The organism is Patescibacteria group bacterium, assembly GCA_041674405.1.
Taxonomy (GTDB): Bacteria; Patescibacteriota; UBA1384; order XYA2-FULL-43-10; family XYA2-FULL-43-10; genus JBAYVT01.
Genome location: JBAYVT010000004.1, coordinates 57,672 through 115,342 on the forward strand (window position 1 = coordinate 57,672; position 57,671 = coordinate 115,342).

The 57,671-nt window shown below is 43.7% G+C and carries 49 protein-coding genes (2 of these 49 cut by a window edge); 21 read left to right on the forward strand and 28 right to left on the reverse strand.

The features are described from left to right. The 13 genes from WC080_03250 to WC080_03310 all read right to left on the reverse strand — a co-directional run. Nucleotides 1–6,594, reverse strand: partial view of a hypothetical protein gene (locus tag WC080_03250; GenBank protein ID MFA7244273.1) — the 5' portion only. Its footprint begins 696 nt before the window's first position; the window shows 6,594 of its 7,290 coding nt (coding positions 1–6,594); its start codon is at nt 6,592–6,594; the stop codon falls past the left edge of the window. Further along, complete coding sequence (locus tag WC080_03255; GenBank protein ID MFA7244274.1) at nt 6,584–7,597, reverse strand: C39 family peptidase; 1,014 nt, start codon at nt 7,595–7,597, stop codon at nt 6,584–6,586. The genes WC080_03250 and WC080_03255 overlap by 11 nt, the downstream gene beginning before the upstream one ends. A 2-nt stretch (nt 7,598–7,599) precedes the next feature. Beyond that, nucleotides 7,600–8,748: a M15 family metallopeptidase gene (locus WC080_03260; GenBank protein ID MFA7244275.1), complete on the reverse strand. Its 1,149-nt coding sequence runs from the start codon at nt 8,746–8,748 to the stop codon at nt 7,600–7,602. An 11-nt stretch (nt 8,749–8,759) separates the two neighbouring features. Beyond that, nucleotides 8,760–10,031: a hypothetical protein gene (locus tag WC080_03265; GenBank protein MFA7244276.1), complete on the reverse strand. Its 1,272-nt coding sequence runs from the start codon at nt 10,029–10,031 to the stop codon at nt 8,760–8,762. Between the two features lies 1 nt (nt 10,032). Further along, nucleotides 10,033–11,892 carry a DUF87 domain-containing protein gene (locus WC080_03270; protein ID MFA7244277.1) on the reverse strand — a complete coding sequence of 620 codons (1,860 nt, stop codon included), beginning with the start codon at nt 11,890–11,892 and terminating at the stop codon, nt 10,033–10,035. Continuing rightward, nucleotides 11,882–12,991: a hypothetical protein gene (locus WC080_03275; protein MFA7244278.1), complete on the reverse strand. Its 1,110-nt coding sequence runs from the start codon at nt 12,989–12,991 to the stop codon at nt 11,882–11,884. Before WC080_03275 ends, WC080_03270 begins: the two co-directional genes overlap by 11 nt. Nucleotides 12,992–12,993: 2 nt before the next feature. Then, nucleotides 12,994–13,443 (reverse strand): PrgI family protein, encoded by a 450-nt coding sequence (locus tag WC080_03280; GenBank protein ID MFA7244279.1) that lies wholly within the window; start codon nt 13,441–13,443, stop codon nt 12,994–12,996. A 70-nt stretch (nt 13,444–13,513) separates the two neighbouring features. Further along, entirely contained in the window at nt 13,514–15,004 is a 1,491-nt protein-coding gene (locus tag WC080_03285) for a hypothetical protein (GenBank protein MFA7244280.1), read from the reverse strand. A gap of 31 nt (nt 15,005–15,035) precedes the next feature. Beyond that, complete coding sequence (locus WC080_03290) at nt 15,036–17,750, reverse strand: hypothetical protein (protein MFA7244281.1); 2,715 nt, start codon at nt 17,748–17,750, stop codon at nt 15,036–15,038. Between the two features lie 15 nt (nt 17,751–17,765). Then, nucleotides 17,766–19,658 carry a hypothetical protein gene (locus tag WC080_03295; GenBank protein MFA7244282.1) on the reverse strand — a complete coding sequence of 631 codons (1,893 nt, stop codon included), beginning with the start codon at nt 19,656–19,658 and terminating at the stop codon, nt 17,766–17,768. Nucleotides 19,659–19,674: 16 nt separating this feature from the next. Next, complete coding sequence (locus WC080_03300) at nt 19,675–20,325, reverse strand: hypothetical protein (GenBank protein ID MFA7244283.1); 651 nt, start codon at nt 20,323–20,325, stop codon at nt 19,675–19,677. Nucleotides 20,326–20,328: 3 nt separating this feature from the next. Beyond that, complete coding sequence (locus WC080_03305) at nt 20,329–21,150, reverse strand: undecaprenyl-diphosphate phosphatase (protein ID MFA7244284.1); 822 nt, start codon at nt 21,148–21,150, stop codon at nt 20,329–20,331. Then, nucleotides 21,147–21,713, reverse strand: a complete 567-nt coding sequence (locus tag WC080_03310; GenBank protein MFA7244285.1) for a phosphatase PAP2 family protein — start codon at nt 21,711–21,713, stop codon at nt 21,147–21,149. Before WC080_03310 ends, WC080_03305 begins: the two co-directional genes overlap by 4 nt. A 36-nt stretch (nt 21,714–21,749) precedes the next feature. On the opposite strand from WC080_03310, the gene WC080_03315 reads away from it, so the two are divergent. Further along, complete coding sequence (locus tag WC080_03315; GenBank protein ID MFA7244286.1) at nt 21,750–22,811, forward strand: tyrosine-type recombinase/integrase; 1,062 nt, start codon at nt 21,750–21,752, stop codon at nt 22,809–22,811. Between the two features lie 27 nt (nt 22,812–22,838). Here WC080_03315 and WC080_03320 read toward each other — a convergent pair whose 3' ends face one another. The 6 genes from WC080_03320 to WC080_03345 form a co-directional block, all read right to left on the reverse strand. Further along, the gene (locus tag WC080_03320) at nt 22,839–23,009 is read right to left on the reverse strand and encodes a hypothetical protein (GenBank protein ID MFA7244287.1); all 171 of its coding nucleotides are present in this window, start codon (nt 23,007–23,009) and stop codon (nt 22,839–22,841) included. 214 nt (nt 23,010–23,223) lie between these two features. After that, nucleotides 23,224–23,718, reverse strand: a complete 495-nt coding sequence (locus WC080_03325) for a hypothetical protein (protein ID MFA7244288.1) — start codon at nt 23,716–23,718, stop codon at nt 23,224–23,226. A gap of 89 nt (nt 23,719–23,807) precedes the next feature. Continuing rightward, nucleotides 23,808–25,136: a UDP-N-acetylmuramoyl-L-alanyl-D-glutamate--2,6-diaminopimelate ligase gene (locus WC080_03330; GenBank protein MFA7244289.1), complete on the reverse strand. Its 1,329-nt coding sequence runs from the start codon at nt 25,134–25,136 to the stop codon at nt 23,808–23,810. Between the two features lie 70 nt (nt 25,137–25,206). After that, a complete protein-coding gene (locus WC080_03335; GenBank protein MFA7244290.1) occupies nt 25,207–26,121 on the reverse strand; it encodes a peptidoglycan bridge formation glycyltransferase FemA/FemB family protein in 915 nt (304 codons plus the stop codon). Nucleotides 26,122–26,134: 13 nt separating this feature from the next. Then, the gene (locus WC080_03340; GenBank protein ID MFA7244291.1) at nt 26,135–26,473 is read right to left on the reverse strand and encodes a hypothetical protein; all 339 of its coding nucleotides are present in this window, start codon (nt 26,471–26,473) and stop codon (nt 26,135–26,137) included. Between the two features lie 352 nt (nt 26,474–26,825). Beyond that, complete coding sequence (locus WC080_03345; GenBank protein MFA7244292.1) at nt 26,826–27,197, reverse strand: hypothetical protein; 372 nt, start codon at nt 27,195–27,197, stop codon at nt 26,826–26,828. A gap of 85 nt (nt 27,198–27,282) precedes the next feature. Between WC080_03345 and WC080_03350 the strand changes: the two genes are divergently transcribed. Beyond that, nucleotides 27,283–28,497 (forward strand): tRNA (adenosine(37)-N6)-threonylcarbamoyltransferase complex transferase subunit TsaD, encoded by a 1,215-nt coding sequence (locus WC080_03350; GenBank protein MFA7244293.1) that lies wholly within the window; start codon nt 27,283–27,285, stop codon nt 28,495–28,497. 61 nt (nt 28,498–28,558) lie between these two features. Here WC080_03350 and WC080_03355 read toward each other — a convergent pair whose 3' ends face one another. After that, a complete protein-coding gene (locus WC080_03355; protein MFA7244294.1) occupies nt 28,559–29,074 on the reverse strand; it encodes a hypothetical protein in 516 nt (171 codons plus the stop codon). A 152-nt stretch (nt 29,075–29,226) separates the two neighbouring features. On the opposite strand from WC080_03355, the gene WC080_03360 reads away from it, so the two are divergent. The 7 genes from WC080_03360 (at nt 29,227) to WC080_03390 (ending at nt 36,324) form a co-directional block, all read left to right on the forward strand. Further along, entirely contained in the window at nt 29,227–31,476 is a 2,250-nt protein-coding gene (locus tag WC080_03360; protein MFA7244295.1) for a valine--tRNA ligase, read from the forward strand. Between the two features lie 50 nt (nt 31,477–31,526). Next, nucleotides 31,527–31,778 (forward strand): helix-turn-helix domain-containing protein, encoded by a 252-nt coding sequence (locus tag WC080_03365; GenBank protein MFA7244296.1) that lies wholly within the window; start codon nt 31,527–31,529, stop codon nt 31,776–31,778. After that, nucleotides 31,775–32,194, forward strand: a complete 420-nt coding sequence (locus tag WC080_03370; GenBank protein MFA7244297.1) for a type II toxin-antitoxin system death-on-curing family toxin — start codon at nt 31,775–31,777, stop codon at nt 32,192–32,194. The genes WC080_03365 and WC080_03370 overlap by 4 nt, the downstream gene beginning before the upstream one ends. A 406-nt stretch (nt 32,195–32,600) precedes the next feature. Then, a complete protein-coding gene (locus WC080_03375; protein ID MFA7244298.1) occupies nt 32,601–33,566 on the forward strand; it encodes a GNAT family N-acetyltransferase in 966 nt (321 codons plus the stop codon). Nucleotides 33,567–33,636: 70 nt separating this feature from the next. Then, a complete protein-coding gene (locus WC080_03380) occupies nt 33,637–34,704 on the forward strand; it encodes a M20/M25/M40 family metallo-hydrolase (GenBank protein MFA7244299.1) in 1,068 nt (355 codons plus the stop codon). A 254-nt stretch (nt 34,705–34,958) separates the two neighbouring features. Continuing rightward, nucleotides 34,959–35,630: a GNAT family protein gene (locus WC080_03385; GenBank protein MFA7244300.1), complete on the forward strand. Its 672-nt coding sequence runs from the start codon at nt 34,959–34,961 to the stop codon at nt 35,628–35,630. A 70-nt stretch (nt 35,631–35,700) separates the two neighbouring features. Continuing rightward, entirely contained in the window at nt 35,701–36,324 is a 624-nt protein-coding gene (locus WC080_03390; GenBank protein ID MFA7244301.1) for a DedA family protein, read from the forward strand. Nucleotides 36,325–36,549: 225 nt separating this feature from the next. Here WC080_03390 and WC080_03395 read toward each other — a convergent pair whose 3' ends face one another. The 4 genes from WC080_03395 to WC080_03410 all read right to left on the reverse strand — a co-directional run bounded on the left by WC080_03395 (nt 36,550) and on the right by WC080_03410 (nt 40,603). Next, nucleotides 36,550–37,821: a hypothetical protein gene (locus WC080_03395; GenBank protein MFA7244302.1), complete on the reverse strand. Its 1,272-nt coding sequence runs from the start codon at nt 37,819–37,821 to the stop codon at nt 36,550–36,552. A gap of 18 nt (nt 37,822–37,839) precedes the next feature. Then, nucleotides 37,840–38,448: a type II toxin-antitoxin system prevent-host-death family antitoxin gene (locus WC080_03400; GenBank protein MFA7244303.1), complete on the reverse strand. Its 609-nt coding sequence runs from the start codon at nt 38,446–38,448 to the stop codon at nt 37,840–37,842. A 150-nt stretch (nt 38,449–38,598) separates the two neighbouring features. Continuing rightward, the gene (locus WC080_03405; protein MFA7244304.1) at nt 38,599–39,330 is read right to left on the reverse strand and encodes a glycosyltransferase; all 732 of its coding nucleotides are present in this window, start codon (nt 39,328–39,330) and stop codon (nt 38,599–38,601) included. Then, nucleotides 39,320–40,603: an oligosaccharide flippase family protein gene (locus tag WC080_03410; GenBank protein ID MFA7244305.1), complete on the reverse strand. Its 1,284-nt coding sequence runs from the start codon at nt 40,601–40,603 to the stop codon at nt 39,320–39,322. The genes WC080_03405 and WC080_03410 overlap by 11 nt, the downstream gene beginning before the upstream one ends. A 125-nt stretch (nt 40,604–40,728) precedes the next feature. Between WC080_03410 and WC080_03415 the strand changes: the two genes are divergently transcribed. Genes WC080_03415 through WC080_03435 form a run of 5 tightly spaced genes read left to right on the forward strand, consistent with a single transcriptional unit; the run spans nt 40,729 to nt 45,902 of the window. Continuing rightward, nucleotides 40,729–41,754, forward strand: a complete 1,026-nt coding sequence (locus WC080_03415; protein ID MFA7244306.1) for a hypothetical protein — start codon at nt 40,729–40,731, stop codon at nt 41,752–41,754. Beyond that, nucleotides 41,751–42,638: a UTP--glucose-1-phosphate uridylyltransferase GalU gene (gene galU, locus WC080_03420; GenBank protein MFA7244307.1), complete on the forward strand. Its 888-nt coding sequence runs from the start codon at nt 41,751–41,753 to the stop codon at nt 42,636–42,638. The genes WC080_03415 and galU overlap by 4 nt, the downstream gene beginning before the upstream one ends. After that, nucleotides 42,635–43,567 (forward strand): UDP-glucuronic acid decarboxylase family protein, encoded by a 933-nt coding sequence (locus WC080_03425; GenBank protein MFA7244308.1) that lies wholly within the window; start codon nt 42,635–42,637, stop codon nt 43,565–43,567. Before galU ends, WC080_03425 begins: the two co-directional genes overlap by 4 nt. Nucleotides 43,568–43,595: 28 nt before the next feature. Then, complete coding sequence (locus WC080_03430; GenBank protein ID MFA7244309.1) at nt 43,596–44,885, forward strand: UDP-glucose/GDP-mannose dehydrogenase family protein; 1,290 nt, start codon at nt 43,596–43,598, stop codon at nt 44,883–44,885. A gap of 33 nt (nt 44,886–44,918) precedes the next feature. Then, complete coding sequence (locus tag WC080_03435) at nt 44,919–45,902, forward strand: glycosyltransferase (protein MFA7244310.1); 984 nt, start codon at nt 44,919–44,921, stop codon at nt 45,900–45,902. A 2-nt stretch (nt 45,903–45,904) separates the two neighbouring features. On the opposite strand, the gene WC080_03440 is transcribed toward WC080_03435, so the two are convergent. Then, on the reverse strand, nt 45,905–46,780 hold the full coding sequence (locus WC080_03440) for an EamA family transporter (protein MFA7244311.1): 876 nt from the start codon (nt 46,778–46,780) through the stop codon (nt 45,905–45,907). Between the two features lie 111 nt (nt 46,781–46,891). Then, a complete protein-coding gene (locus WC080_03445; GenBank protein MFA7244312.1) occupies nt 46,892–47,602 on the reverse strand; it encodes a hypothetical protein in 711 nt (236 codons plus the stop codon). Nucleotides 47,603–47,773: 171 nt separating this feature from the next. Between WC080_03445 and WC080_03450 the strand changes: the two genes are divergently transcribed. From WC080_03450 to WC080_03480, 7 genes are all read left to right on the forward strand, one after another. Next, nucleotides 47,774–49,333, forward strand: a complete 1,560-nt coding sequence (locus WC080_03450; protein MFA7244313.1) for a radical SAM protein — start codon at nt 47,774–47,776, stop codon at nt 49,331–49,333. 12 nt (nt 49,334–49,345) lie between these two features. Further along, nucleotides 49,346–49,792, forward strand: coding sequence for a hypothetical protein (locus WC080_03455; protein ID MFA7244314.1), 447 nt, complete (start codon nt 49,346–49,348; stop codon nt 49,790–49,792). 116 nt (nt 49,793–49,908) lie between these two features. After that, on the forward strand, nt 49,909–51,018 hold the full coding sequence (locus tag WC080_03460; protein ID MFA7244315.1) for a DegT/DnrJ/EryC1/StrS family aminotransferase: 1,110 nt from the start codon (nt 49,909–49,911) through the stop codon (nt 51,016–51,018). Nucleotides 51,019–51,212: 194 nt separating this feature from the next. Then, complete coding sequence (locus WC080_03465) at nt 51,213–52,238, forward strand: Gfo/Idh/MocA family oxidoreductase (protein MFA7244316.1); 1,026 nt, start codon at nt 51,213–51,215, stop codon at nt 52,236–52,238. A gap of 9 nt (nt 52,239–52,247) precedes the next feature. Further along, the gene (locus tag WC080_03470) at nt 52,248–52,802 is read left to right on the forward strand and encodes an acyltransferase (protein MFA7244317.1); all 555 of its coding nucleotides are present in this window, start codon (nt 52,248–52,250) and stop codon (nt 52,800–52,802) included. Nucleotides 52,803–52,815: 13 nt separating this feature from the next. Next, on the forward strand, nt 52,816–53,670 hold the full coding sequence (locus WC080_03475) for a glycosyltransferase (protein MFA7244318.1): 855 nt from the start codon (nt 52,816–52,818) through the stop codon (nt 53,668–53,670). Next, nucleotides 53,667–54,053 (forward strand): hypothetical protein, encoded by a 387-nt coding sequence (locus tag WC080_03480; GenBank protein ID MFA7244319.1) that lies wholly within the window; start codon nt 53,667–53,669, stop codon nt 54,051–54,053. The genes WC080_03475 and WC080_03480 overlap by 4 nt, the downstream gene beginning before the upstream one ends. On the opposite strand, the gene WC080_03485 is transcribed toward WC080_03480, so the two are convergent. Further along, nucleotides 54,042–56,156, reverse strand: coding sequence for an alpha-(1->3)-arabinofuranosyltransferase family protein (locus WC080_03485; protein ID MFA7244320.1), 2,115 nt, complete (start codon nt 56,154–56,156; stop codon nt 54,042–54,044). The two genes, WC080_03480 and WC080_03485, sit on opposite strands and share 12 nt — an antisense overlap. Next, nucleotides 56,140–57,671, reverse strand: partial view of an alpha-(1->3)-arabinofuranosyltransferase family protein gene (locus WC080_03490; GenBank protein ID MFA7244321.1) — the 3' portion only. It continues 703 nt past the right edge of the window; the window shows 1,532 of its 2,235 coding nt (coding positions 704–2,235); the start codon falls outside the window, past its right edge — the gene reads right to left on this strand; the stop codon is at nt 56,140–56,142. The genes WC080_03485 and WC080_03490 overlap by 17 nt, the downstream gene beginning before the upstream one ends.

A 57,671-nucleotide genomic window follows, 5' to 3' on the forward strand; every position in this document is an offset into this window, starting at 1 on the left:
TGGCGGCAGACCAAATGTCTTGTCAACAAATCCGCCAACAAAGTTTAGGGCAAACGATGGGCCCCCATAAATGTCTGCTAGAGATTGAAGCTTATTTCCAGCTATTGATAGTGCCCCTTCTAAGCTTCCAGTCTGAAGAAATCCAAGAATACCACCGAATGTGCCTTGGCCGAAATCGACCCCAAAAATCGAGGCTGCCTTACCTGTAATGTAATTATCTATTGTGTTAACGAGAGTTCCGTCGGCAGTGGCTGATCCCAAAAGGCCATTCAAAGCGCTCTTAAAGTCAAAGCTGTTCGGATCAGAAATAAAATTTTGTAGTGTTCCCAAGAATCCGCCCGGAAGAAAATCTATTCCGAGGTCATTCCGGATTAAGCCCTCGGCATATTCAAGTAGGGTAGTTGTCCGCGTCCAATCATTCCCCTGAAACATGCTGCGGGCAAAATCGGCAGGAATATTCGGATCCAGCCTGTGCAAGGCTAAATCAATTGATTTATACTCCACTCCCTGGCTCCAAATATTTGTAGCAAAGTCGATTGCTGCTTGCCCAGCGTTTAAGACATCAAGCGCTCGAGTATTGCCAATTCGAACATTTAGAAGGCTGTCAATTGCCGCCCCTGTATCAATCCCAGCAGTAATGCGCAATCCATTGTCAACTTGAAGATTTAGAATCGGCGCACTTGAAGTATCCGATGCACCCGGGAAATTAAGGCCAATGTTAATAATCCCGTTTGGAGGCCCAAGGTTAGATGATGTAGTAGAATCGGACAATATCCCGGTTGAAACGTTGAAGGTGGCGTTACCGGCGGCGATCGTCCAGTTGTAACTAGAATTAGTCAGCTGGTTCCATCTTTGTTGCTCTGCTGCCAGGCGAACGGCAATTTCCTGTGTTAAATCTCCATATACCAATCGCGTTAGATCGCTAAAATTAAACTTGAATGAATTTAGGGCATTTATTGCGTTGTCGTATGTTTCAAATATTCCCAAATTGAAGGGCAATCCGTCTTTGCCGGAATACATTTGGGGGATATTCATGACTGCACCTAGGAGCTGAATCGGCCTAAAATCCCCATAGAGAATTTGCTGGAAAGTTGAAGAGTCAAACCCGTCCATGTTTAGGAGATTTTTGAGAGAATATTCCAGGTTGCCGGCAATATCTTTGATCGTGAAATTAACTTGCAAATCTTTAAAAGCGTCCCCGACAAGTGTGTTTAACTGTCCCCCGATCGTGGACTTGAGGCAAGATTCCGTATCTCCACTGCCGCCAAATATCGAGAGCCCGCATCTTATGTCCGGATTGCCCAAGATCAATGTCTTGAATACTGAAGTCAATCCTAAACTGCTGTCAAATGCCTCGGCACCAAAGGATATTAATCTGTTAAAAGTTGTCTGAGGGTCTTGCAGAATTGTGGCCATGGTGCCTTCCGGCAAACCGGCTTTTTTATCCAGATTCCAAGAGAAAATATTGTTTAATGTACCATAAAGATCACCCATGTTATCGCCGGGATCTTTGATCCAGGTGATGAGATTGTTTATGTCGCCATCTGTTATTTGCCTGTCGCTGCCGTCTTGTAGCCCGAGTCCTTTTATCAAACCCGAAATCAAATTGTTCTGAGTTGCGGCATCAGTAACCTGGCGTACGTATTGGTTTATCGGGAAAATCTCACCCAGGCTTCCCGCGGTTGGCGAGGCAAGAAGCTTGACTGTTGTGCCATCCGGCAGCCCGAGATTGCGATCCAGAAAAGATAATCTGCCAACGAAGTTGTTCCACGAAGGTTCGTTCTGGCTAAATAAGGTGGCAATTGTATCCGAATTAAATCCACCGGTGCTTCCTTTTGAGACCAGGGAATCAATTGTCTTTTGTAATGCATCATTCACTCCGGTCCAGTTAGTGCCTAAGGCCTGGTAATAAGTTACAACGGAGTTTAGTTTTTGATAAAAGCTGTTTCCTGCATTCACATTAAAGAAATTTTCACCCATAGACTTTAATTCTGCATTTACAACACTGATCTCTTCTTGGCTTACCGGAATTTGGAACGCTTCGGCAAATTTAACAACCCCGACATTCTTTGCAACACCCAAAATATTTCCGCTTTTTAGCGACCCAGCCGGTAATCCGAGCAGTGACTCTGCTTTATTTGACCCAACACTGCTACCGGTGAACAAAGAAGCCAAGTCAAGGTTGCCTGTGCCAATAGAGTTACCGATAAGATTAGTTGATATTTGAGTGGCTGCGCACTTTCTTGCGCTTGCATTATCATTGTTTAGGAGCCCCGAAGCGGTACCTTTTTGCAGATTGAGGCTAGAATCTAGAATTGAGCTGCCGATTTTTGCGAATACGCTCTTTGAATTGCCGTTAAATATATTGAAGATATCGTCAGCGGTCAATCTTCCGGATCCTATTTGTGTTCCGATAGATTGGTTTACAGAAGATGCGGCAAGCTTGTCGACTATGTTGTAGCCAGAAACCTTTAGGTAGTCGAGCGGGACTTGCCCACCGGAGCTATTTTTATTCTGCCTTGAAAATACCGCTTCGCTTTCTTCAGTCGAGATATTTAGCCCGAAGTCCAAAATCTTTTCAAATTGGATAAGATTAGCATCGCTAAATGGCTTGGACGATGTATTATCAGAAACAAATGTGTCTAGGGCAGCTTTTATTTTATCAGCACTTCCATAATCCTTTAGGAAGTCTTTTGCCGCGGCAATTCCTTCGGCAGAAAATTGTGGCGGGAATGACCTAAAATAATTTTCGAGGTAAGAAGGAACTCCGCTGCCTGTTTGTGAAGCTCCTTTAGATATGTCCAAAGATAACAAATAAACTGCGTTTGCAATTTCGTCAGTATAATTTATTTTTTTATCATCGTTTGCGCTCTTGTATTCACTAGCAGCAGAATATGTGCTAAATATATGTTCGCCGGCTTTGTCGAAATACACGTAGCTATTGTCTGGTATGGTCGTGCCTGCGATATCGACATTTTGTATGGGCTGGCAGGGATTGTCAGGCGTTGCTGCTGCCATTAAGTAATTGTTGTGGTCGACGAAGTAAATTTGGTTAACCCCAGGATTGTCATTTCCTCCCTTGTGTGTCATAAACGCCTTAATCGCTGCTTCGGAAACATGCATTTTTGTTGCCAAAAGCCTGATAGTATCGCTGTCAGCTTCCGATTGGTCATATCCACCGATTTGTTGTCCGGTGATAAATTTCTCGGTCGTCCCGGCCGGCAGCTTGCTTTTCACGTCATTCGCAATCGCCTTGGAGCGAGCCGAAGACCACGCGCTGAAGCTGTTGTTCATAAGGTCATCAAGATCAAATCCCTTTAGTCCCATGCCCGATGCAAGAATATTGTTTGCTTTGCTCCGGCTTATTTTCAATTTGTTTACCATGCCGTCACGAAGGTCTGCCAAAGATTTTGGTGACGACAGATCAGATCCTGTTAAAATTGAGCTTCCGGCAACTCCAGCTTGCTCCTCAAGAGCTGCTGAACCGATGGCACGGAAAAAAATGTCTTTGAAACTTTGGCTGTTCTTTGCTTGGTCATTGTTTTTTGCCAGAGCCAGTGCGTCCGAAGCATATTTTAGGGCCTTTGAAGAGATCCCCAAGCTGCCGCTTAGTTTAGCTGAGGCAGCGCCAGATACTAAATCTTGCAAAGTAGTTTTTCCGGACAGGAACGAAACCAGGTCTCCCAATCCAAGCTTGGAGCCACCCAGATCGATGGAGGAAAACTTAATATCACTCAAGTGCAAATCTTCAATCTTAAAATCCGCCTGCTCGTTTCCAGTGGTGATCTCATATGCAGATTTTGTGATATCTTGTACATTCTGCATTACGCCATTGAGCTGGTGCAGATAATCGGAAAATGTTCCGTCATTGCTTGAAAGGCCTTCGGAGAGATCTGTAGATCCGGAAAATACCGGGGAGCTTGCTTCGTTAATGATACTGCCAATCGCGATTGCGGCTGTTGTTGTGTCTCCGCCTCCCGGGTTTGCATCAGCCTTTTCGGCAGCGGTCGCGAACACAGACAAAGCCTGTTTTAGAGCGTCATCCTTTGCTTTTATTGTGCTATTTAATTTGTCTGATACTGCGCTTGAAGCAGACGTATAACTTTGTATTCGTTGATTTAGAGTGTTCAGTGTGGACTTAATGCCGTTGATTCGGTCGGTATAATATGCCTGATCGCGAACATTTTTATTTTCTAATACATTTGAATTGTTTGCTTCTTGTGTTTTTTTATCGTCATAGCCCGAAGTCTCAAGTGCTTGCCTTAAGTTTTTTTGCCCTATTTTTTTGAAAGTACCGGCCGGGTCTGATCCTATGCCAAATAAATTTGCGAAATCGATCTGGTTTATGCCAAGCCTTGAGGCATAGGTTTGCACCTGGATTTGTGCGGTCTGCAAAGACGGCTCCTCTGCTGTATTGGTGGGAACATCTGTTGTAAATGTTGCATTTGGATTTTTAAACCAGTTGCTCAAATTTGTTCTTGATTGCTCGCCGTTTTCAAGAGCGCTCGATAGAGCAAAGATGCCAGCGTTCAATAACTGGTCCTGAGAAATTGTCCCCCCAAGAAAACTGGCCAGAGTGCCGGCAGGCAGATTAAAAATACTATCATTTTGGCCATATGAACCATTAAAGTTTTTGTATACATCCGCTCTTTTTGTGATGTAGCTTTCTGCAATTTGCTGTAGATAATTTGGAAGAGAAAGAACCCCGGCCTTAAGAGACGCTGTTGTTCCCGATCCCAAGCCGAAATCGGTATCGAGGGCACTTGGAAATGCGATTATGGTTGAAAGCTGGTTTTTTCCAATTGTAGAAAGCACATCATTAAGTCCGGATTTATTGAATGATCCCGAGGCAAGGCCAAATTGATTTTCAATTAATCTTGCTCCGATTTGGCTATATAGGCTTGGCTGATTCATTGACTGAACGTCGAAAACTCCCTCTGGCAGTGAAAGTTCTTGAATTATTCTCTCTCTTCCGATTTGGGCGAGAATATCGGCCCTGTTCTCGCCGGTGAGTGAGCCGTAGGGGAGGCCAAGGGCTTGTTCTATCCCGGCCCTACCCAGAGATTCTTCGAGGCCATCAATATTTAAGACCGAACCATCCATAAATGGGCCAGAAGGCAACGATAAGGCTTCTGCAATTATCGAGCCGCCGATTTGTTGTAACGTACCGGAAAGGTCAAGGTTCCAAAAATCTGAATCAGTTCCAGAGTTGATGGTATTGGCAAGAAATTGTTGGCCAACCAAGGTTAATACATCACTGAAACTATCTATGTTCATATTCTGTATATCAGAGAAATTCAGCCCGAGGCCAGATAGCATTTCAGTTATCGAGTCCTGGGACATTCTCTGTATTGCCGTATTGAAACTGGAATCAATCGCTGCCTTGTCTTTATTGTATCCTTCGGATGTTTGCCACAAGAGCTTAATGTTCATTGGAGGCTGGGGGATCTTGGTATCGCTGCCAATGCGGCGTTTTTTGATCAAGGTGCAGCGTATATCATCGATTTGCGAAATATCAAAAGCCTGCCCTGCATTATGCGCTGAAACTATCCGCGGGCTTTCATTGGTAATAATAAAATCTGAGATCGATTTCCCGTTATCATCAACGAGTTGCCCGCTTAAGAGGCTATCCTTTTGCTGAATTCCTGCTTCCGCTGCTAGTTCCCCAACGCCAGAATTGTCTTCCTGTGCCTTGTATTCCTCAATTGTTTGTTCTGATTCGGCTTTTTTCTCACTGTCTTTTTGTTCGGCCACCTCAGATTCCCTGGAGAATTTGGTTACATCGTTTGTATAACTATTTCTAATCTTATCAACCTGAATTCGCCAGTGCCCGGCACCTCCAATGGGGCTATTTTTTGGACGGACCAGATAATTGAGGGTATCAATAATCCGTTTATCAATTTTGGTATTTATAATACCTTCGACAGCGGAAACCACATATTGTTTTCCTGAATCATCCTGCATTTGTTGAATCATTGATTCTTGGTCAGTTTCAAATATCTGTGCAAGAATATTTGGGCTTGCGAGAAGACGCTGTGTTAGATATCCCTGCGTGAAATATTTTGCGGATGCGTTGTCAGCAAATTTTGAAAAGCCTTCCCAGTCACTTTCGCGCATTTGGTTTAGGCTGCTTATGTCTTTGCCGGTTAAGCGTGAAAGCTCAGACGCATCGCTTTTAAGGTCTGGGAGAACAGAATTGACCAAAGCAATATTTTCCAGATCTTTCTTGTCGCTTGGGTTTAGAATTATTTTGTCCGACAAAATCAAACCGGTTGAGCTCGCATTTTTATTAAGTGGTGCAGGCGCAACGTATTGGGTGACTGGGGCTGCATCAGTGTCTGGGGTGGCAATCAACTCATCGGCAGGGAGCGAATCATCAAAATTATCTGTTGCCGGTCCGCTTGCGGGAACTGTATCTTTAGCAGATTCTCCGGAGTAATCAGCATCTGACCCAACCTGGTCATTTCCTGAATTAGCATATTGATCCTCTTCGAGTGCCTGCACAATCATGGGTTGGTATGGCAACATTACCGAAGTTATGATTACAATCGGTATTACTAGAAAAGAAAACAATTTTATAAATTTATTTGTCATGAAGGGCCCATAGTCCTTTTATAAGTCCGCTATTTAATTCGCTGGCAGGCGAATATCTGGCCGGCCGGCCGCGCGACGCTTCGGCTGAAGGATCGTTCAGTACTAAGAATTTGTCGTCTTTGCTCACTCCGATAATTACAACCCAGTGTTGGCCGGTAGCCCGAAAGGCTGTAATACCTTGTGCTAAAATTGGATTTCCAGCGGCAATCTCTTTTTTGACCGAGTCTAAATTTCGAGGGACCTGTGCGAGCTCTTTGTTTAACCCTTTACTGTTTATGTAGCTGACCCAAGTAGCCTTGTCGAGCGCCATGCTGTGGTTTGTGTCAGCCAAATACTGGCCTAAAATATAGGGGGTTATTCCGGAAACTCCATAATAATTTGCAATCATTGCGGATGATGTAATTGCACACGCAGCACCTGCATACGAATTACGTTTACTGCTCCATCCTGCTGCTTGGCCAGGTTTGTCTCCCCATCTGGGATCGCCTTGATTGAAATACCATTTTGTCGGATCTCCAGGAACCGTTATTGAGTTGCCAAGAACTTGTTTTATATCGGCGGCATCAGCCTCGCTATAAACCGAAGCATCGATTGGCTGAGATTTTCCATCCATTCCACGATTTGATCCTGACATTCTGCCAAAGGCAGGGACGGTTATGAAAAATATTAGGAGAATGACAATGGCAATTGTGGTTAATGTCGGCCAGTTTGCGATCAAAAATGTTTTCAAAAAATTTTTGGTCGCGAATTTTAGTGCTTTGTTCGATAAATTATCCAGCGCTTTGCCAATAACCGGTAGTCTCTTTGCTGCCTCCCACGCTCCGCCAGTTGCTGCATCAAGCGCCTTGTCTTTGCCTGCATCGATTGCTTTATTAAGGACCTTGTTGCCGGTAACGCCGGAACCAGAACCGGATTTTGCCGCCGTTATGGCCGAGCCTCTCTCGTTTGGGCGCGGAGCCTCTGATTGTCCATCTAAATTTTCGTTATTAAATTCTTCTGGCATATTTAGCTCCAATTTCCTCCATATTGAAAATGCATTGCGTCGCATACTCCCTTAAATTTTGCTCCCCAAAAAAACCCGTTTTTTTCAAAAGCATCTGAAACAGCTTTGGGAATATCATGGGGGCACCCTGCTGGGTCACGAGGCCTTCCGGATCGTCTTCCATTGGGATTTTGGCCTGGATTAATATCACATGCTGCGCCAGTTGAGTGTGGGCTAAGAAGGCTGGGGCTATTCACATTGTGCCTCCAGTTATAACATCCAATATCTTTGATCTTGTATGTTGATCCACTACTTTTGATATCATTTACAACATTTTGGAGGGCAGGAACTATATACTTATTTACTCGAATTGAGTGGCCGAGAAAATTGAAATTAACTAGCTGCTTTTCTACTTCATTTTGTGTTTTTGAATGAAGAGCAGACTGAGCCTGTGATAATGACTTCCAGATTCCCACCTGTCCACTGCTTCCCGGACCATAACCACGAAAGTCTAAAGATCCGGAGACAAAATTATTAACTGGATTGGGGCTGGAACATTGTATTTGCCCAGGAACCAATTGTTTTAGAAAAGTGAAAAATATTTCCCTGTCTTCCGAGACATTATTTCTTGAATCAGATTCCGGCGTATATGCATCGATCCACCAAGTTTGAATCGCGGTTCCGGCAGGGCGATTTCCATAAGGCGCAACATTATCTCGTGCTTTTGTCAGGGTTTTTACATGTTTTGTGAGCTGGTCCTCGAAGGATGTGCTACCAGGAGCGACGCCAAACGCATAGCTTGGTTTGCCAAAGTTTTGCTCCTTGCCCCATGTGGCGATTGCTACAGCCGGATTTACACCAGCGGCCCTTGTGGCCTGAAGGATCTGATCAATACGCTCCTTGGAAGGCATGATACTTCTTCCGCCGAGTTTGGAGATTACAGAAGCAGAATCTGGAATTTCAGATGTGGAAGGACTTGTCCAGTTCTGATCTGGCATAACACATTCACCACCACCCCCCATAGCCAAGGGGGTTTCACCGGTGTTTTTGCGCATTGTTGCAAATGTCATGCCAGCAGCTGTGCCGGCGACGAGGAATGTCAAAACTGCGCTGATTCCAATTGCAATCACCACATTTCCTCCGGATCGTGAATTTAATTTGGCTCCCTCCATTTATCCCTCGCCTACAAACCTGTTTGATACAAATGGTTATTCGAAACAAAGTATAGAGTTTTGTTGTCCTTCGAAATCGAAAGTTCTGTAATATATACGCCCGAAAGTGGAATCGAGAAACCGATTTTTTGTTTAGAATCTACATTAAATTTAAACAAACTTTCTTGCTGTGTCTCCGGGTCATAGGTAGCGACGGCGATATTGGAATTATCAATCCAAACAATTTTGGAGATTATCGCTTTTATTCCAAGATCTCTGGCGTTTGATCCGTCGCTATTCATAACGGATACCTCTGATTTAACTGGATTTGAAGGGTCATCCGAGGTGGTTGTGTAGATAATTTTATTACCATCTGGCGAATATAAGGCTTCTTGGTTGTTGCCAGTGTCGGTAATATTTTTTACAGCCATCGTGTAAGCATTCAAAAGATAAATTTTGTTGCCGCTTGCATCGGTATTGCGTGGGATAATAAGCAGCCATTCTGACGAAGGCGACCATCTAAGATATGGGTTTGTAATGCCGTAATCTTTTAGGTTGAGGGCACGTTTGATGTTTGTGTTTGCCTTGTCCGCGAAAATGATTGATTGTTCGCCCGAAGATGGGGCATATGAATAAGCAATCTTGGAATCGTCTGGTGCCCAGGCGACATTACCGATATCGTCCCCAAATTTAACTTCCTGTTGGCTGACAAAATTATATTTTTGAAAATCAAAAAAGTATGCGGCGCTTCCTTTCTGAAAGAGGGCAGCATCTTTCTTGGGTCCCCAGACAATATTCGTAATTCCGGAAAAACCAGGATTTGATATCTGTCTTACATAGTCTACACTGCGGTCAGATTTGAACTGGATTTTGTAAAGTGCTGATTTGCCGCTTCCTAGAAACATAAGCGAGTCATCTTCATCACCGGTTGTGATATTATCTACCGGCAAATCTTTAATGTTACCAAGTGGCAGGACAATCGGTTTTGGTACCTCGACAAGATCAACTTGCACAGATTTACTGCGCCCGCCACTCAGAGTCAAATTCATAATTTGCGTTACGTATCCGTTTTTCTTGACAGTCAGAACATGATCGCCGGGTTTTGTGGTAATCTTGGCCGTGCCGTCAGGCAGGGTGCTTACAGGGGCGCTGTCAAGCAAAATGTTGGCGTCTTGCGGGGTAAATTTGACCGACAGAGTAGATCGGTTCAGGAGAATTATTAGGACCACCGCTGCAACCACTAAAATTCCCAAAAGCAGATACGCTTTTGATCTTAAAAAATTCATTTCGTCTGTGATTTTCATATTATTCTCCCAATAATTGTTTCGGATCCGTGGTGATGATTTGATCTTCGGCATATGATGCAACAATTTTTATGGCGACATGGTTTAAACCGGCGAAAAACAATCCTTCGCCTACATCCGATTGCAATAGAATATATTTTTCCCCCTCCGTAAGGCCGAAAGTCTCTGCGATTACATCGATTGACGAAGTGGATTGCTTCATGAGCATCTGCATAGAAGAGTTGGCAACCACTGCTTTTCCATATCTTGAACCTAAGAAATCTTCCACATCTTGGCTGATCACGGTAACTCCAAGGTAGTATTTGCGCGCCCGTTTTACTAAGCCGTGTAAGAATTTGGCAGAATCTTCGTATTGCATCATCCACCAAGCTTCATCAATAACCATCAAGCGGCGGCGCATATCCATGCGGATTTTGGTCCAGATATAATTTAATATCAGATACATCGCGATCGGCCGAAGTTGCTCTTCGAGATCGCGGACCGAAAACACCACAAAACCAGGCTTGAGTTCAAAGTTGGTAGTCTGGTTGAACATGCCAGCAAACGTGCCTTCGGTATATTTAGACAACCGCGCCCTCAAAGACTCGCTGCTGCCCATATTGGACAGAACATTGTAGAAATCTTGCATCACTGGCGGCTCATTTTTTTGGCTCTCTGGGTCGGTAGTAATGTCTTTGATCGCATATGTCTCATACAAACCCTTATCTACCAGAGCGTCTTCTTCTGGGGAAAGTCCACCAACCATAAGATTGATGAGTCCGTGCAACGAAGAGATGGTTGACCTTAGAACATCATCTCCCGATTCTTCTCCTGATTCGGAATGGGGAAGATCAAAAGGGTTAATGCGATGCTCGGCATTTAAAGAAATGCTTAGATAACTGCCCCCGACGGCCTCACAGAGCGACTTATATTCATTTTCTGGGTCAACTACGACCACATCTGTTCCCGACATCAAATAGCGCAAAATTTCAAGCTTAACTGCGTAAGATTTACCAGAGCCGGACTTTGCAAAAACCACTGAATTGGCATTTTCCAGATCAAATCTGTCAAAAATTATCAAAGAATTATTGTGGCGATTGATCCCGTACAATATTCCGTCATCCTGGGTAAGCTCAGTAGATGTAAACGGGAAGGTTGATGAGAGTGATCCAGTATCAAGGTTGCGAAGAACACCGATTTCATCAGTCATCAGAGGAAGGGTGGTGTTGAAACCCTGTTCCATCTGCAGGAGTGTTTGTTTGGAGTAAACTAGCATGCCGCCGAGAGTAGATTCAAGCTGTTCTGTCAGGGTGTTGAGATCGTCTGGGGTTTTTCCATAAATTGTGAAATATAATCCGAACTGGAACAACCTCATCTCACCTCGTTGTAACACGTCACGCAAGGACTCAACATCTCCTAGTGCTGTTTCCATTTCCGGATCTCTTGGGGCACCCTTCTCTTGCTCGATCATCATCGTTGACTCAAGTTTTCCGACTTGTTTTTTAAGGTCATACATGACATCTTTTGACTCGAGCGGGTGAATATACATCCCAATATCCATCGTAAGATCATAATCAATGATTGGGGAAAGCCAATTTGTATCTAGGTAACGCGGATAGGTAAATACGAATAAAGTTTTGATAAAATACTCACCCAGTTGCAGATAATTCGGTGTCACAACAAAAGCTGCCGGAGCGATGAGGTCACGCACCGAAGATAATCCCTGCGATACGGCATCGATTGTTTGGTCGGTTGCCTTATCGGCCCAGAATTTAGGATCCGAAGCTTGTTTTTCTCGCTTTGCAATGTTTTTTTGGGCAAGAGCTCTTGGGTCCTGGGTTGCTATTTGTTTTTGATCGTTATCAGCCATTTTACCAGCCAAAATCTTTATTTAATGCAGGATCGCTATCTGGATCATTTGTGGCTTTCGGGTTCACTGGTGGATTGTTAGGTTGGGGAGGTGTTTGCCTGTTCTGTGGCGGTTCATTAATACTTGTGCCGGATTCTTGTGATTGCGCTTTAGTTTGGGTTTCCGCAGTCTGGCTTTGTGGTGTGGCCGGCTTCTCTTGCGCCTCTGCTGCCGGTGGAGCCGGTGCGGTGCTCGGTGCGTTGGAAGAATTTGTGTTTGCGGATACCGTATTGTTTGAAGTCGTCGGCGCTTTCATGTCTCTTTCTGCGTTTTTTTCTATCGCCTGTTGTCTTTCTTCCTGTTCCTTTTTCTGCTGGGCATTAACTATTTCTGTGTTATCGATTGTAGATTCATCTTCAATCTGGCTGGGCTCGAGAGCCTCGTCTTCTTTGTCTTTTGTGTGTGTAACAAAAGCTGAGGCGAAAGTATTTGCTTCTTCTGCAAGCCTTTCCTTGCCGGCAACCTCGGGATTGTACGTGCTGTAAAGAAGCTCAATCACTTCTTGTGTATTTAGTTGCTTGCAATGTAATCCGATCGAGCCGAGGCCCTGGGCGACGGTAGTAGCGCGCTGCTTTAATTCGGTTGTGTATCGGGCATAGTCTTCTTCGGAAACCCTGAGCTGGGCAGTTTCATTATTCTTTTTGAAAAGCTTATCCAATATTCCGCCGTTATTTGTGACCAATGGCTGATAACCGACGGTTACGTAAAAAGTTTTTTTCATAATATTGGCTAGGTTGATAAGCTGAGAGACGAAGTCGACATAATCTTCTGTTTGCAACTTCAAAAGCTCGTTTTTCTGTTTTTCCGCCAATTTCTTAATCTTGTTTAAATATGGGGTCAAATCCAGTTTTTTTGATGAAATCAAAATCTCAATCGGAAAATGAAGCGAATTTAAGAAGCTTTGGTAATTAAAAATAATGCTATTTTGCTCTTGCTCGCTCTTTAAGTCGAAATTTATAGCAGCAACAGACATGACAATGCGGTATTGCCCGTTTCTCAGAATAACTATCCCGTCGCGAATGCCTGCGACCAAAACGTTTTCTTGGGTTGTGGGAGCTTTGACGGTAGCCATGCTTACCTCGTTGCAATATTATTATTTGAAGAATCCAGCGATTTTGCCATTCTTTCCATCTGCTCGCGGGTTATGTGTTTGGATTCGACATGCGTAGCCGATTCCTTTTCTGGATTTTTGTAAACTTCCACGTCAAACCCTGATTCTTCTCTTTGCCAAACGCGCATCCTTGGTTTGCCCATAAAAACAAACAAAGAAGCAAGAAAATGCAAAAAAGGCCGTTCGTTAATTTTAAGAAATATCAGAGCCAATGTAAAAAGTGCAACCATTATAGCTAAAAACAAGCCAAACATGTTTGGTATCGACATATAGCAGACATACGCCAATCCGCCGCCAACGACAGCATAGACAAACTGAAGCATTGTCAGCGGTCCCAAAATGCGATCCTGCATATCTATATTTTGCGGAACCTTGTAACGCAATTTCCCTCGCTCCCTCCTTTTGGAGTTCAAAGGATCGCTAAAAATCTCAAATCAATTGTAACACAATTGATTTGGAAAAAATAGGAAAAATTTTGACCAGTTATTCTATCGGTGAAAGAATGTTCGTTTCATTGGCAAGAGCGCCGAGAAATGCACCGCCAACTGCTAGCAGGCCCGTGCTAGATGCCTGGGATTCCGGAGTTGGATTTTGTTTGTCGAAACCGCCCCAGCCATCATAATATCCCATTGAATCCAAATCCAGCCCATCAAAATCTTCGCCTAAATGGCCTTTTTCTGATTGGACGATTCTCTTTATGGTGTTATAAAAAACTAAGTACGATTCGATTGCGCGGGAGATCCCGGGATGTTCCGTCCTTAACTTTTCTATTGAAAAATTTCCGCCGGCGATACCTTCGGCAATTTCGGCATATTTTGTACTAATTTCTCCTGATTGATCTGTATCCGATTCACTAATGCCGAGTTCTGAACTGGAGAAACGGCTGAAACTGCCGGGATCGAGCTTTTTAAGGCATACCTCTAAAAAGCTCAAGAAGCTTCCATCGCTCTGGAGATAAATGGCAGTGTAATCGGTTACAATTTCTTCTGCTGCCATGATTTCGCGCGACTTTGTGAACTTTTCTTCCGACCCCCATTTTGCTTTTTCTGTCGGTGAGAGTGAATTATATTCCGATTTTTCCAAGCTCTTAATCACGTTTCTGACGTGTTGCGGCTGAAAATCAATATAATCTTTTGCATTTCGAATGATTTCTTTTGCCTCTCTAAGCGAAATCTCGATCGGAGAATTGGCATTTTCTTCATCTGCTTCGGATTCTTTGTGTTTTGCGACAGCGACTATTCCGTGGGATATCTCGTGGTCGATCATTTGAACAAAATCCAAGCTCAGGATTTTTCCTTCGGAAGTTGCAAAATTATCTTTCAGGGCAGATCTCGAGAGTTTGATAACCCCTCCCCCAAAAGACATAATCCCTTCATAACCAGCCGAGGCTCGAGATTCGTCCTCTAAACTATCGGATATTTCAACATTTTGAACGAGTGTACAGACATCATTAGCGGTAAGGTGCCCATTGATTATCGGGAGAGATAGGGCATAAAGGATCTCTGTTTTTTTACTCAATACTCCCGAATACTCAGGGTTTTTTGATAACTCGGAAATAGCGGCATCTGAATCTTGAAACAGCGCTTCTGAACGTGCGATAAAAATCGCCGTCTCAGTGAGAGCGCTACTAGATGGCGCAGACTCTCCGTATCGCTCTTTTAATATCGCATAAATTTTTTCAATCAGGTAAGAATTCAGATTTTCGTCCGATATATGATTGAGGAGAATTGCAAAAACTTCTCTCTTGTCCAGGGAGTGGCTTTTATTTTCGTGAGTCATTCTTTTCGTTGCTTCGAGAATAGAGGGACGATTCTGCTCGGTAATTTCAACTTCACCGGAATGATCTATCTCCGGTTCTGCCCCTTCCTGGCCTTCGTTGCCCCCTTCTGGTTGTTCTCTTGTTTGATCCGCTTCCGAAATTTCTGGCGATTGTCCAGGTGGGCCAGCAGAAGGGTTTGGGGCGTCAGTGGCCATGACAGCCTTTCTTTTTTATCGTCAAATTATCTTATTCGGGATTTGCGCTTGGTGGTTCTGCGGGGGGAGTCGGAGGGGGAGTCGGTGTTGAATGGGTCTCAGGGCGTGGGGTAGACGGCGCCTCTACGGTAGTATTGTTGTTGATCACAGTTGTGTTCTGAACTGGGTTTGGCCGAACCGCATCAACGGCCCTTGCAGGTGATACGCGTGAAGATGCTTTTGCTGTGGCGCTGCCGATTTCGCGAGCAAGAGATTTTTGGAATCTTTCACTCATTAGTGTTGATGCGAGCGAATCCCCGCCGGAAACCCCCGAAGCAGCGGCAACGCTTCCCAGGATGGAACTTGCCTGCATCGGTGAGTACGAAACAGCTGCTCCTCCTCGAGCTGCAGCGGTGGCTTGTGCAACCTGGTTCACATGTTGGGTCAACGCTTCGATATGATCGGAACCTTCGGCAAAGCCATCGCCAACCGAAATATTCTCAAATTGAGAAGCTAATTGCTTGGTTTGGTCGGCCATGCTCTGCATCGATAATCTGGCGGAGGCAGTAGCTTCGGCAGCAGTTCTTAGTTCGGTCTGTTTGGAAGTCTGAAATTGTTTAAGAGAGTCTGACCAGGCTCGCCCTTCTGTTGAAGTCAGTTGTCCGGAAGCAGCCATTGATCTTGCGTTTACGGCTGCCTGCTGAACCTGTTGAAACGTTGAAGCTAACTTTTGTTTGGCGGCGGGATCGCTCGTGCTAATTTTGGGTACTCCCATCTTACTAGCAATTTTGGCCGCCTCTTCAATATCACCAGCCTGAAGCTTGCTTGCGCCTGCGGCAGCATCCTGAGAAATCAATGCCAGCTTAGACCCTAGACCTTGTGGGGAAACACCGCTCATTTGGCCACGGATTAGCCTCAAACCTGCAATTTGGTCTTCGATTTGTTGGGCTCCTGCTTCAACCTCTTCGTTAACCATGGAATCACGAGCCTTCCTAACATCTTCAAAGTGTTTTCGGAGTTCTTGTTGCGCTCCAGGACTCATTGCAGCAACATCACCACCCAATCTTTGAGCCAGTTGGTCAAAATTTTCATTGCTGTGCATTGCGGCACGAGAGACCTGATCAGCCTGTGCACCAGCAAGAGCCCTAATTCCCTGGCTTGCACCGCTGATAGATGCAGCTTCTGTAGTAGCTTGGGCAGCTGCCTCAATTTCTTCACCAACAGGAGAAGAAAATCCGGAAGCATCCATGTTTCTGTTTCTTTTTCGCAAAGCTCCGGTTGTAGGATCTCTGGACTCGTCGGTTCGGAATCTCCCTTTTTCTTTACTTACAGCATCAATACTTTCCCCATTAAAAAATTTCAAGGCTTCATCATGTCCGTCGGCACTGGAATTTCCAGCCCTTCTGGTAAGTTCCTTATACTTCGCCATATATTCCCTTGATTGCGCCCAACTCATCTTTTTGTCTCTAAATAATTTTCCGTTTTTTCCTGGAGTTGCAACTTCGCCTGTTTCAGGATCGATCTCCATCGCTCCGGCCAACTTAGAAACTTCTTCATATTGCCAGGTTTTTTGTTCATCGAGAGAATCAGCCCTTAATGCGGCCCTTACTCGACCCTGGGCTCCCTTTGGCAATTTTCCGCTCATCATAAGATCAAAGTACCTCTGGTTGAGTGCCTCTTTCTCGTACTTAGCTCTCACGTCCTGCGGAATTTGCTTAGCGGCTTTTCTATTCATCATCATCTTACCCAAACGAGTCAGCTGAAAATCTCCTTTTTTATCATGATATCCGATCATCCTGTTCTGGGCTCTGGTTTTGACATTGTCATATTTTTCCTTCGCAAAATCACCGGCGTATTTGGCAGCCCGACCGCCTGTCTTATTCCATCCCCATTTGCCAAGGTTGTTCCATGCTGTCATCACGCCTTTACCCATCATTTGTGGAGTGGTGATGGCAAGATAAAAACATACGCCTGCAAAGAGGATAGATAAAAACGAAAGGCCTGGGTCTCCGTCCGTTAAAGGAGCTAGCCATCTGCCGCCCACCCAAAGCCAGAAGAGGGACACAACCGGCATAAATGTCCATTTCCAGAACATTTGCCACCATTGATTAAAAACGGACTTAGAGAGGGTTAAGACGCTGGCCATAAATGCGAGCGGTGCCAGTGCAACTAAGAAATATAGAACATAATTTCTAACGAAAAAGAAAAATGCCAGAACCAGCACCATTATCGCACCAGCGAATTCAACCAAGGTCAAGACAAGAAAAAGGCCTATTTGTTTCCAATTGAGTGCCCCATTTGTTACCAGGGTGCTTTTATCGAAATTAGTAAGGAATGCCCCAGAAATTCCATAATCATTATTACCTATTCCAGCTCCACCTGCAGGAGAATTTATCAGCATGCTCATCGCTGCGCTCGACAAGTCGACAATAAAGCGGCAAATCAAGTAACTGAAGTTTGCAAGAACAACAGCCATCACCAGTGCGGGCAAGAATTTTTTGATCCCGTATGTATTTATGTTTAGCTGTAAAATGTTGGCAAATGCGATAAAGATAAGAGCGGCAATCACAACATAATTTACCATGCTGCGGATAGATTCCCAGACCTCTTTGATTGTTGCCGAAGGACCGGTTGTGCCTTGAAGTACCTGGTAGAGTAACTCAGCGTGAGCATGAGCTGGAAAAGCAAGCGTTATCACAAAAAGAATCAGGATGATCAAGTTTGCCATAGCCACGATTCGATAAAATTTTTGCGATTTTGCACTCATTTGATTCTTGCCTATTTAGTTGCTAGCCAAATTTTCATATTTTCCGGAATTAACCATGTTATTATAAACTTCTGAAAACAAAAGATAATTGTTCGCTCCTGTTCCCGCTAAGATGGCCTGGGAAGAGTAAATCGAGGGGACAAGATTCGCGGCTTTAAAAGTTGCAGTCAGCGTAGAAGTTAAGTCATCCCAGCCCTCAAAGGTAATAGTGGCCGATGAGTTATGTTGGCTATTTGGTATCCAATTTTTGGCTTGGTCTAAGGGTCCGATCTTTGCCCAAACACTGCCCCGTTGAGTCTGTGCTGCAGTCTTCAGTGCAGAGTACTTCGCAACATTTCTAAATTGAATTTTTGCTCGTAATACGTAGGCATAAGAGCTTCCTCCGCCTCCTGTTCCGCCTGCGGCGGTTCCGCTATCGGTTGTACCACCGCTAGGTGTACCACTAGTGGAATCCGTTCCAGTTCCGGAGGCTTCAGAGCTGGCAGGAGAGCTTTGTGGCTCACTGGCCTTGGCGCAGACATCAGTTTTGTTTGCCGAGGCTGATCCCGTTGCCTCGTCAGTGACTCCAAGCGATTTTTCCATTATTCCAAGTGACCAACAATAAAACGCGTTTGCCCAATTGTTTAGTATTATTGTCAGGCCGCAAAATGCACTAGCGATCATATTTACAATATATGATTGGTCCGACACGTCGCATTCAGTTTTTCCGTCATTGGTCGAATTTAATCTTCCAGCATCCCAGAAACCCCTTGGGCCCATAACTAGCTGTAAACTGCAATTTTTTGCTGCCGGGTCGCTAATACTTCCGTCAGCTCCAATCGTAACTTCATAATTCTGGTTCATAAAAATTTCCATATTGTTTTCTGTGGCTTGTCTTGCCTCTGACCAATCTTTGAAACCTCCTTGTGTGGGAGTATCGGGTCGGGTGACACTGTTCGGCTGGTCAGGGTTGTCATTTTTTAAGAAAAATTCCGGCATAATTTTATAAGTTCCGGCCGGAAGGCCAGAGAGATCTGCGGACCACTGACCACTGGGTGTTCCCTCATTTGAAATCAAAACATATCCTTTGGAAATATTTCCCATCGAGGCATTTACATATGTATCAGTTGCAATTTTGAATTGGATGTAAACTGGCACATCTAGTGTCCTTGTGGCACCGGCGTCCATAAAATCCCCCGGCCATTGGACCTTGTCTTTTGGAGCCAGTTTTTTATCATTCTCAGAAAGTTTGTCCCAATAAACTGATTTCGAAAAATCAATCGCTGCAGTTCCACAGATTTTAGTACCATTGGGGATTTTTTGGGTATAAAAATTGTTAACTTTTTGGAAAATTCCAGCCACATTGCTATTTTCAGCACCAACTCCACCGTTCATATAAAAGATATAATCTTTCATGCTTTGATCAAGAGTAGGGAGCTCTTTTGATGAAGTGCCCATGGTACTCGGAAGTACCTCATACGTTTTATTATCAGTCCCCCTGTGTAACCAGAGGTAAAAATCCTTACCCTGAAGGCTTTCCTTTTTGTACAACCCCAGGGTTTCGGCATTTTTAAAACGAACCCCCAGGTAGAATCCTGCTTGTCCTTGCATCTGATACATCAAGATGCCTTCGTCATCGGTGATACCCCCTACGGTTGCAACAACAGGTGGTAAACCATTAAATGGTTTACCTGCCTTCCATAGCTCACCAGAAATCTTTTGGGGAGATGAAAATTTGTGGCCCGTTTCTGTTGCCCCCAATTTTTCTGTAATAGTTGTGGAGGAAACGTCGAAGTAATAATCATATTTTTGGCCTGGTGTGGGAATCATGGCTGCGCGCGCGCGGGGAGTTGTGTATGTAAACAACCCAAATAAGTTTGCTGATAGCAGCAAAACAGATAAGGCCAAAGAATAAATTTTTTTAATCACATCCCCTCCGAATACACTATTTGTTCAGCTCGTCTAGATATTTTGTAACATTTTCATTGGTCGGCTCGGCTAATCTTGCTTTTTGCCAGGATTCTTCTGCTTTCCCCCTGTAAAATTCTCTTGATTCACCCGATATCTCTGCGTCCTTCATCATATAATAATTTGCAAGCCCCAGATATATCCACGCATCAGCGTAATTTTCGTCCATTTCGGTTGCGGTGGTCGCAACGAGTATTGCCAGGTCGGGTCGGCCGTTTTCAATGTAGGCTTTAGCATCTTTTACAGCTTCCGATTCATTTTGCGGAACCTTGTTGGCTTCTGAGAGATCGTTCAGCGCATCTATGTCATTAATCTCTCTGAAAAATGGCTCTAGTTTTGTAATGTCCTTTTCGCTTTCCCTGGCTATAATTGTCCGTTCGTTAGCCTTGCTGCTACCTGCCAGGAACGCTGCTTTGCGGTATTCGACTAATGCAGATATAAATTTGCGATTTTTCAAAAAATCATCGCCCGAAGTTATATATTTATTTGTACCCGAAACTCTGGCGGGGCTTAAGGCGAAATACAAAATAACAATCAGCAACAAGCCTATAACTGACCACAAAGCTGCTTTTTTCCATGATTTCTCCCCGAAATTATGCGGAGGTTTACGGGTGGCTACCTTTTTCAAGAATTATCTCACAAAATAAACTATAACGACAACCAGCGCCACGATAACCCTATACCAAGTAAATATGGCGTAATTTCCCTTTTGCAAATATTGTAACAGATATTTTATTGCAATAAAACCAAATATTGCTGAAGTTAAAATTCCGACAAAAAATCCGGCATCCAACATCCCGGCATCAATGTGGCGAAATTTAAATAGCGAGGTTCCTAGCATGATTGGGGCGGCCAGAAGGAATGAAAATCTGGCGCTATCTGGCCTGGTCAAGCCTATTGCCCTTCCTGCGGCCATCGTTGATCCGGCTCGTGATACTCCGGGTACAATCGCCAACATTTGGGCCAAACCAACTAGTAATCCGAGCTTATAGTTTACAGCTTTTAGCTGATAGCTTCTTTTTGCATATCGATCAATCATCCAAATAATAATACCAAAGACGGCTAGATTGATAGCAACAAGAAGCGGATTACGAAAAATCGTTTCGGCATTTTTTTCCAAAAGCACTCCGGCAATAGATCCCGGAATTGTGGCAACAATGATGATCCAAAGAAGATTCTTTGGATAGCTGCTAGCTGTTAGCTGTAAGCTGTCAGCTTTTTCCGACCCGCTCTTACTTGAGAATGCCGATCGGAAAATATTCACCCAGTCTTTCCAAAAAAAGGCGATGATAGCGAGGAGTGTGCCGAAATGCAGCGCGACGTCAAATGTTAATCCGAAATCTTGCCAGTGAAAAAGCCATGGCGTAAGAACAAGGTGCGCGGACGAGGAAATCGGTAAAAACTCGGTGATTCCTTGAATAATTCCAAGGATTGCAGGCTGAATTATGCTCATGAAACGTCCTCCAGTTTCCAATATTTTTGAGATTTATGCACAAAAAGAAATGAAAAAATGCCCGATGCTATTCCGAGAAGTGCTCCCCCTATAACATCGGAGGGATAATGTAGCCCTACGCCAATTCGGGAAATTGCAACCAAAATTGCAACGGCAAATAAAAATACTCCCAGTTTCTTGTGTCCATACAAAAATATTGCCGTTGCAATTGCAAAGGCAATATAGGTGTGAGAAGACGAAAAAGATGAGGTATGAATGCTAATATTTACATTTTCAGGGAAAACAAGCTCGGGATGAGAGATAAACGGACGGGGACGGCTCCAGAATATTGAAATAATAATGTCCGTAATCAAGGCCACCCCTGTTGCTAGAGCGGCGCCTATCAGAGCATTGATCCTTCTTTGCCAGATTAAATATATTGTTGAGAGGACCGAGATTATTACCCCGTAAGCAGCAAAAAAATAGAACAAAAGGCCAAGTGCGGGGTAGTTCAAATTTGCCCTATGGAAATAAAGGTATAACGTAAAATCGTAATGTCTGATTGCATCAAATAAATTCTGCATTAAATTCATTCTAGCACAGATGGTATAATGGTGGCTATGAAAGACCTTTTTAGGTTGAAGCGAGAATTTTTAGAATACTGCGAGATTGAAAAGGGCCAATCTCTTTTGACGATTGAAAATTATGACAGATACCTGTCTCGTTTTTTAACTTGGCTAAAAACCGAGAAAACTCAAAACTCAATCCGCCAACCGGCGGGCAAAAGCCAAAACAAAGGGAGTGCACTACAGACTACAGACTACAGACTACGGACTTCTGATATTGACCAGGAGATTATTCGCAAATATCGTCTATACATCAATCGTTTGCAGGGGGCGGATGGCAGAGAACTTAAGGCAACGACACAGAATCACCATATTTTGGCCTTGAGGGCATTTTTGCGCTACCTTTCCTTTTCCGGTGAGAAGGTAATTTCGCCGGAAAAATTGACATTGGCCAAAACCGGAGATCGGGAAGTGAGTTTTCTGAACAAGGAGGAATATCTGCGCCTGCTTGATGCCCCGAATACCGCGAATTTGAATGGCCTACGTGATAAATCAATGCTTGAGCTTTTGTTTTCGACCGGTTTGCGCGTTTCTGAGCTTTGCGGCCTCAAGCTGGGGCAGATGAATTTTGACAAAGGAGAAATTGCTGTTCTGGGAAAAGGGAAAAAACTGAGAGTAGTATTCTTGTCAGATGTTACGCTCAAATATTTGGCCGACTATCTTGTAAACCGCAAAGTTTTGAAAATTATCGCTGACGACAGCTCAAGTCAATTGCAATATTTTATTTCAGAAACTTATAAAGATGATCCAGTTTTTCTTTCAAATCGCAAGAATCCAATCAAACCCAGAGCAGTGGAGCGCCTGGTACAGAAATATGCCAAAGTTGCCGGAATTACTAAAACAGTCACGCCCCACACTCTTCGCCACACTTTCGCAACTGACTTGCTCGGTGCTGGTGCTGACATTCGTAGCGTTCAATCGCTTTTAGGGCATTCTAATATTTCCACGACTCAAGTCTATACTCACGTCACCGACAAACACCTGAGGGAGATACACCAGAAATTCCACGATCGATCTCGTATAGAAGTAGATGAGGAACAAAAAAATTCGGGTTAAACCGAATTTTTTAATATCCAATATTGATTAATTGTTATCTGGTATATCATTCCACATATCGAATACTTCTACCTGGCAAATCGCCACCTCTTTGGGGCAGTTGGCGATTTCTGTTTTGATCTGCTCGATACGATGAAAATTCGAATTCACAGGAATTTTTGTTTTTGTATCTTCAATTTTATTTACTTTGAGTTTCATTTTTGTTTTGCCTTCGGCAATTACTTATGAACATAAGAACTTATGAACGGAAGAACAATTTTATGTTTCGGTTCTTCAGTCCTTCGGTTCTTCAGTTTCCGAAGGGATTAGATCATTATAACAAAAACGACACCCCGTGTCAACCAGTGACACGGGGTACAGCTCTCGTCTATTCCGTTGTGGCCCAGTCTTGAGCTTGGCGGTTGGTTGGGGGTTATCCGGCACCCCCGTTCCAGTGTTTACCCAGCTCCGGAGGCTCCTCCGGCTGGATGTGCGGCTGTCCGGCGGGCGTCGGCGGATCAGCTCGTCTTGTTCGTTTGCGACAAGCAAGGACAACGATCGCCAGCCCAGCCAGAATAGCCAAGGTAACTCTGTAGTTCCCTGCCAGGCCCAGAGTGATCACCAGGGCCCCGATACACCACAGCATTGCCTTAGCCGACATCTCCCTGCTCTGTTCCCTGCTATTGTCGATACCACGGCTACTGCCCATGGTCGCTCCTTTCCTCAATTTCGGAATTCGCTTCAGAAGTTGCGAGAGTGCCAGTGGCCAATTTGTCCGAAGGACAACAAATATGGCTGCTGCGCAGGCAAGGGCAAAAACGATCATTGCGAAGTAGGCAAGAATCCCGATCGAGTTGAGTGTCCCGATCGTGAATATTGCTGTGAACGTTCCGACAAGCAACCCACTCGACGATTTTTGTGGCAACAATTTCGACCTCCTGAGGGACGGGCTTGTTTGTTCGCAGAAACAAAAAACACAACGAGCAACAACTAGAAATCCAGGGTGTTACCGCTGTGTCACCTGTCTTCTCCAAACAAACGGATAAGTTCCTCACGTACGACCTTGCGGTCGGAGTAGGGAACGAACTCATGTAAGCCGACTGCCATCACTTCTTCTGCTCCTTTTCCAGTAACGACAACAACATCATTTTTTTTTGCTTCCTTTATCGCTTTGTGAATAGCTTGTTTTCGATCGAGGACTTTCCAATAATTTCGATTCAACCGCCACTGATGTTTCTTGCCGCCGCGGAAAATACCCTCTGAAACCTGCTCGATAATATCGGCAGGATTCTCGTCATACGGATCTTCGTCGGTAAAAATCACCAGATCAGCATAGTGTCCGGCAAGCGCGCCCATGATCGGGCGCTTAGTCTTGTCTCTATGGCCGGTGGCACCAAGCACGGCGATCAATCGCCCACCAGTTTTTTGTATGCTATCAGTCACTGTTTCATAAACATTTTTCAGGGAATCGGCGTTGTGGGCATAGTCCACGATTACGGTAAAGTCTTGTTTTTTACTTACTTTAATCGATTCCATTCTCCCGGTAACTCCGGACATATTCTCAAGTCCCATCCTAGTCTTTTCTGTATCGAGTCCCAAGGCAAGACCGACAGAAAATGCGGCTAAAGCATTTAGAACGTTAAAAATTCCTGGCATTTTCAAGTTGATTGTGGACTGGCCATTGTCGTATGCGGCAGTGAAAGTAACGCTCTCGGGAGAGGTCAATATTTTTCTTGCAACCGCTCCGTGATCAACCTGCTTCTTAACTGAGTACAAAAATTTTTCGGAGGCTGGGAGAGAGTAGAATTTATTCCATTCTGCGTCATCACTATTGATAATAAATTTTGCTTTTGGGTGATCGCGGAAAAGTTTAAGTTTGGCGTTCAGATAGTTCTCTTTGGTTTTGTGATACTCCATGTGCTCGTGCGAAAGGTTGGTGTAAACCAACACATCGAAATCGATTCCATAAATCCTGTTTTGGTCGATCGCTTGTGAAGTCACCTCTAAAATTGCATATTCACACTTATTGGCCACCGCTCTTTTCAAAAATCTTTGAATCACATCGGAGGGAGGAGTTGTTACCCATCGATCTTTGGTTTTGTGCGCGGTTATTTCGTCGTTTATTTTCGTATTGATGGTTGTTTCCATCGCGTTTTTGATGCCATTGGCATCGAGAACAGAAGCGATCATATTACAAACGGTGGTTTTCCCTTTGGTACCGGTAACGCCGATTACTTTGAGTTTTTTCGCCGGGTGGCCATATTTAAAACCGGCCCATGAAGCCTCAGCTCTGTGGAGCTTGTTTTTCGTTTTCTGCGATAAAATTTTAGATATTAGTCGTTTCATATTTTATTGCTAAATTGCTGTATTGCTAAATTGCTTACACAACAATTTGACAATTTAACCATTTAACAATTTATCTTCGGATTTTTTCCGCAATTTTAAATAATTGGTATTCGAATGGTTTATAAACCTTGTCGTAACTGCCCATAATTTTAACTTCATCTCCACCGAACTGCTTTTTGAATCTGGTAACTCCTGCCCATAAGTGGCGCGGGTTGTCATCCGGCGCAATTCCGAAGAAGTCGTATATTTTGCAGCCGCGGCTTATGGCATTTTGAATCATTTCCCATTGTAATTTGTATGGCGCCATTAGGTTCTTGAATTCGTCACTTGAGGCACCAAAAAGATAGATTGCTGAGCCCTGATAAATGCTGCAGATTGCCGCTGCTAAGACGACTTCCTCACCTTCAATTTCGGCATAAGCTTCGAACAACTCACAATATCCCTTGGGTTCAAGAAAGTCAAGCAACTTCTGAAAATATTCCTCACCTCTAAATGTAATTCCATGTCTCTTGCCTGTCTTCTCGTAGAGCTTGTAAAAATTACTGGCATCTCTTGTTTTTCTCACCAGAATATTATTTTTTTCGGCAACCTTGATGTTATAGCGGCCTTTCTGTTTCATCTCACCAAGAAGGTCATCATTCGATTTGGAGAGGTCAAGAACTAGGGTGTGTTCCGGCTGCATCTCCTCGAAAGATTTAATTAGTCCATAGTCTGTAGTCTGTAGTTCATAGTCTGTGGGGATATCGAATTCAATCCGGTAGAAAATTGCATTTTCCTCTTTTGCTATTTGAAAGGTTTGGTTCCAGTAGCTTTGGTTTTTGACATTTGAAATTTGATCTTGACTCGCCATCGGCGAGTATAACATCGACCTTCCCATTGGCAGGTCTTTTTTGAGCACCAAAATATCCTCGACGCGAAAGGATTTCGAATAGCCTGTAGCGAGTTTAAATTTCTCCCATTCGGGAGATTGAAATATAGAACTCATTACCTAAATATTATCACTCTTGCCTCTTGCTGCCAATAAAAAAGAGGGCCTCCTGACCCGGTGGGACTGGGTCGGAGGCGGTGCGGGTTGCGGCTATCCTGAGAGAATATCGCATCCCCGGGGAGGCTCCTTGCGATGGCCATGGATTGCCTTCATTGCCGTCAGGCGGTAGCTCTGTCCATGTATCTTCGACATCGCTTCGTGGTGACGGATGCGCCACATAACGCGCTCCGTCATACCTGGCTTGGGTAAATCGGAATGGGCTCCGACCACCAAACCAAGCGTACATCCCAATCTCTGATTTGCTGTCTTTATCATGTCCACCACTCCTCCAGAAGTTCTGTGATTCCAAGCTAGTGTAAAATTACTATAATGTCAAGCTCTGCATTAGATAATTTGGCATATAAAAAATTAAGCCCCCACCTAGCGTGTAGGTGGGGGTGCGACTTGCGGGACCATCTCGATGCTGTTGCGCGGCACTTCGTGCCGTCTCAGTGTACCGCCATCGAGAGCGGCGCGGACGACAGCTTTGCCGCCTTTGTATTCGATGAGAGTACCACCAGTGTACTTGCCGTCTTTCTGCCTGATTCTCACGCGCGCGTTGATGGGCATGCCTTTCACCTCGTGGCAGTATTTCAGTCCAACTCATTGTTAATATATCAAAAAAATATGCAGAGTAAACAGCAACACCGCAGGCGTGTTGCCTACGGTGCGCGGTCGCTTCGAGGCGAAGTTGCCCAGTCTACACAGCCCAGGAGGCCTGCGTGGACGAGCGGGCGAATAGCCCCTGCCAACTTGGTCGTCGTCATCGGGTCGCGTGGAATTCCATCCCAGGAAATGATGGTTCCGTTTCTGAAGTAGCGGGGCGTTTCCTTACCATCCCTGTTATAGGTGGTGACTTTGACGATCCCGCATGGCTCCAGATTGTAACCGCCATTGCCTGTGATTCTGTCCACATCTGCCAACATGGTTGCGATTAGGCGTCGCTCTTTGGAAGACAGACAGCTCCTTCGCTTTAGCACCATGAGGTGCAAGGTGATAACCTCCTTCTTCGACAGAATTCCAATCCTCTGCATTATGGTTTTAGATAATTGATTGAGTCAACCCAACAATTTTCCGAGTGGTAAAAAGTTTGGTTTTGTGCTAGAATTTTTCAGTTAAATGACAAAGAAAAACCTAAAAATTTTAGCAATCGAAACAAGCTGTGATGAGACGGCTGCTGCTGTGATTTCTGAAAATCGAAATAAACCAGAAATACTATCGAACATTGTTTCTTCACAAATTGATCTTCATGCTAAGACCGGCGGAGTAGTGCCGGAAGTTGCATCGAGAGCGCATATGGAGGCGATATTGCCTGTCGTAAGTGAGGCGCTTGTACAGGCAAAACTCAAAAATCCAGAAAAACTACGGACTACGGACTACAACCTACAAACTGGTCTGTCGGATATCACCCATATTGCCGTAACTGCTGGGCCAGGGCTGATCGGCTCACTCTTGGTTGGGTTCAACACGGCAAAATCGCTGGCTTATTCGCTGGATTTGCCAATCATTCCAATCAATCATATAGAAGGACATGTGTACTCCGCATTCGCGGAGCAATTTCCAATTCCCAATTTCCAATTTCCAATTCTAGCATTGACTGTGTCTGGCGGCCATAGCTCGTTAACTTTGATGAAAGATCACGGAATCTATGAAAATTTGGGTCAGACTTTAGATGATGCGGCGGGAGAAGCTTTCGACAAGGTTGCGAAACTTCTCGATCTTGGTTATCCAGGAGGACCGGTGGTTTCTAAACTCGCGGACGAGTTAAGAAACAAAGTCAAAAATCAAAGATCACCCGTCTCGGCCGAGGCACGATCCGAGGTCGGAAAGATCAAAAATAATAAAGAAAAAAATAGCAATTTAACAATGAAACAATTTAACAACGAGATTGTATTTCCCCGTCCGATTCTGAATGACGGCACATTCAATTTCTCATTTTCCGGATTAAAAACCGCGGTTTTGACGGAGGTGGTCAAACTAAGGACTAAGGACTACGAACTACCGACTAGTGAAATCTGTGCGGCATTTGAAGATTCGCTTACCGATGTGCTTACGACAAAAACAATGAGAGCGATTGATAAATTCAAACCAAAAGGTTTGATTCTTGCCGGAGGAGTAGCGGCCAACAGCTATCTGCAAGCCGAACTTCAACGGAAGGTTAATGAATACAATCAGACTTTAAAGAAAAGAGATCAGATTAATTTTTATATGCCTCCGCGGGATATGACAGGTGACAATGCGGCGATGATCGGTCTTGCAGCTTACTATCATATATCGAGGGGAGATGTAAAAGGGTGGGACGAGATCGAAGTCGATTCAAATTTTAAGCTCTAAAACGGCGAACGCCACCCCGATGTTCTGGGGTGGCGCGCTTTGTTCTTGGTGGTGGCCGCTACTAGGCGACCAACCGCAGGGTCGTGTCGAAGCCGGAAAGCCAGGTCGCGACCTGGTCGTAGGCCTCTCTGGCCCCGTTGTCGAAGTCCTCAGGCCGCAGGATCTGGTCGCTGGGGACCATTATCCGCGACTGCAGCTCCGCTTCCGGAACGCCGGTTGCCCGCTCTGTGGCCTCGAAGGGCGCTCCTGCTAGGAAGTCCTCGATGGTTAACGGGCCGCCGGAAGTGACATCCCCGAACTGCTTGGATGAGATGACCACATAGCCGCCAGTGGCGAGCGTGGCCATCATGTCGATGTGGGTCCGAGCAACGTTCCTCTCGGTGACGTAGTAGAGCTCGGCGACGCGGACGTCGCGGGCCATCACAAAGTTGGGAATGTTCCCCGGAACATGGCGCGGCGCCAGGCGGACCGGAGTGAACGGCGCGTCCTCAAGTGCCTTTGCGAGAAGGCGCCCATGGCCGGGGTTGCCGGCCACGATGAGCAATGTGGCTTGGTTTATCACAAGCATTACCTCCATGGGTTTGTTCCGTCCTGCTCGAGCATTTTATATCATAAAATAAACAAATTGTCAATCGTAAATACGAATAATTGTTCATCTGGTGCGTTTTTATTGGATTCAGCCTCTTTTTGTGTTATTCTTAAGCACGAAACTGGTTAATTTCGGAAGTTATGTCAAAAGAATTCGCCAAAACCTGGGACTCGAAGAAGTTTGAAGAGGATTTATACCAAAACTGGGAAAAATCCGGCTATTTCAAGCCTGAATTGAACATGCCCGAAAATCCAAAATATGATCGGGCGCTCGAAGGCAAACCATTCGTCATCCCAATTCCGCCGCCGAATGTCACCGGCAAGCTTCACATCGGCCATTCGTTATTCATCACAATTCAGGATGTCATGATCCGCTTCCATCGCATGCTTGGCGAGCCCACGCTTTGGATCCCCGGCACCGATCACGCCGGTATCGCTACGCAGACGGTCGTGGACAAAGCCTTACAAAAAAAGGGAATTAAGCGCCACGAAATTGGCCGTGAGAAATTTGTCGAAGAAGTTTGGAAGTGGAAAGAAGAATACGGCGGTATTATCACCTCACAACTCAAACGAATGGGTGCTTCCTGCGACTGGTCGCGCGAGCGTTTTACCCTCGACGAAGGTTTATCCAAAGCTGTGAAAGAGGCATTTGTCCACCTATACGAGAAGGGATTGATCTACCGCGGCGAATATATCGTCAATTGGTGCCCGAAATGCGGCACGGCGATCGCGGATGACGAGATGGAGCACGAAGAACAAACCGCAAAATTGTACTATTTCAAATACGACAAAAACTTTCCGATCACCATAGCAACTACCCGGCCAGAAACCAAACTTGGAGATACGGCTGTGGCGGTCAATCCAACCGACAAGCGTTATGAGCAGTACATTGGCAAAGAATTCGATGTTGATATCGATGGCGTTAAGCGCAAGATCAAAATTGTTGCCGATCGCTCTATTGATATGAAATTCGGTACCGGCGCAGTCGGAATTACGCCTGCACACTCGGCTATCGACTGGAAAATCGGTGAAGTTAATGATCTTCCGATTGTCAAAGTCATCGACGAACGAGCAAAAATGACCGCCGAGGCCGGCAAATACGAGGGAATGAAGGTGCTCGAAGCCCGAGAAAAACTAGTTGAATATCTGAAAGGCGAAACACTCCTGGAAAAAGAGGAGCCGATCACAAATAATTTGAGCGTCTGCTACCGCTGCAACACGGCTATAGAGCCGATTCCGTCTCTACAGTGGTTTGTGAGTATGCGCCCACTGGCAGAAAAAGCTAAAGCGGCCGTAACCTCCGGCGCTATCAAAATTATCCCGAAAAGATTTGAGAAGAATTACAATCAGTGGATGGACAATATCCGCGACTGGTGCATCTCCCGCCAGCTTTGGTGGGGACACAGAATCCCGGTTTGGTATCGCAAACAGGAAAATCTCAAACCTCAAACCTCAAATCTCAAACCCGAAGACATCTATGTCGGAAAAGAACCGCCAGCTGATATTGAGAGTTGGATTCAAGACGAAGATGTGCTCGATACCTGGTTTTCCTCGGCGCTTTGGCCGTTTTCTTCACTTGGTTGGCCAGAGAAAACCAAAGATCTGCAGTATTTCTATCCGGCAACCGTTCTCGAAACCGGATATGACATTCTCTTTTTCTGGGTCGCCCGAATGGTAATGATGGGACTTGAGCTTACTGATTCGATTCCATTTGAGAATATTTACCTCCACGGCTTGGTTCGCGATGAGAAAAATAGAAAGATGTCCAAGTCTCTCGGCAATGCGCTCGATCCGCTCGATATGATCGATAAATACGGCACAGATGCTGTCCGGATGGGTCTTGTGGTCGGCACTACCCCCGGGCTTGATATTCCTGTGGGTGAGCACAAGCTTAAGAATTATCGCAATTTCTCGAACAAAATCTGGAATGCCTCGCGCTTCGTTTCTCTTCGAGTTTCCGAAGGTGATCTGGCCTCGGGAGAAATTGGAGATGAGAAAATCGAGAACTTAAATATCGACCAATCAATTTTAACCGACGCCGACAAAAAAATTCTCGAAGCACACGAGGAAATCAAAAAGCGCGTGACAAAAGACCTCAAGGAGTTCAAATTCTCTGGCGCCGGCGAAGGGCTATATGAGTATTTCTGGCACAATTTCTGCGATATCTACATAGAAGCTGCTAAAGGGCAGCTCCAAACTGAAGAACCGAAGAACCGAAGAACCGAAGAACATTCAGAAAACACAAAAAAAATCCTGCTCAAAGTTCTGTCTGAATCTTTACAGATGCTGCATCCGTTCGTTCCTTATGTCACCGAAGCTGTCTGGCAGGAACTACGCGAAATTTATCCAAAACTTTCCGAATCGATCATGATCTCCAAGTGGCCTATGTAACATATGTTGCATTGACAAATTAATGTAACATATGTTACAATAAAATCGAAATGCAACACGATTATGTTTCGACAATTGAAGCGGCAAAAATCACAGGTTTGAACAGAACCCAGATTTTTCGCTTGATCAAGGTGGGCAAACTCCCAGCCGCTCGTATTGGGCGCAATTATATCATCAAAAAAGATGATCTCGGAATTTTGACTGCAGAAATTACGCCAAAAGAGAAGAAAAACATCGAACACTCGGTAGATAAGGTTTTTGAAGAGTATGGCGATGTGCTTAAAAAACTGGGGGAGGAATGATATTCCCAATCTCATTAAACGAGGTTGAGCTTATTTCTCACCGAATGGCAAAAGAAATGCTTCGCTGGAATGAACCAATTCCTGATTTCTCCACCCGCTATCCCAATGTGCTTGAATCTTGCCTATCTACACCATTTCAAACCTATAATAAGCGAAATCTTTACCGCGGCCTTGTGCCACAAGCTGCAGCTTTGTTTTATCTGATGATTAAAAACCACCCGTTTCAGAATGGGAATAAAAGGGTGGCGATCACGACTTTGTTCGTATTTTTATCGAAAAATGGCAAATGGATCCGCGTCGATTCGCAAGAACTATACAATCTCGCTGTCTGGGTAGCCGGCTCTCCGCCTGCTTTTCGTGAAGAAGTAGTTGCCGCAATTGAAAAATTCCTTAAGAAAAATATTGTTGATAAATAGAAATTTCAGTATGTGCAAAAAATGCACATATAGATTAGTCAATTCTACAATGGATAATATCTTAGTTATTTCCATTTTGAAAAACACCTGAAATATCAAACGTAAAACTTGACAAAATTTTATCAGCTGTTAAAGTATGAACAATTTAGTCTCTGGAATTATCATGATTAAGAAAAGCAACAATCAGGTGCGTCGTCATCATTACCCGTTTCTCTCGAGCTGCTTTTTTGTTGTGTAAAACTTTATAAAATCTCATAGACATCAAGGTTGGCAGCTCGAGAGAGCTGTTTTTTCGTACCTTGAAATCTTGTCTGTAATAAAATCAATCTGGAAAAGGAGATGGTAGAAGGTGGTAAACACGAGTGAGGTTGTCGGTAAGTCCGAGTGTGCGCGGATCATTTCAGAAATGATCCGGCCCGAGTCAGCGTCTGGAAAGATGCTGTACCGCGATCAAGACGAGATTCTCTCAATGCTCGAATCCGGACATAGCACGTTCATCCGAGATGGCGCCGGTATGCCGGTGTCATTCTGCGGCTTCTATGAGTTCGACCAATACATCGAGGTCGGCTCTACGATCACGAATCCGGAATTTCGCGGGCGTGGGCTTGCCACCGAGTGCCTTTACCGGGTGCTGGATGCCATTCAGTGTTCCGGGAAGGAGATAGTGGCATTCTGCAACGATGGCTCAGCTGGTCTCTTTGCGAAAGCCGGATTCAGCGAACGGCCAAAGGCCGAGATGCCGGACGAAGCGCTAGCTTTTTGCGCAGACTGTGCGGAGAGCCAAACATTCCCAGGATGTCACTGCCGCTACATGGTATTTGGGCATCGAGTTGTGCAGGGAAGGGGCGTCTGGCACACGATCATCGAAGACCCGGCAGGCGGCCAGCTTAAAAAGGTGGCAGAGCTTTACTGCCAAGTCTGGGCGGAGCCGCCTTGGGACGAGTACGACTGGGATCTGGCCGAGGTTGAGACCGAACTTAGTGAAGCGTCAAGTGATCCAGCAACGGCATTCTTTGTGAGTATGGTCCGTGGAGAAGTCAACGGCTTCACCATAGGCTACCCGATGGACAAGACGGCGCTTGCGGCGAAAGCCGGAGGAGAACAACTTGGCCATCTGTGCGAAGATCGCAGGCAGGTCTTCTATGTGGCCGAACTGGGAGTGGCGAAAGAATCCCGGTGCCATGGCACGGGAATCATGCTATCAGAGCTACTCTCTGCCAGGGCAAGGTCTCTCGGGTACAGCCGGCTGATCCTGCGTACTCACATAAAGGCCGCCCCCGCCAGGGCGTTGTATGCCAGGCTGGGGTTTGTCGATACCGGCATTCCTGACGCAAACTACCCCGATCGCACATACTGGGTTTACGACGAATAGCGCAAGGTACGAACATCCAGCCGAGCGGGCAAAAACCCGCTCGGCCAGCATTCATAAATTAAGGAGAAAAATGGATCTGGAAATCTTAAAAAAGTTAGTAGAGTTTGACACAAGATCGGAAAATACGAATTTGCCGCTAATTTATTATTGCCAAAAGAAATTTGAAGAGTATGGTTTTGAAACGCGAATATGGGGAAAGGACAACAAAGCAAATTTATTTGCATTCAAGCCTGCTTATGGCAGTAGAATTGTACTTTCGGCGCATACCGACACCGTCCCGCCCGGCGAAGGTTGGAATTCGGACCCATTCAAGCTTGAACAAAATGAAGATTCGATAATTGGGTTGGGTATTGCCGACATGAAAATTTTTATTGCGATCATGCTTAAATTGGCTCAAGCTAATTTAGCCAAAAATTTAGCCTTTCTTCTAACTTACAACGAAGAAACCGATTTCGAAGGGGCAAAATTAATTGATAGAAAAATTATCGGCAAAAGCGATTATTTAATCATTGGAGAACCGACTGGCGGGAAGATTATTACAAATTCTAAGGGTCTTGTCGCATATGAGCTGGAATTGACCGGAAAAGGAGGCCACGGAAGCGAACCGGAAAATGGAGTCTCCAGCATATTAGACTCATCAAAATTTATTTTAGAATTGTCGAAAGGATTTAAAGAAATTCAAGAAAAAAACAAAGATGATTCATTTGTAAATCCACTGCCTACTTTGAATTTTGGCACAATTTCTGGCGGAGAAGCTATAAACAGCATACCGGTTGGGACAAATTTGTCGTTTGAAATCAGAACCACAAATGCAGCAGTTGAAAAAATATTTAATGAACTAATCAAAAAGACATCCAAATCTTTAAAATCCTCAGTAAGTTTCACGAAAAAAATATCGCTGAATCCGTTCGTGTCTTCTGGTAAAGTGGTAAAAATTATCAAAAAATCTGGGTTGCCTGTCGAAAAAGGGCCATCATACGCCACAGAGGCTAATATTTTGGCGGATATATGTCCAAATGCTGTTATCTTTGGGCCAGGGGAGATTAAATACGCACATAAAGAGAATGAGAAAATCAGTTTCAAAGGGATTGTTAAATACAAAAAAGATTTGACATATCTGATTAGTGTGTTAAAGTAAGATCAAACTTAGCAGTTAAGTTTAAATTTATGGAATCACAAATGCACAAAATTTATTTTACTTGCGGTACCGATCGAGTTAAGACCTGCGGCATTTTTGATGGTTCCAAATTATTGATCTAATAATTTTCTAAAACTATACATCAAAAAGCCGCCGGTCCATGGGCGGTTTTTTGATTTTCTTGTGCTCTTAAAGTCGAGAAGGGCACAAGCGCAGTCAAACTAATTGCCCCATGGGGCAGAAAGGAAAGAAAAATGTACGGTCCGAAAATCAAATTCGCGTACGATCGAGGGGAAAAGAGCGGGGGAAGAGTTGAGGTCGAGCTTGGCTCGCCGGCTGACGAGGTCGTTGCTGCCAAACAATTCACTGAGTGGATCAACGACAATCGGATTCGCCTATACCTGGCGACTCCGGCGCCGTGCACGGAAAGTGCTGAGATGGATTGGGTGAAGAACCAAAACAACCGGCCAGACGACCTGTCGTGGAATATCATGATTGAAGGCGAGATGGTCGGCAATATCGGTTTGCATCGTATTGACCGAACGCATCGCCGTGCCGAACTCGGTATTATGATCGGCGACAAGAAACGCTGGGGGAAGGGATTAGCCCAGGCGTTGGAGGCGGTAATTCTCGACTACGCCTTTTCAAACATTGTCGCCGGAGGCCTGAATAAGGTCGCAGCCGAGGTCCTTGACGGCAACGAACCGAGCCGTGCAGCAATCAAGAAATGCGGCTTCCGCGATGTAGCAGTGCGCCGAGAGCATTTCTGGTTCTTCGGTCGATGGTACGATGCCTGGGAAGGCGAGATCTTGGCCTCCGAGTGGTCAAAAAATCGCGCCAAGGTGATGAAAGCCGTGGGGATCAAGTATCTTGACCTCTACTGCGGCTGCGCTTCAGAAGGCTTCACGCCCGAGAAATTCGACTAGGACAAATCCCTCACCCTTGCAAGGGTGAGGGATTCTAATTATTGGCACAACATGTTAAGATAGCGATGTCATGATAACTGCACTTATCGATATTCTTGCAAATTTTGTTGTGAATACTATTCATGTTCTGGGCGCTCCAGGACTATTTTTCTTAATGTTTATCGAATCCTGTGGGATTCCGATGCCCTCCGAGGTTATAATGCCATTCTCGGGCTTTCTGGTGGCCGACCATGTGATGAACTTCTGGCTTGTTGTCGTTGTTGGCGCACTCGGGAACCTTGCAGGTTCTTTATTGGCCTACTGGATTGGTTGGCGAGGCGGCCGTCCACTTATCGAAAAATATGGCAAATATATCTTGATCTCCAAGCATGATCTTGATCGCGCTGACGTCTGGTTTCAAAAATACGGCGATGCAACAACTTTTGTCGGGAGGATTTTGCCTATCGTTCGCACCTACATTTCATTTCCTGCGGGGATTTCGAAAATGGAGATCAAAAAATTTTCATTTTACACATTTATCGGAGCTCTTATTTGGAGTGCGGCGCTTACTTGGGGAGGGGTTATTCTTGGCGAGAATTGGGAATTGATTCGGGCAAAATTGCACACTTTCGATACGGCAATATTGATCATAATTATTGTCCTGATTGCACTTTATATATATCGGCATATTCGCAATATCAAAAAGGCAAATTAGTTTTTTTCTATTGACATAAAATATAATTTGTACTATTGTAATGCTCCACAATATTATTGTGTGCCCATGTTTATACAGGGGGATGCAGTATATGGGCGTTAATGCCTTGCCCACCTTTGCTGTAGTATAGACATCTTATGGAGAAAACCGGCGATGGCCCCCTTTCTAGGGGGCCATCGCTGTGTCTGATAGATCTATTTTAATTAAAAAGTCCAAATTCCAAGTTTAGTTTGCTTCGGATTTGGTTTCTTTGGCCTTGTCCAATGGAATTTTGATATTTAGGAAGCTGTCTGCTGCAGACTCAACCTTGATTTTTTCTCCTATATAGCCATTTTCAGCCTTTGATGGAAATGAATAGCCCTCTTTGGTTACGGTAATCTTGTATTCGCCCTCAGTAACAATAAAACCAAACCTGCCATCTTTGTCGGTGGCACGCGTCTCAATAATTCTTTCATCGGAAGCATCATGCAAGCGAACTAGTGCAAGATCCACCGGCTTTTTTGTTTCTGATTCGTAAACTATTCCCCAGGGCAGCGGAGTTTGGTTGATCATCACGATAAAGCCCGGTTCATTTTTCCTAAGTTCTATTCTGGCAATGCTGATATCGTAAATGTTTTTTAGTTCATCTTGGGCCTTGAAGGAGAACCTCTTGGTGTTATTCGATTTGAAATCTTCAAGATAAATGACAAGTTTTGGTGCAAAGAAAATTGGTAGTTCGCGAACTGGAAAATTGGTTAAATCTTTTTTGTTTTTCAACATTTCGGAAAGCGCTTCATTGATCTGAACAATTCTTAAGTGATTATCAAGTACAATCAATCCTTCCCGCATATTTTTCAAAATTTCATCGGAAGTCGTTTTCGATTGTTGATAGAGCTTCTTGTTTTCCATTGCCAATTTAGCAATTTTATCTCGACTTTTGCGAATCATATTGTTGAAGTAAATAGTCATTAATCCAACAAGAATAATAAAAAGAAGGCTGAAAATTGTCCCGACTTTCCAGGCAACGCTTTCACCGCGTATATCATATGGTTCTGCCAAAAATCTTATACCCGAATATTCTATGGCAAACATTGCGCTTATGGATGCAAGGACAGTTAAGAGCGTAGTAATGCCGAAGGATAAGCTTTGCGAGGCGGCAAAAATGACTGAAGGTAAAAAAGCAAGTAAAAATGATGATCGTCCGACAGGGTAGTAATGCACAAATATCGCCAGGCTCAAAATGATAGAAGTTCCCATAATCAACAGAACAATTTCTTGCGCAAGCCTGCTAGCTTTAAAAACAATAAAAAGATTGAGTGCGACATTGGTTACTAGCGTCACAATGATTGCTTGCAACGCAAGCCAAAGTGGAATTGCATGAAAATAATAAACGAAAAACAAACCAAAAAATCCCTCGATCACAATAAGGGCATAGTTTGTTTCGACAAGCTTTAAAATATCCTGGGATTTTATCCCGAATAAAGTTTTTCCCTGGGACTCGACGAGATCTTCTGGCATTGTCCCCTTGTTTTAAGGCTAATTTGCCGGGGTATTTGGCGGAATAAATGTGTTTGTAGCGTCGTCGTTTGGCGTATCAGAAGCAACTGGCGGAGTTGGTTCTGGCATACTTACTTCCGGTATAGCCGGTTGTTCAGCGGGGGGAAGATTGGGCAGAACGGCATTCTCCTCAGCACCTGTATTTAGAGGAGCCGCAGTATTGTTGCTATCTGAAATTACCGGAGCAGGTTCCACTGGGGCCGGTTCAGGCACGGAGGAAGTGGGTGTGGCCGGCACAGATTCCTGCGGCAGGGGTGCTTCGGGGGCCGGAATGGTTTCAGCAGGAGCGGCCGGAACCGGCTCCTGAACCTCTGGCATAGGAGTTGAATCGGTTCCCACAAACGGCTCTACTGGTTGTGTGCTTTCAGGGCTATCAGAAGCCATATCAGAAATTTTTGCCATAACTTTAGCACCTTCGGTCCCTGTAAGTTTTTCCAAATGATTTACGCCGACAAGAACAGCAGATGGTTTGCCGTTTTTGGTGAGAACATACATATTGTCAGTACCCTCAACTTCATCAACAATCTTATTAAACATATCTCGCGCTTCGGTAACGGGAATTATTTTTTCAATATCAACTTGCAACATCTCCTCCTCCATAACTTAACTAACTGATCAATTTTTATTAGGTTTAATCTGACATAATGATACGTTGGAAAAGAGATCTCGTCAAATTTCTGCTCGTAAAACAAACAGCGCATTTAAGGCTTGTAATGAAATATTTTCTGAGCAAGTATACTATTTTTGTTTACGATAATAATCCAGGATTTTAGCACGATAGAAAATTGCCATTGTATCCGTAACCATTTTCTTAATTGCTTTAAAATTAATTCCACTCCCAGCCGCATTGAAGTCTAGTTCTACCGGTGCCTCAAATATTCTTCGATATCCCAGTTGGTGCGCAATCACCAACATCTCGAGATCAAAAGCGTATTGTTTAACTAAAACTCGCGGCATAATGTCTTTTGCCACATTCCTTTTTATAAATTTTAGCCCTGCCTGGGTATCGGTAACATTGAGCCCGAAAAGAAAGCGAATCATTTTGTGGTAAATCCAAGAATAAACCCTTCTTTTTTTAGGGTAATTCACTTTTGATGCCGGATGCCTTTTGGATCCTATCACGAAATCGGCATCGAAAATTTCCAGAAGTTTTACAAATTTATCGAATTGCGCAGGATCAAAATCTCCGCCGGCATCTGTAAAGGTTACAATGTCACCTTTTGCCATTTTGGTCCCGTATTTTAACGCGTGCCCCTTCCCATGGTTTTTTTCGTAACTGAATATTCTCACATTCTTGTTCTTAATTTTTTTGGCTTCTTTCAATGTGTTATCAGGTGATCCGTCTACAACTACGACCACCTCGTAGCTATATTCAAGTACATCATGCGTATCAACGATGTTTTTTAATGTTTTATAGATATTTTTTTCCTCTTTGTAGGCAGGAATTACAATAGAAAGTTTAGGATTCATTTTCACTCTTAAATATTGCTAGCAGCGCTTCTTTCTTCGTGTAAACATAATACCCCATAAGCAAAGCGAATAAAACACCATTCATCAAGATAAATGTACGAATTACCGCAAGAATGCTTGGGTGCCAATACGAAACCATGACAATCTGAGCTACAAGCACGATGAAATAAAGAATTAAGAAAAAGAAGTTTTTGATGACCATATAGTAATTTGCCATAAGATTAACCATGGAATAGAACAAAACAAACAAACCAACCTCGGGAAGAAGCGTGTATGCAGAAACATAATCAGGCCCATATAAAATTGATACCACCTTGCCTGGCATTATCATATAAATGGCAAGCACAGCAAATGCCCCGATTAGCGTGATTATGATCGAAAAAAGAAAGATCTGATAATGTTTGTCACCTTTGACTTTTCGCTCTGATACCATTGGGAACATGACGCTCGCAATCGGTGCTGTTACATAAAGAATAATCTTGGCAACCGTCGAGATGGCAGCGTATAAGCCAGCGCTTTGCGGATCAAAATAATGTTTAACCAGAATAATATCGATATTGAGCGAAGCAACAAGAAATAAAGACGCAATCAGTGTTGGCCAAGTGTAGGATATTATTTCCTTTTTATCGAATTTAAAAGAGTGCCCATCATGGAATTTTATTTTATTAAACATTCGCTTTATCGGCAAAAACGAAATGGAATATGCAATTATGGTGGCTAGTACTATGGCACTGACCGCTCCGTTTAATTTTAAACCTGCCATCACCAGTGCTAAGCCCAATCCAAGCCGGAGGGCCATTTCTAAGATGTTGATTGAAGCCAGGCTTCTAAATTTTTGGAGGCCCTGAAAATATCCTTTGTTAATTACAATAAGCAGAGAGAATATTACTCCTGATAACACAATTGAAATTGGCATGAGTGAATTGATAGAAAAGAAATTCGCGATAGGCTTTAGAAACAAAAGGCAAACCAAAAATATTCCAACACCGATCAAAAGTAGATATTTTGTGAGAAACAAAAACAATTTTTTTAATGCATCAAAATATCGTTCGTTGAATAATTCTCCGGAGTATCTCATCGAGATGGTCAAAATTGCGCCGCTAGCTACGGCAATAATAGTTTGCAATGACATTAGGGCTGTCATCTCGCCATATTCCGTCGGACCCAAAAGCCGCCCCATCATCATATTGAACAGGTAGGAAAATAAACTGGCAATCAATGTCCCGATAAAGACAATTGAACTGCTTTTAAGTAATTTTTTGGCTTCATTCATACGGGTTAAACTATAGCAGGTTGATTAAGCTTCGAAAAGGCTGTTTCAAAATTAGCAAATTATCTGATAACATCGAAATGCTTGACCAACTTTTTGCAATCTCAATTTCAATAATCGAATTATAAATGCCAGATAAAGAAATAATTAAAACCAGTGTTTTTGCCAGGATCGGATTTTTAGGCAACCCCTCAGATGGATTCGGCGGCAAAACAATTAGCCTGCCCTTAAAAAATTTTCAAGCCGAGACATTGGTCTGGCAATCACCAACTTTCAAATTGCTCTCAAACAGCGAAGATCAGGACGAATATGAGCATGTCGGCGACATGGCTCGATATGTCAGGGCAAATGGCTATTATGGTGGAATCAGGCTTGTCAAGGCGGCGATTGTCAGCCTTAAGAAATATTGCGAGCAACATTCGATAGAATTTCCTGGTGGCAATTTTACTATCAGTTATCGTTCAAATATTCCGCGCCAGAGCGGTCTTGCCGGTTCGAGTGCAATCATTGTCTCGACTATCAAATCGGTAATGAAATTCTACAAACTCCCCGAAGCCAGTTTGCCACCGGAAATCCTTGCTAACATTGCAATTGCCGCTGAAACTGAGGAACTGGGCATTACTGCTGGGCTTCAAGACCGAGTGGTCCAATCTTTTGATGCCCCGGTCTATATGGATTTTGGTCCGGCAGCATTTAAAAGGCATGGAGGGATTTTTGGTGAATACAAAAAAATAAATCCGAACTTATTTCCTGAAATGTACATAGCCTGGAACGACAAACCTTCTGAATCGGGCAAAATTCACTCGGATGTTAAATCTCGCTTCCTGGATGGTGATCAAAAAGTAGTTAATGCAATGGCAAGATTTGCCGAAATTGCCGAATCTGGGATGAGCGCCTTGCTTAAACGCGACCATGCCAAGCTTTGTGATCTTGCAGACCAGAATTTTGATCTGCGTAGAAAAATCTACGGTGATTCTGTAATTGGGGCCGACAATCTAGCGATGATTAAATTGGCTAGAAAATTTGGCGCTGCCGCCAAGTTCCCAGGTTCAGGCGGGGCGATCATCATTATTCCACGAAATAAAGGACAGGCTGATATAATTTTAGAAGAGTTTGCGCGAAGAAAATATAACATTGAAAGAGTAGTCGTATGATGAGAAAGATAACAAAAGCGGTCATTCCGGCGGCTGGTCTTGGTACCCGTTTTTTGCCGGCCACCATTGCGCAACCGAAAGAAATGCTGACAATTGTTGACAAGCCAGTGATTCAATTTGTGGTCGAAGAAGCGGTCGAAAGCGGAATTAAAGATATCCTCATTATCACCGGCCGAAGCAAGAGAGCAATCGAGGACCATTTCGATCCATCGTATGAGCTCGAAGAAATGCTTCAAAGGAAAAACAATGAAGAGCTTCTTTTGACACTTGATCGAATTTCAAATCTCGCCAATATCCATTTTATTCGCCAAAGGCGCCAGAGAGGTCTAGCAGATGCAATATATCAAGCCAAAACTTTTATTGGCGACGAGCCATTTGCCGTCCTCTTAGGGGATACAATCATTGATTCGAGTGATGAAAAAACCCACAATCTATCAAAAATGGCTTCGCTTTATGAAGAAACAGGGAAATCCGTAGTTGCTCTCGAGCGAGTTTCGAAGGCACAAATTTCGCGTTATGGAATAGCTGGCGGAAAAATGCTCGACAAACAGGTGATGGAGATTGACGAACTGGTCGAAAAGCCGGACCTGGTTGATGCTCCGTCGAATCTAGCGATCGCCTCACGCTATATTTTTGCAACTGGCATTTTTAGCCTGGTCGAGAAAACTAAACCCGGTGTCAATGGGGAGATTCAGATTACCGATAGTATGAAATTTCTCGCCGAAGCGGGAGAAATACTTGGTTATATCATCAGCGGCCGCCGGCATGACATCGGCAATAAGGTTGATTTCGTCAAAACAAATCTTGATTTTGCCTTAAAGCGCAAAGATACAAAAGCAGAGATCAAAAAATATATTAGAGAAATTTTGAAAGGTGAAAAATGAAAACATATCTAATCACCGGTGGCGCTGGCTTTCTTGGGTCCAACCTGGCAATTCGTCTTATTAAGAACGGGCAGAAAGTTATTGTAGTCGACGATTTGTTTACTGGCCGATTAAAAAATCTGGCTGAAATCAAAGAAAATCCCAATTTTAGATTTATTAAGCACGACGTCAGAAAACCTCTAAAAATTGATGGCAATGTTGATTATGTCTGCCATTTAGCTTGCCCGGCTTCGCCGCCAGTTTATTTGATTGATCCTATACATACCCTTGAAACATCGGCAATCGGCACCCAGAATATGCTTGAATTTGCACTCTCCAAGGGGGCAAGGTTTTTTTATACTTCTACAAGTGAAATTTATGGCGACCCTTTGGTGCACCCGCAGAAAGAGAGCTATTTTGGTAATGTAAACCCATATTGCAAGCGCTCCTGCTATGATGAGGGAAAGCGCTATGCAGAGGCCCTTATTTATGAATACCGGCGCGAAAGAGGGCTAAACACGGGAATCATTCGCATTTTCAATACTTATGGTCCCAAAATGGACCCTGATGATGGTAGGGTAGTTACAAACTTCATCAAACAGGCCCTGCGGGGCGAAGATATTACCGTGCAGGGCGACGGTAAACAGACGCGTTCTTTTTGTTATGTTGACGATCAAATCGACGGTATGATAAAAATGATAAAATCCAATGAGGAAGGCCCTATCAACATTGGCAACCCAAATGAGTTTACAATCCTTGAACTTGCAAAAATTGTCATAGATTTGACAAAGACAAACTCAAAAATTGTGTACACCGCTCCAGTTGAATCTGATCCTAAACAGAGAAGGCCGGATATCAAATTAGCCAAGGAAAAACTAAATTGGAAGCCCAAAATCAATCTTCGTGAAGGGATCAAAAAAACGATGGAATATCTAAAGGCAGAAATTTGATAATTAATATGATTGCTAAGGAAAGAAAATGAAAATTGTTGTCATTGGTACTGGTTATGTTGGCTTGGTACAAGGTGTAGCATTGGCAGAATTGGGCAATGAGGTTACCTGCATTGATGTAGACGAGGATAAAATTGCAAAACTCAAAGAGGGAATTTCCCCAATATACGAGCCGGGAATCGAAGAGCTAATTAAGAAAAATCTAAAACAAGGCCGGATTACTTTCGAAACATCGCTTAAAAGATACTTGAATAAATCCGATATCGTATTTATCGCGGTGGGGACGCCGTCGGACGAAAATGGAAAAGCCGATTTGAAATATATTATCGCTGCAGCGGAAGAAATCGGAAAAAATATCAAGAAACCTCTTGTTATCGTAAATAAAAGCACAGTGCCGATTGGGACAGGAGAAATGGTAAAAAGTACCATCAAGAAGCACTACAAGGGAAGCTTTGACGTCATCTCCAACCCGGAATTTTTAAGAGAAGGTTCGGCAATCGACGACTTTTTTCATCCGGATCGAGTGGTAATAGGGTGCAATGGGGACCGAGAAGCAGCAGAAAAAGTCGCTGAAGTTTACAAGGTCTTAACTTGCCCAATTGTCATAACGAACCTAGAAACCGCAGAAATGATCAAATATGCCTCAAATTCTTATCTGGCAACCCAGATTTCATTCATCAATTCAATTGCTAATATATGCGAAAAAGTCGGTGCCGATGTAGCCGATGTCTCGCGCGGCATGAAACTGGACAAACGAATTGGCGAGCGGGCATTCCTGAGTGCCGGCATCGGCTACGGGGGATCATGTTTTCCAAAAGATGTAAGCGCAATGGTAGAAATCGCCAAAGAAACCGGAGAGGACTTTAGGATATTGGAGGAAGTCGAGGCAGTAAACAAATCCCAAAGGCAAAGATTCGTTAAAAAAATTGTTGAGAAACTAGGCAAATTAAAAGGAAAGAGAATCGCGATCTGGGGAGTAGCTTTCAAGGCAAAAACGGATGATATCAGGGAAGCGCCGGCGATTACAATAATGGAAGCATTAATTGATTTGGGTGCAGAAGTTTTAGCATATGACCCAGTCGCCGTGGAAAATGCGAGTAAAATTATTCCCGATGCAATCTATGTTAATCGACCAACAGACGCTTGCAAGCGTGCAGACGCGTTGCTTATTGTCACTGATTGGGACGAATTTAAACAAGTAAATCTTGATGAACTTGGCAACTCAATGAAATCAAAAGTCATTTTTGACGGCAGAAATATCTATAACCCCGAAGATGCAAAGAAAGCTGGGTTCACATATTTTGGGATAGGTAGATAATAGAAAGAAATATCATTATTTAAGATTAAAATTATGAAAAATCAGCCCAAGGTTTCCATCATCATTCCTGTTATTGCCGTAAATGATTACATTCGCGAGTCCATCCCTGAGATTCTGAAGTTAGATTGGCCGGATTATGAGATTTTTATTTTTCCTGATCAACCTGACAAAAAACATAAATGGCCGAAAACCAAAATTATCGCATCGGGCAAAGTCGGGCCGGCAGAGAAACGCGATCTGGCAATTAAATATGCCCAAGGCGAGATCATTGCATTTTTAGACGATGATGCATTTCCGAGAGCCGATTGGCTCAAAAAGTCGATCAAATTATTTTCTGACAAAAAAGTCGGCGCTGTCGGCGGGCCTGCGATGACACCGAAGCATGACGATACCCTACAAAAAGTTTCTGGCGCTGTTTTTGAATCTTATCTTGGCGGTGGCGGAGCGAGAAACCGCTATTTGCCGATCGGCAAAGAGTGTGAATGTGACGATTGGCCAACAGTGAATCTGCTTGTCCGCAAGGATGTTTTTGCAAAAATAGGTGGCTTCGATAATACTTACTGGCCAGGGGAAGACACCAAACTTTGCCTTGATATTTTAAGTGCCGGTTACAAAATCATGTATACGCCGGAGGCGGTCGTCTACCACCATCGCCGATCCGACCTTGTGAAGCACTTCAAACAGATTGGAAATTATGCCCTGCATCGCGGTTTCTTTGCCAAGATCTATCCGAAAACTTCGCTTAAACTATTCTATTTCATGCCGAGTATTTTCGATCTATATCTGTTGGCGTTGATAATAATTACCCTCATTCCTCATTCCTCATCTCTTGTAATGATTGCCTCAATTCCAATTGCGCTATATGCCGTTGGGCTTATTTTGGATGCCCTTGTTATCTCATTTCGTTGGAAAAATCCATTGGTAGGATTAATCACGATACCCATGGTCCTCTTCACTCATGTCTGGTACGGCATCCGCTTCGTTTGGGGGCTGATTATTCCAAAACTTGCTAGATAGATCTATCTAGCAAATCTCAAAATAAGTAGAACAGCAGCTATCAAAACAGCACATCCAGTCAACCTGATGATGTATGTTTTTGATGAATTTTTTTCGAGCCAGGTAGGGTAATATCTGGAGGTGATGCCAGTAATTAGTAGGGTGAAAAATGACCCGAACATTGCAAGGGCTTGTGAAACTGCCACATTCGTCAAAAATGCGATGAAAACCAATACTTGTGCGCTTACGATAAATAAGTTGCTTAGGAAAAGTGGAAAAATCTGGATTGCGGTGACCCTGATTTCTTTTTTTGCTAGAAAATATGTTGGGCTCAAAAGAACTGCGACTCCCAATAAAGACCAGGCCTGAAAATTGAAAGGATCAAGCCCGGTATTGAGTGAAAGTTTCACGAAAATATCAGTTGCCGCATAAAGCAAAACAGCAAGGAGCATCAGTAAAATGTTTTTGTTGAAAATTGATCCCAGTCGTTGTTTGTCGTTGTAGGAAACAAGAATTCCACCAAGCACCGTCAAGGCAATTGAAAGATAGATCAGGACAGGGAATCTTTCGCCTAAAACAATAAATGACAGCAGCGTTACAAAAATGGTCTGTATGTTAAATAGCGATTGATAGACTGATACGTCGATGGAATATAAGGCTTTCCATGTCAGAAGCGTTGCAACCGCGGTGGTAGCAATATAGGCAAAATAAGGCCAACTTAGCGGATTCTGAATGTGCCCTGCCTTGGCCCAAAGAAACGGCAGAAAAATTAGTGCTGTCACATTCAACCAAAAAATCAAGGAATATAGATTCTTAATTTTGTACTTTGTTGTAATTTTGCCGGCAATGCCGGAAAGCGAGTAGAAAAAAGCTGCTGTTAAGGACAGAAATATATACATAATGCGATTGTAGCACAAGAATTGTTAGTCCTCACCCAAAATAATTGTTTTTAAACGCAAGACCGCCGCCCACGTTGGGGCGGCGGCGGTCTGCTTTTGGGAATCCGGGCGCTACGCATAGCGCTCGACCATCATCTTCATGTTGGCGAGGAACCACGCCATGTGGTCCTGCACGGCCGAGGGCGTGCCCAGCTTGGGCTTGTACTCGGCAACGAAGTTGATCTCGGCCGGCCGGTTGGCCGCCGAGAGAAGGTTCTCCACGATCGTGTGTGACCCGCTGTCCGTCACCGATTTCACGTGCACGGCGGCGACGTACGGCGCGAGGACCTTCACGGCCTCGTGTCGCTCGGTGCGAGTGGCGCCCAAGACAGAGCTGTCTTCGGCGGCGTTGCGATCGGCGCGAAGGAGATGCTCTGTGTCGATGACCAGCCTGCATCCCTCGTCCCGGCAGTACCGAGCAATCGTGTTGGCGGCCAGTCGATCATCAGGGTTCACCTCGTAGAGGCCGTTGGCCGCAAGGTGGTGGCTGATGTTCTCGCCGGGAAGAAGTGCCTCCACCTTTCGGCACTCGGCGATCTTCGGGAAGAACGCCCAGTCGATCGGTGTGGAAGGCATGCCCTCACCGCCGATCTGGTGGCGGAGACCCTGGAGAAGCCCGTTCACCGGGTTCCAGGCGCCTTCGTGGTACTTGACCGGCAGCGGCCAGTTCTCCCTTCCGGTTACCCCACGAAGGGGGAGAACCTGCAGGAATTCGTAGCCAGCCTTCTGGGCCCACTTGGCCGCCATCATCGGCGAGCCATGCGCCCAGAGTGCCGTCCTCATAGCATACGGCAACAGAGACGCGATCGAAATACCGTAACCGAACACATTGGGAGTCCGTCGCAAGCTAATCACCCGTTTCTTGCCCCCATGGGACATATTTGATATTCTTGGGTCATGCCCCACGGCACCGTAACAATATAACACAAATCACTAATAAAGTCAAGGACATTTATGCCAGAACTTAAGCGTGTGAGCAAGCCTACCAAGGATCAAAAAGCTAAAAATGCCAAATTTAAGATCTCAATCTCGTATCCGCCTCTTCCTAGTGAGAAAGGCATCCCTCTTCTTACCCAGAATCGCCAATTTCAATGGTTCAACAACCCAACGTATATCTATCCGATGGTGCCTTCGTATGCAGCCTCACTTCTGGCCGATCAAGGCTATGACGTGCTCTGGGACGATGCCATTGCCGAGGAGCTCACGCCGGAATCCTGGCTTCTTAGAATCAAGAAATCCAATCCCAACCTGATAGTGTTTGAATCTAAAACCCCGGTAATTAAGCGACACTGGAAACTTATTGAAGTTATGAAAAAAGAGCTTCCCAAGGCGACTATCGCCCTGATCGGCGATCATGTGACTGCGATGCCGGAAGAATCGATGAAAAACTCGAAGGTTGATTATGTTCTTACGGGCGGAGATTATGATTTTCTGGCATTAAACCTAGCGAATCATCTAAATCATGGTGAGAAACTCGAGGCAGGGATTTGGTACCGTGAAGGGAAAACCATTAAAAATACCGGGCATTTTGAGCTTAATCATGATCTTGACGATCTTCCGATGATCGATCGTGATCTCACCAAATGGCAGCTGTACGCTTACAAGAATGGTAATTACAAAAGAACACCAGGCACATACACATATGCTGCACGTGACTGCTGGTGGGGCAAATGTGCATTTTGTTCCTGGACGACTCTCTATCCGGGTAAGGATTATCGCAAACATTCGGCCAGGAGGATGCTCGACGAGATCGGCATCTTGATTGAGAAATATCATGTCAAGGAGATCATGGATGATTCGGGCTCTTTTCCGATCGGCACATGGCTAACGGAGTTCTGCAATGGCATGATCGAGCGTGGCTACAACAAGAAAATCCGTCTTGATATAAATATGAGGCTAAAGGGGCTTAAACAAGAAGATTACGATCTTATGGGCAAGGCCGGGATCAGGTTTATCCTGTACGGACTTGAGTCGGCAAACCAGAATACGCTTGATCGAATCCAGAAAAATTTGAAGGTAGAGGAAATCGAAAAAGGCGTTAGAATGGCGAAAAAGGGTGGACTGGAGCCTCATATCACTACCATGATGGGTTATCCGTGGGAAACGCGTGAAGACGCCGAACGAACTGTGGCTCTTGCGAGACATCTATTCAATAAAGGTTATGTTGACACTCTGCAAGCCACTATAGTGATCCCGTATCCAGGCACGCCACTCTATCGCGAATGCAAGGAAAACGGCTGGTTGGCGACTGAGGATTGGGATAATTTCGATCAGCGCATGGCGGTGATGAAATCACCCTTGACCGAGAAAGATATCAAAGAACTGACCCAAGAGCTATATAAGTCATTCATGACTCCCCGGTTTGTCATGCGAAAGATTGCTTCGGTGCGAAGCTGGTCTGATGTTACTTTCCTTTTCCGTGCTGCTGGCAAGGTAATCGGCCACCTCATTGACTTCTCTCCCAAGAATAAACAAAATTGCGAGTGCGAGGAAAAGGCAGAACACGAAGCATAGGCGGTTTGCATTATGATCGTTGATGAAATATTCCATTTTCTAATATCTTCTGCCGCAGGCCTAGCCGTCGGTTATTTTTCTGGCAACTACTGGGCAGTGCTTTTTGCGCTTATTTCCGGTTTTTTCATAGATGCCGACCATTTAATTGATTATTTTCTGTACACAAAGTTTAAAAAATTCTCTCTGGCCGAATTCAAATCAGGATTGTTTTTTGATTATGCCGGCAAGGTCTACGTGTTTGCCCATGGTTTCGAGTACGCGATCATCTTTATTGCACTGGGGATCGTTTTTTCCCAATACGGCTGGATATTTTACTCGCTCGGGGTATCAAATTTGCTGCATCTTCTGTATGACACGATTTACAATGGGGCTGTTTGGCCGACATATTTTTTAATTTTTCGCATCGTGCATAATTTCCGCCATAAAGATTTTAATTTCCCTAAATGTTCTGAAAGATGACAATTCATTGCCTTGCTAATTCAGCATGACCAGACTAAAATTGGGATGGTTTGCGGAAAACTTCTTTTTTAGCTATATGTATAAATGCCATTTAATTAAGTTTATCGGATGAAATAATGATTAATGTATCAAAACCGGTTATCGAGCAAGACGAGATAGATGTGGTCGTGGAAGTCTTAAAGAGCGGAATGATAGTGCAGGGCCCGAAAACGGCGGAGCTTGAGGAAAAGTTTGCAAAGTACTGCGGGACTAAGTACGCAGTGGCATTCAATAGCGGCACAGCGGCAATCCATGCTGGCCTATATGCAATGGGGATCGGCGAAGAGGATGAGGTAATTACGACCCCTTTTACCTTTGTCGCAACCGCTAATCCGATCCTGATGCAGGGCGCAAAAGTGGTTTTCGCCGATATTTCTGAAGATGATTTTAATCTTGATCCGGCCGAAGTTGAAAAGAAAATTACCGATACAACTAAGGCAATTATCCCCGTTGATCTCTACGGTCAAGTTTATGATTATGAAAAAATTTCAAAGATAGCTGAAAAGCATAGCCTCAAGATTTTAGAAGATGCCTGCCAAGCAGTCGGCGCAGAGCAAAATGATAAGCGGGCAGGTAATTTTGGTGATGTGGCGGCCTTTTCCCTGTATGCTACAAAAAATATGATGTCCGGTGAAGGTGGGCTTATTACTACCAACGATGAAAAGCTGGCTGAAAAGTGCAAGATGTTCAGGCATCATGGCCAATCTGAAACATTGAGGTACGAATACGTTGATTTGGGCTACAATTACCGCCTGACGGATATGGCAGCCGCGATTGCTCTAGTCCAGCTTGGCAAAATCGATGAATTCAATAAAAGGCGCAATGCGAATGCAACTAGATTGGAAGAAGGGCTCAAAAATATTAAAGGGCTTATTTTGCCCAAGAGAAAAGAAGGAAATTTTCACGTTTACCATCAGTTTACAATCAGAATAACCAAGGATTTTGCATTGTCCCGGGATGAACTCATCGAGGAGATGAAAAACCGCGGAGTAGGGGCCGGAGTGTATTATCCTAAACCTTTGCACCTGCATTCTCATTTCCAAAAGCTTGGCTACAAAGAGGGTGATTTTCCAATAGCAGAAAAGATGTCGAAAGAAGTTGTGTCTTTGCCGGTCCATCCGTCATTGGCAAATGAAGAAGTCGAGAAAATTATTAAGGCTATAAAGGATATTGCAAATGGAAACTAGGGCAGCTGCTTGCAAGTATTTAATTTCCGGATGTATCGGGTGCCGAATCTGCATAGAAAATAACCCCAAGATATTTAAGCTAAATAACGAAGGGGAGGCTGAGATAGATTTGGAAAGGGCAGATAAAAATAGTATCTGTGAGACCGCTAAATTGTGTCCAGTTGGCGCCATTAAAATCATAAATTAGGAGGCAAATGCCAAATAAGAAGAAGCGCAAAGTTGGCTTGATCGGCTGCGGGATGATTTACACCCGCCACATGGAAGCCATTACATCAAATCCTGAAGATTTTGAGCTAGTTGCTCTGTGTGATATAGATGACAAAAAATTAGAAAATCGTGCAACGGAGAATCAAGTTCCCGGATTTACTGACTACAAGAAAATGTTGAAAGATATGAAGGGTAAGATGGATTTTGTTTCGATTGCTACGCCGAACAGCCTGCATTACGAAATGGCTATCGAAGCTTTATCAAACGGATACGACATCCTAATTGAAAAGCCCATTGATTTTAAACACGACAGGGTCCAGGAGATCTCAAAGCTGGCGAAGAAATTAAAAAGGAATGCGTTTGCAGTCCTGCAGGTAAGATATAATCCCACCGTGAATATGGTGAAAGAAGCCCTGGATAAAGGGTATTTAGGCAATATCAGATCGGTAAGTTTGATTCAGCGTTGGCAGCGCCCGGAAACCTATTTTGATTCTTGGCGGGCTGATCTCAAAACAGGTGGACGCACTTTGTACGAAGTAGGAATTCACTACCTAGATATTGTCCAATTGCTCTTTGGTGTGCCTGAAGTAAAAGCTTCTGCTACCTTCAACAACAAGCACAAAAATGTAAAATTTGAAGATACGGTCTTTTCAATTTATCAATTTCCGCAAGGCGCGTCTGGTTCTTGCGAGGTGACCATAGCTTCGGAACCGTCAAATCTTGAGTGTTCGGTCTCGATCATGGGATCCGAGGGATTCATCAAAATCGGAGGGCGTGCCCTCGATGCAATAGACCGGGCAATGTTCGAAAGCCAAATTTTCGAAAAAAAGTGGGATAATCTTGTCGAAAGATACGGAGAATCATTGGAACCGAATTCTTATGGAACCCATGCTGGTTCTTGTCCCAACCACCCCACTCTTTATGCGGAAATCGCGAAAGGGAAAGGCATTTCGATAGATGAGGCAATTAATTCTATTAAATTTATCGAGAGAATTTATGGCAAAGAGGTATAAGGAGCTATAATGGATTATTTTAAACATGAGACTGCCGATGTTTCAGACAAAGCGAAAATCGGCAAGGGCACGAAAATCTGGAATTGGTGCCAGGTGAGAGAAAATGCCACAATAGGTGAAAATTGCATTATCGGAAAAAATGCATACGTCGATACGGGTGCTATCGTTGGCAACAATGTAAAAATTCAAAATAATGCCTCTGTCTATGACGGCGTGACTTTGGAAGACGGCGTTTTTGTCGGGCCTCATGTTTGTTTTACGAATGATAAGATTCCTCGTGCAATAAATGAAGACGGATCACTAAAAGGCGGCGCTGAAACCGGCGACTGGGAAATTTCCAAAATTCTTGTAAAGCGGGGTGCTTCCATCGGTGCAAACTCTACAATCTTGCCCGGAGTGACGATCGGAGAATTTGCGATGGTTGGCGCTGGATCAGTCGTGACCAGGAATGTTCCAGACTATACACTGGTACTCGGCAATCCGGCAAGGGCGTATGGAATTGTCGACAAGTCTGGCAAAATTGTCAGCAAGGAACTTGTCGATGAACCGGCAAGCGTCAATTAAATTGAAGGATTTTATGGAGAAAAAACCGCTAGTTTCAATCGTTCTATTTACATACAATGTGGAGAGATGGATTGAGAATAATCTCAAATCGATGAATGCCCAGAAATTCAAAGATTTTGAAATTGTCATGGTGGACAAATATAGCACCGACAAAACTCAAGAAATTGCCAGAAAGTTTAAAAATGTGAAAATATATAACGCGCCAATCGAGCGTTCGACCCAGGCTAATTATGGTGTTAAAAAAGCTCGCGGTAAATATGTGTTTTTGACGGGTGCTGATTTCGAGTATCACCCTCTTTATCTGAAAAAATGCGTCGAGCTGTGCGAAAAGAAGGGCTATGACGCAGTTTATACATCAGTCGTTACGAAGAACAATACTTTCTTTGGTAGATGCAAGGCTCTTGAGAGGCTTTGCTATGTTGGTGATGATGAACATGAGTCGGCGAGATTTGTGAAAAGAGATGTTTTTTTGAAATTAGGTGGCTACGATGAAAATTTAGTTGCGGCCGAGGATTATGATTTTCAACGCAGGCTAAACAAACAGGGTTACAAAACTGGCAGGGTAGATGTGATCGCAGAATATCATCTTGGGGAAGAAGAGACTTTGCGCCATATTGTCCGCCGATCATTCTACTATGGAAAAACTCTGTATCAATTTCTGCAGAAATATAAGGGATCCAGCGTCGTACAGATGTCACCGGTACGGACAACTTACTTCAAACACTGGAGAATTTGGCTCAAAGACCCACTCCATACATTAGGTTTTATTTTCTTCAAGATCACCCAATATTTCTTTGGAAGCCTTGGTATGCTGACGGCAATCATTGTAAATTATAAAGGAATAAATTCCGAGAAGGGGAGCAAGTGAAAAAAATCAGACATAATATTCTTGATGGTTGGGCTAATCTTTCCGTTTTTATTCGCAATAATCTCGTTGGCTTTATTGTATTGATTGCGTTTATGTTTGTTTTTCTTATGCTTAAAAATTACTTTCCGGTACTACAAAATTACATGCGCATAAGATTGATTTATGCCTATGTAGGGATGTTAGCTATCTTGATTCTAAATCTGGAAACGAAATTTTTTCTGAAGCTCTCTATTGCATTTTTAGGGCTTGTTGTGCTTGCCCTGATATTCAATAATACAAACGCAGCCGATCTTATCTCTACTTACTTTCTAATTACCTTTGCACTAGGAATTGTCGCTTCACCAATTCTCCTTGGCCTAAAAAATAAATGGCTAGGGGTTTAGTTTTCTTACTTTATTTAAATAGAAAATTGTTCCCAATAATGCCAGAGCCGAAATTGCGATAGACACATATTGAGTTCTCTGCAGTTTATATTCAATTGTTACGGTATCAACATTTTTGGATATTGCCCACGAATTGGCAAATCCGTTGTATAGATGATGATCTATCTCCTCTCTGTCCGAAGTTTTTGCTTTCCAGTTTCCATTAAAATTCTGGTTTAAAATGAGCGTGAAAGGCGCAACTAAGCCTTTCGTATTAATCTTAAATTCCACGGGATTAATTTCTTCAAAAGAGATCGGAACCAAGCTTCCGTCTTTTTCTACTGAAATAATTTGGCTGTTAGGGTCTGTACCCTTGATCTTATAAATCAAAAGATCGCCGAATGTTTGTACCAGCTCGAGCTTACCGGAGTTCCTGATGGAATCCGAAATCATCTGGGCATTTTTTTGCACCGGCTCAGCCGTTCTATTGTAGGTGGAATAATTGTAATCAACCGACTTATCGTATAAAACATATTTAATATTGAACTTATTGGCATATTCAATAAGTTTTTCAGGGTGATCGATGGTATCCATATACATTTCATCAATCAATTGGTCTGCTTTGGTTGTCGGGAATGAAGTATATTTAATTGTTCTATTGTTGATAAGCACAAGAGCCGGGTTATCACCGGCGAAAAATCCGTGTTCCCATTTATGGCCGACAGCATAACCGGTTGGCGGAATTAGCATCACTCTCTCATCTTGGCTGGTGTTAGAACTGAACCAAGAATTGGCATCATTCCAATAGCCCGGAATGCTCACGTAATTAGACCGCATAAGCCCCGTATTGGTGTTCCAGATAATTTTTCCAGTAAGAAGTGGAAATGCCACCACCAACACCAAACAAAGGCCTAAAGGAGGGATCAGAAAGGCCAGAAGAGGTGCTTTGCGCCTGAAATAGTCAAATAGATATGCAATGCTACAGCCGAAAAGAATGCTGATAGAAAACAAGTGGATCGGAGTAAATTTGGCCCAGGGTTCGCGGTATATCCAAAGAATTTTGATATGAGTATATAAATAATTGTACATTTCCCCGAAAGGAGGAGTGGATCCTTTGGCCAAGAACAAGCCGACGAGAGCCATTATTGCAAAAAAACGCACATGTTTATTTTTGTAGTTTAAAAGCAGGGCTAAAAGTGCGATTGCAGTAATGCCATAGCTTAAAATTAAGAAGAGAGGTTGGTCGAAATTGGTCCAGTATGAGAAATAAAACGACCCGTTATGGTTGTCATACCATCCCCATGATCCCAAGAAGCGGAAAAAATTATGGAACTGCCCCGTATCAATTTTTTGAAACGTAAACACACCGCTCACTTGGTTGAACTGAAGGCTATTTATGACAAATGGCAGAAACCACCAGACGTTCAGAAGGACCCATATGCCGGCAAAAATTAAAGCATATAATACCGACTGGCGGATTTTTTTTGGGTTGATAGCGATGAAAAAAATTAAGTAAGCCAAAAGCATGATGGGAATCACGCTTGTGACAGCGAGATTCACATTGGCAGAAATTGATATTAATAATACAAAATTTGCATAAATCGCATATTTAACCCTGTTTTTGAGATCATATTGTTCAAGTCCCAGCTTAAAAAACAGAAGAACCAACGGCAAAGCAATCATCATCAGTTTTGTATTTGTCTGATAGGCCCCTATCTGAACGACATATAGATTAAATGTGTACAAAAGCCCGGCGAAAAATCCTGCCATTCTTGAATATTTAAAATCTTTAAAAATATTTCTGGCAAACAGGTACATTGCTATACCGGGCATGCCAAAAAGAATGATGATCCAAATCTTTTCAATAAATATCATTGAAAATCCCACCTTCGAGAGAATCAACCAGAATGGGAGAAGCGGAAAAAGATATGGCAAATAAATATTCGGCCCACCCATATTAAATGCCTTTGCGTTCCAAGAATAGAAATAATCAGGCAAGAAGCTTAAGGGGCGGATAATCCAAGACTCGTCACCCCCAGCAATCATAAGGTCTTTTTTGAACCAAAAAAGAGGCAGAAGGCTTAAAACCACTAATAGTATTAGATATTTATCTAGTTTTTTCATAGAAAAATTTGAAATAAATGAATGAACCAGCGGCAATTAATATGCTGCAAATTGCTAAAATGCTGAATACTTTCTGTGCCGAATATTCAATTGTCATTGTATAATCCCCCTGTTCGCGAACATACCAGCCATTGGCATAACCATTTGCAAGGTAATGTTGGCCTTCATCAATTTTCTGGGTTTTTCCATTTTTATTGATCGTGACTTTCCAATTTTTATTATAACTTGCAAGGAAGGTCAGTATATAAGGCGAATTTGCGTTCTTAACTTGAACGGAATATTTAGTAGGGCTAATTTTTGAAAAGATTGTTTCGGGCGATTTTCCAGAAATATTTAAATCTGCAAGCGAAGACGGCATATTAAAATCTTTGGCTTCTGGCGTGAAAAATATTACAGGTTGTTTTGTAAAATCAATATTACCCAAGTAACCATCAAGGCTCTCGGTTTGCCCGCCTTGGCGATCGATATTAATATCACTCATATGAATGTCAGTAGTAGTGTAGATTTGAGGTAGGTTTGTGCCTGACTTATAAAAATCCAATCCTCCGATTTTTCTTTCCAGCCCAATATTTTCTTGGGTGGACAGGTTTTTTTCAATTGTTTCTTTTGAATTGATTGTGCGGAGAAACGACTCAGAATCACCGCGCACCATGAGTGTATCTACGCCCATAAGAGCAAGGATGCGATCGAGATGGACACCAAGACCGGCGTGATTAATTTCGTCATAAGCGATCGTCATCATATCAACAGAATGAGAAAAGGCCAGCCTGTTTTCAGGATAATCTCGCACAATAGGTTTGTTAAATAAATAACGGGTGAAATCAGGCATATCATAATATGCCCAAGTGAATTTTGACAGCCATTCTTCCTGGGGTAATATTAATATTCTGCCTTCTCCCTGATTTTTGAGCCAATCGGCGGCTTCATAATATTCCTGAGGAATTGTTACTGGTTTAATGCTTTGTTTCATATCTCCTGTGATCATCGGATATTCGCCAATGAAAACCAATGCCAACATTAAGGAGACAAAGATTATTTTTGCATAAGATTTCTTAAAAAATGCAAGAATTTCGTCCGCGGCAAAGGAAAAAAGAACGCAGTAAGAAAAAATAGTCCAGATAGCAAACCTATATGGGTTTCTGAACATTTGCAGAATGGGAATCTTCATCATAAAAAACTGGATAGGCTTACCAAAAACACTATTGCGCCCAGCAGCAAGAACGAAAGAGACAATCAGCAGGATAAGTAAAAACCAAATCATTTTTTTGCGTTCTGGGCTGGTATTTCTTCCGATAATTCTTATGATTGAATAAATCAAAGTGATCGAAACTAAAATTGCGATTGCACAGAGGGGCCCGGAGGTTGGTGCCGGAACACCCCTAACTAACAAGAGGTTAATCGGAGTTGCTGCTTGGGATATTAGCTTCCAAGTAAATAACCATAGGCGATTAATGTCCCCGATTTGCGAGCTTCCGCCCAGTCCAAGAACTGCCGGAACAAGCCACCAGATATTTA

Coding starts and splice junctions, on each gene's coding strand:
- WC080_03485 (MFA7244320.1), bottom strand. CDS start 56,156: ATGAAAAAACTAGATAAATATCTAATACTATTAGTGGTTTTAAGCCTT.
- galU (MFA7244307.1), top strand. CDS start 41,751: ATGATGAGAAAGATAACAAAAGCGGTCATTCCGGCGGCTGGTCTTGGT.
- WC080_03345 (MFA7244292.1), bottom strand. CDS start 27,197: ATGCAGAGGATTGGAATTCTGTCGAAGAAGGAGGTTATCACCTTGCAC.
- WC080_03285 (MFA7244280.1), bottom strand. CDS start 15,004: ATGGCCACTGACGCCCCAAACCCTTCTGCTGGCCCACCTGGACAATCG.
- WC080_03425 (MFA7244308.1), top strand. CDS start 42,635: ATGAAAACATATCTAATCACCGGTGGCGCTGGCTTTCTTGGGTCCAAC.
- WC080_03405 (MFA7244304.1), bottom strand. CDS start 39,330: ATGAATCCTAAACTTTCTATTGTAATTCCTGCCTACAAAGAGGAAAAA.
- WC080_03290 (MFA7244281.1), bottom strand. CDS start 17,750: ATGAGTGCAAAATCGCAAAAATTTTATCGAATCGTGGCTATGGCAAAC.
- WC080_03360 (MFA7244295.1), top strand. CDS start 29,227: ATGTCAAAAGAATTCGCCAAAACCTGGGACTCGAAGAAGTTTGAAGAG.
- WC080_03415 (MFA7244306.1), top strand. CDS start 40,729: ATGCCAGATAAAGAAATAATTAAAACCAGTGTTTTTGCCAGGATCGGA.
- WC080_03450 (MFA7244313.1), top strand. CDS start 47,774: ATGCCAGAACTTAAGCGTGTGAGCAAGCCTACCAAGGATCAAAAAGCT.
- WC080_03385 (MFA7244300.1), top strand. CDS start 34,959: ATGTACGGTCCGAAAATCAAATTCGCGTACGATCGAGGGGAAAAGAGC.
- WC080_03375 (MFA7244298.1), top strand. CDS start 32,601: ATGATCCGGCCCGAGTCAGCGTCTGGAAAGATGCTGTACCGCGATCAA.
- WC080_03475 (MFA7244318.1), top strand. CDS start 52,816: ATGGAGAAAAAACCGCTAGTTTCAATCGTTCTATTTACATACAATGTG.
- WC080_03330 (MFA7244289.1), bottom strand. CDS start 25,136: ATGAAACGACTAATATCTAAAATTTTATCGCAGAAAACGAAAAACAAG.
- WC080_03460 (MFA7244315.1), top strand. CDS start 49,909: ATGATTAATGTATCAAAACCGGTTATCGAGCAAGACGAGATAGATGTG.
- WC080_03260 (MFA7244275.1), bottom strand. CDS start 8,748: ATGGAGGGAGCCAAATTAAATTCACGATCCGGAGGAAATGTGGTGATT.
- WC080_03455 (MFA7244314.1), top strand. CDS start 49,346: ATGATCGTTGATGAAATATTCCATTTTCTAATATCTTCTGCCGCAGGC.
- WC080_03310 (MFA7244285.1), bottom strand. CDS start 21,713: ATGCAGAATTTATTTGATGCAATCAGACATTACGATTTTACGTTATAC.
- WC080_03380 (MFA7244299.1), top strand. CDS start 33,637: ATGGATCTGGAAATCTTAAAAAAGTTAGTAGAGTTTGACACAAGATCG.
- WC080_03315 (MFA7244286.1), top strand. CDS start 21,750: ATGAAAGACCTTTTTAGGTTGAAGCGAGAATTTTTAGAATACTGCGAG.
- WC080_03320 (MFA7244287.1), bottom strand. CDS start 23,009: ATGAAACTCAAAGTAAATAAAATTGAAGATACAAAAACAAAAATTCCT.
- WC080_03275 (MFA7244278.1), bottom strand. CDS start 12,991: ATGGCTACCGTCAAAGCTCCCACAACCCAAGAAAACGTTTTGGTCGCA.
- WC080_03470 (MFA7244317.1), top strand. CDS start 52,248: ATGGATTATTTTAAACATGAGACTGCCGATGTTTCAGACAAAGCGAAA.
- WC080_03335 (MFA7244290.1), bottom strand. CDS start 26,121: ATGAGTTCTATATTTCAATCTCCCGAATGGGAGAAATTTAAACTCGCT.
- WC080_03350 (MFA7244293.1), top strand. CDS start 27,283: ATGACAAAGAAAAACCTAAAAATTTTAGCAATCGAAACAAGCTGTGAT.
- WC080_03255 (MFA7244274.1), bottom strand. CDS start 7,597: ATGCCAGAAGAATTTAATAACGAAAATTTAGATGGACAATCAGAGGCT.
- WC080_03355 (MFA7244294.1), bottom strand. CDS start 29,074: ATGGAGGTAATGCTTGTGATAAACCAAGCCACATTGCTCATCGTGGCC.
- WC080_03390 (MFA7244301.1), top strand. CDS start 35,701: ATGATAACTGCACTTATCGATATTCTTGCAAATTTTGTTGTGAATACT.
- WC080_03395 (MFA7244302.1), bottom strand. CDS start 37,821: ATGCCAGAAGATCTCGTCGAGTCCCAGGGAAAAACTTTATTCGGGATA.
- WC080_03400 (MFA7244303.1), bottom strand. CDS start 38,448: ATGTTGCAAGTTGATATTGAAAAAATAATTCCCGTTACCGAAGCGCGA.
- WC080_03430 (MFA7244309.1), top strand. CDS start 43,596: ATGAAAATTGTTGTCATTGGTACTGGTTATGTTGGCTTGGTACAAGGT.
- WC080_03410 (MFA7244305.1), bottom strand. CDS start 40,603: ATGAATGAAGCCAAAAAATTACTTAAAAGCAGTTCAATTGTCTTTATC.
- WC080_03365 (MFA7244296.1), top strand. CDS start 31,527: ATGCAACACGATTATGTTTCGACAATTGAAGCGGCAAAAATCACAGGT.
- WC080_03445 (MFA7244312.1), bottom strand. CDS start 47,602: ATGAGGACGGCACTCTGGGCGCATGGCTCGCCGATGATGGCGGCCAAG.
- WC080_03265 (MFA7244276.1), bottom strand. CDS start 10,031: ATGAAAATCACAGACGAAATGAATTTTTTAAGATCAAAAGCGTATCTG.
- WC080_03465 (MFA7244316.1), top strand. CDS start 51,213: ATGCCAAATAAGAAGAAGCGCAAAGTTGGCTTGATCGGCTGCGGGATG.
- WC080_03440 (MFA7244311.1), bottom strand. CDS start 46,780: ATGTATATATTTCTGTCCTTAACAGCAGCTTTTTTCTACTCGCTTTCC.
- WC080_03435 (MFA7244310.1), top strand. CDS start 44,919: ATGAAAAATCAGCCCAAGGTTTCCATCATCATTCCTGTTATTGCCGTA.
- WC080_03370 (MFA7244297.1), top strand. CDS start 31,775: ATGATATTCCCAATCTCATTAAACGAGGTTGAGCTTATTTCTCACCGA.
- WC080_03305 (MFA7244284.1), bottom strand. CDS start 21,150: ATGAGCATAATTCAGCCTGCAATCCTTGGAATTATTCAAGGAATCACC.